The following is a 57,671-nucleotide window of genomic DNA, read 5'->3' as shown; positions in this document are numbered from 1 at the left end:
GTGATCCCGGTCAGCGCCAGCTTGGCCTGGGTGTCTTCCTTGATCGGCGTCTGCCCGGCCAGGCGGATGCGCGCCAGGACGCGGCGCGGGTCTTTGGGGTCCAGGCGCAGGCTGGTGACGTCGCCCACCTTGATCCCGCTGTACTGCACCGCACTGCCCTGAGACAGGCCGCTGACCGCCTCGTTGAAGATCACTTCGTAATCCTGGAAGGCGCTGTCGACGCTGGACTTGGCCAGCCACAGTCCAAACAGCATCGCGCCGACCACCACTATTACGCTGAACAGTCCGATCATCACATGATGGGCTCGGGTTTCCATGTCATACCTCGTTGAGCGATTGAGCGGCATCCAATGCCGCGCGGCCCCGGGGGCCATGGAAATATTCGTGAATCCAGGCGTCGTCGGTTTCCGAGACGACATCGATGGCGTCGGCCACCAGCACTTTCTTCTGCGCCAACACCGCCACGCGGTCGGTGATGGTGTACAGCGTGTCCAAGTCATGGGTGACCAGGAACACACTCAAGCCCAACGCGTCGCGCAGGGTCAGGATCAGTTGGTCGAACTGCGCGGCGCCAATCGGATCGAGGCCAGCGGTGGGTTCATCGAGGAACAGGATGTCCGGGTCCAATGCCAGCGCACGGGCCAGGGCCGCGCGCTTGATCATGCCGCCGGACAATGAGGCCGGGTATTTGTCGGCCGCCGACAGTGGCAACCCGGCCAGCGCCAGCTTGACCGCCGCCAAGTGCTCGGCGTCGGCGCGGCTGAGGCCGGCGTGTTCAATCAAGGGCAGGGCGACGTTCTCGGTGACAGTCAGCGAGGAAAACAGCGCACCCTTCTGGAACAGCACGCCAAAGCGCCGTTCCACCAGCGAGCGTTCATGCTCAGGCAGGCTCGGCAGGTTCTTGCCGAACACCCGCACTTCACCTTCACTAGGGCGCCGCAGGCCGACGATGCTGCGCAACAGCACGGACTTGCCGCTGCCGGAGCCGCCGACCACCGCCAGGATTTCACCCTTGTACAAATCCAAGTCGAGGTTCTCGTGCACGCTCTGGCTGCCAAAGCGGTTGCACAAGCCGCGCACTTCAATCACCGCCTCAGCGGGCGCCCGGTGTAGACGACTCACCAGCCCATCTCCATGAAGAACATCGCGGCGACCGCATCCAGCACGATCACCACAAAGATCGATTGCACCACGCTGGAAGTAGTGTGCGCGCCGACCGATTCGGCACTGCCGCTGACCTTGAAGCCTTCCAGGCAGCCAATGGCCGCGATCAGGAAGGCGAAGATCGGCGCCTTCACCATGCCTACCAGAAAGTGCTGCACGCCAATGTCCGATTGCAACAGCGAGAGGAACATCGCCGGTGAAATATCCAGGGCCACCGCACACACCACGCCACCGCCGACGATCCCCGAGAGCATCGCCAGGAAGGTCAGCATCGGCAGCGCCACCAGTAGCGCCAAGACCCGCGGCAATACCAACAGCTCCATGGGGTCCAGGCCCAAGGTACGGATGGCGTCGATTTCTTCGTTGGCCTTCATTGAGCCGATTTGTGCGGTGAACGCACTGGCGGTACGGCCAGCAATCAGGATTGCAGTGAGCAATACGCCGAACTCCCGCAGGAAGGAGAACGCTACCAAGTCCACGGTAAAAATCGTCGCGCCGAAGCTCTTGAGCACCGTGGCGCCGAGAAATGCCACCACCGCGCCAACCAGGAAGGTCAGCAAGGCGACGATAGGCGCTGCGTCGAGGCCGGTCTGTTCGATATGCGCGACCATCGGCGTCAGGCGCCAGCGCTTGGGCCGCAAGATGCCACGGGCGAAAGTTTCAAGGATCAGGCCGATAAAGCCCAGCAGCTTCATCGCGTCTTGCCAGACGGTGTCCACGGCACGGCCAATGCGCGCCAGCACTTGGATGCCGACAGCCTCTTCCGGCTCTTTGGTCGGCACGCAGAAATCATTCAGGGAGCGGTAGACCGTCTTGAGCAATGCACGGTCTGCGGCTGGCAGACTGCAATCGGTCTGCTCGGCGGAGTGTTCGATACGCTCCGGCCCCAGCAGCTCCACCAGCAGCGAGGCGCCGGCGGTATCCAATGCGCCGAGGCCGTTGAGGTCGATGCGGGCGCCAGCGTCGTATTGGCCGTCGAGCGTGTCCGACAGCTTCTTCAGGTTGGCGTAGTGAGCAAGCGTCCAGTCGCCGGTAATCCGGAGCAAAGGTGGAGTGATGGACGTATCAAGGTGGGCCGCGCCGGCCGTCGTGCGAGTGGTCATAAGCTCCGAGCTTGTTTGGCTATCCACAATGGCTACGTAATAGCACACACTCGCCTACTTTGGGTTGTCCGCTTGTGCTGTGTCTATCACCTTGAAGCGCAATACACCGATGACTTGCCCGTCTTCGGTCAGCACCTGAACCTGCCAGCGCCCTGCTGAGTCACCCGGGAAATTCTGCTTGTGGGTCCAGGCGCGGTAGCCCTCCTTGCGACCGCCATGGATATCCAGGGCAATACGGTCGACTTCCTGGCCGTTGAATTTCCACACATGGTAGATCCGCTCATCCAGCCCGCGCGGTGCGTTGATCGCGGTGTAGGCGTACAGCCCACCACTGCGCAACTGGGCGGCAGTGACTTCCTTGAGGTGATCGCCGGGTGTGCGGTCTTGCAGCTGGGTGCTGATCGCCACTTCGGTCATCCACAGGGTGGCGGGCGGCACCCAGCTGCGCAGGAACCAGCCGGCGCAGCCGATGGCGGCCGTGACGCCCAGCAGCATCGCCCAGCCTTTGAGACTGCGCAGCGGCAGGCTGACGGCCAGGCTGGGAATCGACAGGGCCATCGCCACGCCCAGCGCCAGTTTGTAGCTCTCGGCAGTGGTCAGGTGCAGGATGATCGGCAACGCGGTCAACAGTGCGGCGAATAAGGTCAGGGTATGCAGCGCGAGGAACAGCGAACGCTTGGGCGCCAGCCACTTGTAGTACAGCGGGTCGATGATCGACACCAGCGCGGCCGCGCCGAGCAGGCCGGTAAACACCGATTGGCCGCTGTTCCAGGCTGTGGTGATGAAGAAAAACGGCAGTACGAAAAACAGACTTTCCTGGTGGATCATCTGGGTGGCGTAGCGCAACAGTGGTTCAGGGATTTCGCGCTTGAAGAGCTTGGTGAACAGCTGCGTGAAGCTGTTTTCCAGCATCAGCCACAGCCAGCTCACCAGCATGATGACTGCGATCCAGCTAGCCATGCCCTGCTGGCGGTCCACCAGGATAAAGCTGCCCACGCCCGAGATGAAACCGCCGAGTGCGATCACCCCTGGGTAGCGCTTCATCAGTTCGAGGATGCGCTGGATTAAGTGGGTCAGGTTTGGCATTCGGCGGTTCGCAGTCTTTATATGAAAAATCCCAGACAGAATAACGTCTTAGCCCTGAGTCCGGTGCCTCATTCCACGATCCGTTGGCGATAACGCCGAACGCCAATCAACGTTATGGCGATCAGACCCAGTATGCCCGCGCCGCTCCAGGTCAGGGCGTCATAGCTCAATAGCGGCTTTTCGATGCGCCAATAACCCGGCTGCTTGAAGACCTCGCGCATGGCCTGGTTGGTTTGCGCCAGGCTCACGGCCTTGATGCGTTTGACTGGGTCGCTGAAATGACCATCGGCGTAGTCGCCGGAGGCACTCCAATAATAGTCCGCCAGCGCGCTGTTGCCCTGTACAGCCCAGGCCTGGCGGGCAATGGCCGCATGTTGCAGGCGGGCAAATGCTGTTGGGTCCAGCCCGTCCTGGAGCAGTTGTGCCTTGAGGTCTTGCAGCACCTGTTCGGCCTCAGGGAGATTTTCCCGTTCGAGGTCGGCGTTCAGGCTCATGAAGCCGACCCCGCCGAGCACTTCACGTTCAGTCCAGGGGCCGTAGGACAAGCCGTGCTTGAGGCGCAGTTGCCGGTACAGCGCCCAGTCCAGGTAATCCTTGAGCAGGTCGTAGGTTTCGTCATGCTGGTCATCCAGTACCGGCTCGGGGAACAGCCAGTGCAGCTTGGCGCCATCGCCGACCCAGCCGTGGATCAGGTCGCGGTGGCTGGCGGCAGTGTGCCGGATTTCCGGGAGCGGCCGATGTTCGCTGGGCTCCACCGGGTCGAGTTGGCCGTAGGTGCGTTCCAGATAGGCGGGCAGCAGTTTGTCGAGGTCACCGACGATGATCAGGGTCATGTTGTTCGGCGCGTACCAGTTCTTGCGCACCGCTTCCAGCTGATCGCGGGTCAGGTGATTGGCCTCGGCGCGTTCGGCGCATTTGAGGCCCAGCTCGACGGCCAGTTGGTTGCTGGCGTTGTGGCCGAGGTCCTGGCGGTCCAGCAGGCGTTGCAAATGGGAGTAATGGCCCCCGTCTTCACGTTCGACCACCCGCTTGGCCGCATCGATATTGGCGTCGGTCAGTTGCGTGCGGGTGAGGATGGCCAGTAACAGGTCCAGTACCTTGCGTTGGTTTTGCGCAGGGGCCTCGATCACGAAAGTGGTGTCGGCGTTGCTGGTGTAGGCGTTCCACTCGCCGCCCAGGGCTTGCATGCGGTCTTCGAGGTCGCCTTCTCCGCCACCGTCGATACCGCTGAACAGCAAGTGTTCGAGCAGGTGCGGCAGTTCCTTGTCTTCGCAGCCGAAGTCATCCAGGCCCACGCCCACCACCAGGCGAATCGCTACGTGCCCGCGTTCGGTGCCCGGCTTGAGCAGCAGTTGCAGGCCGTTGGGCAAGGTATAGCCTTCGACTTGCAGGCGGTCAAAGGCAAAAGTATGTGCCGAGCCCAGGAGCAGGCAGGCGAGTAACAGGCGACGCATAACGAGCTTCCTGGCGAATGAGGTCCATTGTTAACTGACTTCACTCGCCGTCGTACGTTCAGGGTGAATGGGTGATGTCGGCAATATCTTCGGCGGAGAGTGCGCCAGTGTCGGATGTTTCCAACACTACATAAGCGCTGCTACAAAACAACGAATTCAAGCGTTTCATGTCGGCAATCAGCTCCAGATGCAGTGAGCTGGTCTCCAGGCTCTGCACGATCTTGCGTTGCAGGCGGCTGACGTGGGCGTGGGCCAGGCGACGCTCTTGGGCGCGAAAGCGGCGTTTTTCACGCAGTAACTGACGGGCGCTTTCCGGGTCACCGCTGAGGAACACCGAGAGACCCAGGCGCAGGTTGGCAATCAACTGGCTGTGCAGGCCACTGAGTTCTTCCAGGCCCACTTCGGAAAATTGCCGGCGCTGCGAGGTTTTCTGCTGCTGGACCTTACGCAGCATGCGCTCGATCAGGTCACCGGCCAGTTTCAGGTTGATCGACAGCTCGATGATTTCTGCCCAGCGGCGGTTGTCTTGTTCGCTCAGGTCTTCCCGGGGCATTTGCGCCAAATAAAGTTTGATCGCGCTGTAGAGCGCTTCGACGTCATCGCTGAGGCTGCGCATCTCTTGGGTGATTGCGGTTTGATTGCCGCGCAGGACCTCTTGCATCGAAGTGAGCATATTGTCGATCAGGTCGCCCAGGCGCAGGGTTTCTCGCGCGGCGTTGGCCAGGGCCAGGCTCGGCGTGGTGAGCGCGGCCAGGTCAAGGTGGCGTGGTTTGGCCTTGCCATTGGTTTCTTCGCGCTCGGGCAGCAGCCAGGCACACAGCCGCGCCATAGGGCCAATGGTGGGCAGCAGAATCAAGCAGCGCGTGACGTTGTAGAGCAGGTGGAAGGTGATGACCATGCCTTGGGCGCTGTAATCCAGGCCGTCCATCCAGAGGACGAGTGGGTCAAGCACGGGAATGATCAGCAACAGACCAATCAATTTGTACAACAGGCTGCCCAGGGCCACTTGGCGCCCGGCAGTGTTTTGCATGCTGGTGCTGAGAAAGGCCAGCACGCCGCTGCCGATGTTGGCGCCGATCACCAGGCCGATAGCCACATGCAGCCCGATCACGCCGGCGCCCGCCAGGGTTGCCGTGAGCAATACAGCGGCAAGGCTGGAATAGGAAATCATGGCGAACAGCGCGCCGACCAGGGCGTCCAGCAAGATATCGCCGGTCAGCGAGGCGAAGATGACTTTGACACCCTGGGCATGGGTAATCGGCCCGGCGGCTTCGACGATCAATTGCAGCGCGAGGATGATCAGTCCCAAGCCGATTCCGACCCGGCCCAACTGCCCGGCGCGCGTCTGTTTGCGCGACAGGAAGAAAATCACCCCGAGGAAGATCAGCAGCGGCGACAGCCAGGACAAGTCGAAAGTCAGCACCCGGGCCATCAACGCAGTACCGACGTCGGCGCCAAGCATGGTGGCCAAGGCCGGCGTGAGGCTCATCAGCCCTTGGCCGACAAAGGACGTCACCAGCATCGCGGTAGCGTTACTGCTTTGCACCATGGCTGTCACCAGGATACCGGCGACAAAGGCCAGCCAGCGCTTGGACATGTTCTGCCCGATGACTTGGCGCAAATTGGACCCGTAGACCCGCAGGATGCCGGTACGGACGATATGCGTGCCCCAGATAAGCAGGGTCACGGCGGAAAGCAGATTGAGCAAGGTCAGCATGCTCGGCCCCCCGTGTGGGTGCGCTCCAGCAGGAGCGAAGGAAAGTTGCCGCGTGCCGTTCTACGTCTTGTACTTAAGCTGTAGTTGGCGGATGGGCTCTGCGCCAGCATCGCATAGCTAAAGTGGGGATTGAAACAAAACTGTCATGAAGATCGTTCCCACGCGGAGCGTGGGAACGAACAAACGGGCCATTCAGCAGCGGGTCAGGATTATTGACCCGGAATGTCCTTGCGCAGTTTCACTGGATCCTGCTGTTTCTTCTTTTTAGCGATGGCGGTGCGCATCTTGATGTTCACCGCTTCTACCGCCAGCGAGAATGCCATGGCGAAGTAGACGTAGCCTTTTGGCACATGTACGTCGAAGGATTCGGCGATCAGTACAGTACCCACCACCAGCAGGAACGACAGCGCCAGCATTTTCAGCGACGGGTGCTTGTCGATGAACTCGCTGATGGTGCCGGCGGCCAGCATCATCACCAGTACGGCCACGACGATTGCAGCCACCATTACCGGCACATGGGAAACCATGCCGACGGCGGTGATCACCGAGTCCAGAGAAAAAACGATGTCGATGATCGCGATCTGGATGATGGTGTAGATGAACTTGCCACCGGCGCCCTTGGGCTCGTCGTGGGTTTCATCTTCGCCTTCCAGGGCGTGGTACATCTCCTGGGAGCTTTTCCACAGCAGGAACAGGCCGCCGAAGAACAGGATCAGGTCACGGCCGGAAATGCCCTGGCCAAGCACCACGAACAGGTCCGCGGTCAGTTGCATGACCCAGGTGATCGACAGAAGCAACAGGATGCGCGTGACCATGGCCAGCGCCAGGCCGAAGATCCGGGTGCGCGCCTGCATATGCTTGGGCATGCGGCTGACCAGGATCGAAATCATGATGATGTTATCGATGCCCAGGACGATCTCGAGGGCCGTCAGGGTGAAGAAGGCAATCCAGATTTCCGGATTGGTCAGCCATTCCATGTGTATTCCTTTGAGCAAATGTTATACCGCGCCAGCTGCAGCGCCGCGCGGTGAGTGAGCCGGTACGATTATAGAGTGCTGAACAGCGGAAAAATCCCCATCAGCAATGCAGCGAACATTATGCACAGGCACACCAGCACTGCCCACTTGAGGGTGAAGCGCTGATGATCACCGAACTCGATACCGGCCAGGGCCACCAGCAGGTAAGTGGAGGGTACCAGCGGGCTGAGCAAGTGTACCGGTTGCCCAACGATCGATGCGCGGGCCATTTCCACGGCGGTGATGCCGTAGTGGCTGGCGGCTTCGGCCAGTACCGGCAGCACGCCGTAGTAGAACGCATCGTTGGACATGAAGAAGGTGAACGGCATGCTTACCAGCGCGGTGATCACCGCCAGGTACGGGCCCATGGCCTCGGGGATGACCGCCAGCAGGCTCTTGGACATGGCGTCGACCATGCCGGTGCCCGACAGGATGCCAGTGAAAATGCCCGCGGCGAAGATCAGCCCCACCACCGCCAACACGCTGCCGGCGTGGGCCGCGACGCGGTCTTTCTGCTGTTGCAGGCACGGGTAGTTGACGATCATCGCGATACTGAACGCCACCATGAACAGCACTGGCAGCGGCAACAGGCCGGCGATCAGGGTGCACATCAGCGCCAGGGTCAGGGCGCCGTTGAACCAGATCAACTTCGGGCGGCGAGCGTCAGGGAACTGCGACACGCTGATTTCGCTGTGGTCGATCTCGTCGCCTTGCAGGTGCAGTTCACCCAGGCGCGCACGCTCGCGCTTGCCGTACATATAGGCAATCACCAGGATCGCCACGACGCCGGCGGCCATGGCCGGGATCATCGGCACGAAGATGTCCGAGGGGTCCACATGCAACGCACTGGCGGCGCGGGCCGTCGGGCCACCCCAAGGGGTCATGTTCATCACGCCACCGGCGAGAATGATCAGGCCCGCCATGATTCGTGGGCTCATGCCGATGCGTTGGTAAAGCGGCAGCATGGCGGCGACGCAGATCATGTAGGTAGTGGCGCCGTCACCGTCCAGGGATACCACCAGGGCCAGCACGGCAGTGCCGACCGAGACCTTCAGCGGGTCGCCCTTGACCATCTTGAGGATCTTGCGCACGGCTGGGTCGAACAGGCCGGAGTCGATCATCAAGGCAAAGTAGAGGATGGCGAACATCAGCATCACGCCGGTCGGCGCGAGCTTGGTGATGCCTTCGAGCATCATCGGGCCGATCTTCGGCGCGAAACCGCCGAACAACGCGAACAGGATGGGCACGATGATCAGGGCGATCAGCGCGGACAGGCGCTTGGTCATGATCAGGAACATGAACGTGATGACCATGGCAAAGCCAAGGAAAGTCAGCATAGGGATACTCCAGGCGTAGCGCGGCTAGGGAATGGCAAACCGGGTGAGGGTCAGCGCAGAACGAAAGGCACGAGGCGTACGGGTGGAGTTGCAGCGAACAGGCGGGTACGAGCGGACATCGGGAATCACCATTGTTGTTGTTAACAGCCGGTCTGTTGCCGGCAGTGAGGGCGATCCTAGACGGGGAAGCTTTCAGCCAGCTTTCGCCGGGAAAAGACGGGACACACGGTCATGAGACTTATGCAGATAAAAATGTGGGAGGGGGCTTGCCCCCGATAGCGGTGTATCAGTCAGCGAAAATATTGACTGAACCCCTGCTATCGGGGGCAAGCCCCCTCCCACATTTGGATCACTTGATTAGCTGAGCTCTTACGGCAGTTCCAGGCCACCGGCCGCTTTATGCAGCGCACGCAGATGCTCGCCCAGTTGCTTGAGGTTGGCTTCACTGGCGGCAATCTCGGCAGCGCGGGACGGATCGAGCAGCGCCCTCACCTCCTTATCCAGCTCGCCGGTCAACGATTGCAGTTGCTTCTGGCGCTCCGCGCTTTCCGATTCCAGGCGCTTGGCTTCCGAAGGCTGCGGCAGGCCATAGCCGCCGCTGTCCAGCAACTCGGCCGGACGACTGAGGAAGCCACTGTTGGCGAGGATCTGTTGCAGCGTGTTGTTGGCTTTCTCCATGCCGCCGTTTTTCAGCTCGCGGGCATTGAGGTAGCGCTGCTTGACTTCATCCTGGGCGAGCATCAGCTGCCTGCGATAGCTGGCCTGCTCCAGCAGCAACAGCGCGGCGCTGGTGCGCAGGTCGGCCTGGCTGAACCACTGGCGACGCGCTTGCGCATCCAGGGCCAACCAGTCTTCGACCTGGGTCTGCTTGATCGGCAGGCGCTTGCGCAGCACATCGAACATGGCCTGGTAACGCTCGCGGAACGAGTCGAAGTGATACCCCAGGCGCAGCGCCTCGCGTTTGTCATTCAACACGCTGGTGTCGGCCAGGCCGCGCGCGCTGAGGACTTCGAGCAAACCGTTGGGGGTGATGTTGTCCAGGCCGGTCAATTGCGGGTTGGCACTGCCACTGCGCAACAGTTTCAGGCTCTCCACCGCACAGTTGTTGGAGATGAAGAAGTAGTTGCCGTCATAGCTCCAGTGCATTTCAGCGGCATGTTCGACGGTGTCGTTGATTTCCTTGCGGTTGAGCTTCAGCGGCACCGACGCTAGGCCACGCAGTTCGGTCTTGGTGTATTCGTCGATGACCTGGGCCAGCGGCAGTACGAACAGTCGTGATGGGTACTTGCCCACCAGGCCGTCCCAGCTCGACAACTGTACGTCACCGACGAAGGCGCGGTAGGACAACACCAGGTGTCGGTCCAGGTCCAGCCGACAATCCGGGCCACGCGGGCGACCTGGGGCGCAAATCACCAGGCGCAGCATGCTATGGCCCCAGCGGCTGACCAGATTCTGGTTGGCCTCGGCGAGCAGGTAATCGATTTCATACACCCGTTCCGGGTCAATCTGGCCCAGGGGCGTCTTGGCGAAATCGTTGCCGGCGTTCAGGAACGGATAGGTCGTGGCACAGGTGTCCTGCACGGGCGGTGCCCAGCCGAAATGCTCCTTGTAATAGTGGAAAAGCGCGGGGCGTCGGCAGGCGTAGCTGGGGTCGAGGAGGAAATACTCCATGTTGACCGCCACGAACTCCAACGGGCTGGTGGTTTCGTAGATATCCGGGCTGCGCACCACCTGATTATTGTGCTGTTCGCGTTCGCCGCGGCGGCCGACGTATTGCGGCCAGCCGGCGAGGTCCAGCAGGCGCGGATCGTCACTTAGGGTAAAGCGACGGTCGTTCTGGCCACGGCATTGGTCGGGCAAACCGATCAAGCCGGTGATGTTGTTCTGGCGGCTGCAGCGTTGGATCAGGGCGCGTTCATCTTTGGGCCACAGGCGCGCACGGTCATAGATGTGAGTCAGTTCATGCAGCACGGTGGCTAGCATTTCCCGGCGCACGCTGCCGTGGGGGCGATTGGTTTTCTGGGTGGCGGCGCTGCCGTCGGTCAGGCTGGCGAGCAGGTTTTGGTTCAAGTCCAGTTCGGACACAAGAGAGGCTTGGCCGTAAGCGTTTGCTGGCATCTTGTCGGTCCAGCCGACATCGATGCGGCGATCCAGCTGCTCGATGAAGCGTGGCGGCAAGGCGCGCATCGCATCATCGAGCAATGCCTGGCTGGCCTGCTGTTCAGCCGGGCTCAAGCCATCGGTCTTGAGCCGCAGTTGCAGGCTGGCCTGGGCTGTACTTGCACACAGCAGCACAGCCCCGGCCAGGAGCCAGGCTTTGACGCGCCTCACAGAGCGAGAATAGCTTCGGCGAGGGTCTGGTCACTGGCATCACGGGCTTGCGGTACGCGGGTGCGCAGGGTGTCGAAGGCAGCTTCGAGTTGCGCGCCGCGAATCTCGCCATTTGTGGCGACGAAACTGGCGGCATCATCGTGGGCTTCACGCACGATTTTGGAATCGCGGATGGAAGTGGTGGTGTCCGAGGTGAAATCAATGGTACGCGCCGAAGCACGCACGACGATGTTACTGGTGGCCTTCAAGGTTTGCGCCTGGGCGACATCGGCCAAAAACAGCAGGCCGAGGGCGGCGACGATCAACGGGCTACGCATTGCGGTGACTCCAAATACAAAGATGATTATTGGACGAGAATTGCTTGCGCCAGTTCAAGGTCGCTTGCATGAAGTTTTGGTTGGGTGCGGCGCAGATAATCCAGTGCGGACTCCAGGCGTACGCCCCGCCATTGGCCATCAGTGGCAATGAAAGCGGCAGCATCATCCTGGGCGGCCACGACCAACTTGTTGTCGAACGGTGCAGAGGTCACCTTGCTGGTGGCGTACACGCTGACAACAGTGCTCTGGGTGGACACATCAAGGGCCGAAGCCAGGGGTGACCAGCAGGCGGAAAACAATATAGAGACAACAAACAGACGGTATGAAAAAGCCATGGGACTCGACAACTGAAAGCGAGCGCCAAGGCTAGCGCAATGCCCGGGCGAGAGCCAGCGCGCAGGCATCCGGGAGCGGCTGGCGCTCCCTTCTGGTTGCCGTGTATCAGATCGCCAGAATGGCCTGTGCCAACTGTGCATCGGTTGCGGTGTTCAGTTGCGGCGCTTGTTGGCGGATGTGGGCCAGGGCACTTTCCAGCTTCACGCCTCGGATGGCGCCTTCACTGGCGACAAAGCTGGCCGCGTCGTCACGTGCGGCCTGTACCACTTTGTTATCGCGCAGGGAGGAGGTGGCATCTGAGGTTGCGTCGGAAGTGGCTTTCAGCGCGCCGACGATCGAGTCGGTGGTCATGATAAAGCTGCTCGCATGGGCATTGGCAGCCAGGGTCAACACAGCAGCAGTGCATAACAGGCGAAGACGGGACATGGGGAAACTCCTGTAGACGAATAATAAGGTGGCGCGAAGCGGCCACTGCGAAACGGACTGGGACTGTTGAGCATCAGACGCACGCTCTACAAGGTTCGCCACGTGGTGAGTGGATATTAGTCTCGCGATTGTCTATTCGGAAGCATGCAATTAACTGTACCTGTCATTTGTTGCATTCATAAATCTGTACCGGTAAGCAGAAATCTCGCGGCTTCAAGCCCCTATCGCAGAAACAACGTAGCCCGCCTCCGGTTACCCGGGGCGGGCTTTGTTTTGATAAATCTGGGTGCTGGCGGTGGACCCGGCGGGTCAGGGCCAGCGGGCGCCTATTAGCGCCAGAACGGCTTGCTCAGCTCTTCGTAGCGTTGAGCTTCGCTGATACCGGCGTCAGCCAGCAGGCGCGAATCCAGGCGAGCCAATTGGTGGCGGCTGGAGATGCGGCGCTGCCACAACATCAGGTTGGCGAGAACGCGCAAAGGCAGGGAAGCGTTGGTGTTTACAGCTTTATCTTCGAAGAACAGTTCGGAACTGAGTGTACGTTCCATGATGACATCCTTCCGCTTGTGGCGGGATTAGGTAGTGGTTTAACTGATGCCAATGATCCTCCTCCGGCGCAAGACTCTCTAGATACAGTTCACCTGTATTGTGAGAGGCCAGTTAACTGTTTAATCAGGCTGTACGGTACGAAAATGGGGCAACTGTACCTATCTGCACCTTAACGGTGCGAAATAGGTGTTTTCGAAGGAAGTAGTGGGATATTTCAGTAGGATTTGACCAGTACAGAAGTACAGTTTTTTACTAAAATGCCCATTGGATCTTCGAGCTGATGAAACTGTATTTGCATCAGCCCGGATCTGTATCGATCAGCCCTTGAGCATATGTCCGGTTTCTTCAAGGTTGATGTGCCAACTGAGGGCTTCACGCAGGATGTGCGGCGTGTGCCCGCCGATGGCACACGCGGCCTCAAAGTAGGTATTGAGCGCGTCGCGGTAGGCCGGATGCACGCAGTTGTCGATGATCACTCGTGCGCGCTCCCGTGGTGCCAGGCCGCGCAGATCGGCAAGGCCCACTTCGGTGACGAGAATGTCCACGTCATGCTCGGTGTGGTCCACATGACTGACCATCGGTACCACGCTGGAAATCGCGCCGCCCTTGGCAATCGATTTTGTGACGAAGATCGCCAGGTGCGCATTGCGCGCGAAGTCACCGGAGCCGCCAATGCCGTTCATCATCCGCGTGCCGCACACGTGGGTGGAATTGACGTTGCCGTAGATGTCGAACTCCAGCGCGGTGTTGATGCCGATGATGCCCAGCCGCCGCACCACTTCAGGGTGATTGGAGATTTCCTGCGGGCGCAGCACCAGTTTGTCCTTGTAATGCTCCAGGTTGCCGAACACGTCGGCGTTGCGTCGCTCCGACAAGGTGATCGAGCTGCCGGAGGCGAAGCTCAGCTTGCCGGCGTCGATCAGGTCGAACGTGGAGTCCTGCAGCACTTCCGAGTACATGGTCAGGTCTTCAAACGGCGAGTCGATCAAGCCACACATTACTGCGTTGGCAATGTTGCCGATCCCCGCCTGCAGCGGACCGAGCTTGTTGGTCATGCGCCCGGCGTCCACCTCTTGCTTGAGGAAGTTGATCAGATGGTTGGCAATGCCTTGGGTGTCGCTGTCAGGTGGCGTCACCGTAGAGGCGGAGTCGGCCTGATTGGTGATCACAATGGCGACGATCTTCTCCGGCGGGATCGGAATTGCGGTGCTGCCAATGCGGTCGTCGACCTTCACCAGCGGGATCGGCGTACGGGTTGGCCGGTAGGTCGGGATATAGATGTCATGCAACCCTTCCAGGTTCGGGTTGTGCGCCAGGTTGATCTCGACAATTACCTGCTTGGCAAAAATCGCGAAACTGGCCGAGTTGCCTACGGAGGTGGTGGGCACGATGTGCCCTTGCTCAGTGATCGCGACGGCTTCAATCACCGCAATGTCCGGCAGTTTGAGCTGGTTGTTGCGCAACTGCTCGACGGTTTCCGACAGGTGCTGGTCGATAAACATGACTTCGCCGGCGTTGATCGCCTTGCGCAGGGTGCTGTCGACCTGGAATGGCATGCGTCGCGACAGCACGCCGGCTTCGGTCAGTTGCTTGTCCAAGTCATTGCCCAGGCTGGCGCCGGTCATCAGGGTGATTTTCAGGGGCGAAGTCTTGGCGCGTTCGGCCAGGGCGTGGGGGACGGCCTTGGCTTCACCGGCGCGGGTGAAGCCGCTCATGCCGACGGTCATGCCGTCCTCGATCAGTGCGGCGGCTTCTGCCGCGCTCATGACCTTGTTCAACAACGAAGGCAAGCGGATACGATCACGGTACATGAATTGTTATCTCAGGCTACGGAAGCAAGGTGGGCAGTGTAGTGATTTCAAAAAGTTTCGGCCCGCTACCATGGTCGAATGCCAGGTAGCGATTTAGAGCCTTTGGTCGGGTTTCATCCCGTAATAAAAAACCCCAGCCTACGGGAGGCCAGGGTTTGGGGTATTGCGCTGGCGCAGTGTTATTCGACGGCTTTGACCATGTCTTCGATGACCTTCTTGGCATCACCGAAGACCATCATGGTCTTGTCCAGGTAGAACAATTCGTTATCCAGGCCCGCGTAGCCGCTGGCCATCGAGCGCTTGTTGACGATGATGGTCTTGGCCTTGAACGCCTCGAGGATTGGCATGCCGGCAATCGGCGAGTTCGGATCGTTCTTCGCAGCCGGGTTGACCACATCGTTGGCGCCCAACACCAGCACCACGTCGGCCTGGCCGAACTCGGAGTTGATGTCTTCCATCTCGAATACCTGGTCGTAAGGCACTTCTGCCTCGGCCAGCAGTACGTTCATATGCCCTGGCATACGGCCCGCTACGGGGTGAATCGCGTACTTCACAGTGACCCCGCGGTGAGTAAGCTTTTCAGTCAGCTCTTTAAGCGCGTGTTGGGCCCGGGCGACTGCCAAGCCATAGCCCGGCACGATGATCACCGTGTCGGCATTGGTCAGCAAGAACGTGGCGTCGTCGGCCGAACCGGACTTCACCGGGCGCGCTTCCTTGGAGCCAGCTGCCGCGCCGGCATCTACTGTGTTGCCGAAACCGCCCAGCAGCACATTAAAGAAGGAGCGGTTCATCGCCTTGCACATGATGTACGACAGGATCGCGCCGCTGGAGCCCACCAGGGAGCCCGCGATGATCAACATCGAGTTGTTCAGCGAGAAGCCAATGCCCGCCGCTGCCCAGCCGGAGTAACTGTTAAGCATCGACACTACTACTGGCATGTCAGCGCCGCCGATCGGGATGATGATCAGCACACCCAGTACGAAGGCCAGGGCCAGCATCAGTGCGAACGCGGTGAGGTTGCCGGTGAACATGAACGCCAGGCCCAGGCCCAGGGTTGCGAGGCCGAGCACCAGGTTCAGTTTGTGTTGGCCACCGAACTGTACCGGTGCGCCCTGGAACAGGCGGAACTTGTACTTGCCCGACAGCTTGCCGAATGCGATCACCGAGCCGGAGAAGGTGATTGCACCGATGGCAGCACCGAGGAACAGTTCCAGGCGGTTACCGGCCGGGATCGAATCGCCCAAGTGCTTGACGATACCCAGGGACTGCGGCTCGACCACGGCGGCAATGGCGATGAACACTGCTGCCAAGCCGATCATGCTGTGCATGAAGGCGACCAACTCGGGCATCTTGGTCATTTCGACACGCTTGGCCATGATCGAGCCGGCGGTACCGCCAACCAGTAGGCCAACGATGACGTAGCCGATACCGGCAGTCGCCAGTTCAGCCCCCAGCTTATAGATGAGGCCGACGGTGGTGAGTACCGCCAGCGCCATGCCGAGCATGCCGAACAGGTTGCCGCGTCGCGAGGTGGTGGGGTGCGAAAGGCCCTTGAGGGCCTGGATGAAACAGATCGACGCGATCAGGTAGAGCGTCGTCACCAGATTCATGCTCATTACTTCTGCACCTCTTCTTTCACAGCTTTGGGCGCTTTCTTCTTGAACATCTCAAGCATCCTACGCGTAACCAGGAAACCACCGAATACGTTAACTGCCGCCAAGGCTACCGCCAGGGTGCCCATAGTCTTGCCCAGCGGGGTGACGGTCAGCGCGGCAGCCAGCATGGCGCCGACGATGACAATCGCGGAAATGGCGTTGGTCACGGCCATCAGCGGCGTGTGCAATGCGGGTGTTACGTTCCAGACCACGTGATAACCGACATAAATCGCCAGCACAAAGATGATCAGGTTGTAGATACCGGGGGAGATAAGCTCTTCCATCGTCTGAATCCCTGCTTAGGCGTTTTTGCGGATGACTTGGCCGTCGCGGCACATCAGGCACGCGGCGACGATGTCGTCTTCGAGGTTGATTTCAAACTGCCCTTCCTTGGTGAAGACCAGCTTAAGGAAGTCCAGCAGGTTGCGTGCATACAAGGCCGACGCGTCGGCGGCGACAGCGCCCGCCAGGTTGGTCGGGCCGCAGATGATTACGCCGTTTTCCACCACCACCTGGTCGGCGACGGTCAGCGGGCAGTTGCCGCCTTGTGCGGCGGCGAGGTCGATGACTACCGAACCGGGCTTCATTTGCGCCACGGTATCGGCGCTCAGCAGGGTTGGAGCCTTGCGGCCTGGGATCAACGCTGTGGTGATAACGATGTCGGCCTGCTTGGCGCGTTCGTGTACGGCCAGGGCCTGGCGCTGCATCCAGCTGGTCGGCATCGGGCGTGCGTAACCACCGACACCGACGGCGCATTCACGCTCTTCATCGGTTTCGTAAGGTACGTCGACAAATTTCGCACCGAGGGATTCGATCTGCTCTTTAACCGCCGGGCGTACGTCGGACGCCTCGATCACCGCACCCAGGCGTTTCGCCGTGGCGATGGCCTGCAGCCCCGCAACACCGGCGCCGAGGATCAACACGCGCGCAGCTTTTACGGTGCCAGCGGCGGTCATCAGCATCGGCATGAAGCGCGGGTAGTGATGAGCGGCCAGTAACACGGCCTTGTAACCGGCGATGTTGGCCTGGGAGGACAGTACGTCCAGGCTTTGGGCCCGTGAAGTACGTGGCGCAGCTTCCAGGGCGAAGGCGGTGACGCCACGCTCTGCGAGCTTGGCGATGGTTTCGTTGCTGAACGGATTGAGCATGCCCACCAACACGGTGCCACTTTTGATCAGCGCCAGTTCGCTGTCGCTGGGGGCAACCACCTTGAGGATCAGCTCGGCGCCAAATGCATCGTTGGCGCTGCCAATGGTTGCGCCTGCTGTTTCATAGGCACTGTCGACGATGCTGGCGTTGATGCCGGCACCGCTTTGTACAGTGACCTTATGGCCCTGGCCGATCAGTTTCTTGATGGTTTCCGGGGTGGCAGCCACCCGCGTTTCACCGGTCTGGGTTTCGAGAGGAACACCAATGTGCACGTCAAATCTCCTGCATGATCTTTTTGCTTTTGATCTTTTTGTAAAAAGGCCAGTGCACCGCGAGTGGCGCAACTGGGGCGGCCGATCAGCACGATCCCGCTGAAATGACAGCGGGGCGCGGCATTTTGCAGGCGAACTTTACGGCCTTCAAGGGATTATGACGGGTGACGAAAAATTAACTACAAGTCACCCTGTGACTGATTGTCGCAACACCATGGAATAACCTCATTAAATACAAGTAATTAAAGGGCTGCAGCTGTTTTTCGCTGCTTTTTCTATCTTTGGCGTGAATAGTCGGTTATTGGCTGGTAAGTGTCGCTCCAAGCCATGAAAATCATGGCTTGGAGCCGTATTTCTGTTCGATGAGTACAGTCTGTTCAAATGCGACATATATTTATATCTGTAGGCTTAAAAATAACCTGACTACAGGGTCAATAATTCGAGATGTTTCCCTCAGGTGCTGGGGCTGTAGCGCTGTGATTGGTCGACCAGCCAATCCCTGAAAGCGTGTAATGAGGCTGATTCGACCTTTTTGTCGGGAATCATCAGGTAATAAGCCTTTTCGCTGCTCAACGCTTCACTGCTGGCAATGACCAGCTGCTGCTCCTTCAGCTCCCGCTGGATGAGGAATGGCGGAATCAGCGCAACGCCCATGTCATGCGTGGCCGCTTGGGACAACATCGAGAATAGCTCGTATCTAGGGCCTGTCATGTCGCGGGGAACGTTCAGCTGTCGGGCGTTGAACCATTGCCGCCAGGCATAGGGGCGTGTGGTCTGCTGCAGTAGCGGCAATTCGGCGATCTCCTGGGGGGTGAAATGCGTGCGGCCACCGAGTAAGCATGGGCTACACACGGGTACAGGGTTTTCGCCCATGAGTCTGTGGGACTCTGTACCGGACCAATCGGCATCGCCGAAATAGATCGCAGCGTCGAACTCCGTGTCGGCGAATAGGAAGGGGCGTGTGCGGTTGGTCAGGTTGACCGTTACTTCCGGGTGCTGACGTTGAAAGTCCTTGAGGCGCGGGATCAGCCATTGCGTGCCGAAAGTCGGTACCACTGCCAGTTCGATGACGTTGGCACCCTGCTGGCCCATGACGGACAAGGTGTCTCGCTCCACAGCGTCTAGCTGTGTTGCCACTCTGCGGCTATAAGACAGGCCAGCCTCCGTCAACTTCACACCGCGTCGTGAGCGGCGAAACAGTTCGACACTTAAAAACTCCTCTAGGCTGGCGATCTGTCGGCAGATGGCGCCCTGGGTGATCGAAAGCTCTTGCGCCGCCTTGGTAAAGCTCTCGTGACGGGCTGCTGCTTCAAAGCTTATCAGTGCGGTGGTGCTGGGAATTTTTCTGCGCATGTACGTTGCCCTCACAGATAAAGCGCATTTCTGGCCTGGTTGAATGTTACGAAGTGAGAAATTAGCACAAGCCTATGCGCAAACCTCGTTTGCCCTCTGGGCCGACCCGGCCTAGTCTGCATCCACGACTTCTGATGTTTTGCGCGAGGACTTATTCATGGCTGGCAAGGCAAGCTTCAACTGGATCGATCCGCTGCTGCTGGATCAACAGCTCACCGAAGAAGAGCGCATGGTGCGCGACAGCGCTGAGCAATTTGCTCAGGACAAGCTGGCTCCGCGTGTACTCGAAGCCTTCCGTCATGAAAAGACTGACCCGGCGATCTTCCGTGAGATGGGGGAAACCGGTTTACTGGGCGCGATGATTCCCGAGCAGTACGGCGGCAGTGGCTTGAACTACGTCAGCTATGGGTTGATTGCGCGTGAAGTGGAGCGTGTCGACTCTGGCTATCGCTCGATGATGAGCGTGCAGTCGTCACTGGTCATGGTGCCGATCAATGAATTTGGCACTGAGGCGCAGAAACAGAAGTACCTGCCTAAGCTTGCTTCTGGCGAATGGATCGGCTGTTTTGGCCTGACCGAACCTAACCATGGCTCCGACCCGGGCGCGATGATTACCCGGGCGCGCAAAGTGGATGGCGGCTATAGCCTGACCGGCGCGAAGATGTGGATTACCAACAGTCCGATCGCGGACGTGTTTGTGGTGTGGGGCAAAGACGATGCGGGCGATATCCGTGGCTTCGTCCTGGAGAAGGGGTGGAAAGGCCTGAGCGCACCGGCCATTCACGGCAAGGTCGGCCTACGGGCCTCCATCACCGGTGAAATCGTCATGGATAACGTATTCGTGCCAGAAGAGAACATCTTCCCGGACGTGCGTGGGTTGAAAGGTCCTTTTACTTGTCTTAATTCGGCACGGTACGGGATTTCCTGGGGGGCGCTGGGGGCTGCTGAGTTCTGCTGGCACACGGCGCGTCAGTACACCCTTGATCGTCAGCAGTTTGGTCGGCCATTAGCCGCCACGCAGTTGATCCAGAAGAAGCTGGCCGATATGCAGACCGAAATCACCCTGGCTCTTCAAGGTTGCCTGCGTCTGGGCCGGATGAAAGACGAAGGTACGGCGGCGGTTGAGATTACTTCGATCATGAAGCGCAACTCCTGTGGCAAGTCCCTGGACATCGCACGCATGGCCCGGGACATGCTGGGTGGCAACGGCATCTCCGATGAGTTCGGAGTGGCGCGCCACTTGGTTAACCTGGAGGTGGTCAACACCTATGAAGGGACCCATGACGTGCATGCCTTGATTCTGGGGCGCGCACAAACCGGTCTTCAGGCGTTCTACTAATAGGAGCATGGGCATGGGCGCGCTTTCGCATCTGCGGGTACTGGATTTGTCGCGAGTACTGGCGGGACCCTGGTCCGGGCAGATCCTTGCAGACCTTGGGGCCGAGGTGATCAAGGTCGAAAGACCCGGTAGTGGTGATGACACGCGCGCCTGGGGGCCGCCCTTCCTGAAAGATGCCGATGGCGAGAACACCAGTGAGGCAGCGTATTACCTTTCGGCTAACCGCAATAAAGAGTCGGTGACTATCGACTTTACGCGACAGGAGGGGCAAAAGTTGGTGCGCGATCTGGCTGCCAAGTCGGACATCTTGATCGAGAACTTCAAGGTCGGGGGGCTTGCAGCCTATGGCCTGGATTATGAATCGCTCAAGGAGGCCAACCCGGAGCTGATCTATTGCTCAATCACGGGGTTTGGCCAGACGGGGCCTTATGCAGCGCGTGCCGGCTACGACTTCATGATCCAGGGGCTGGGTGGGCTCATGAGTCTGACGGGCAGGCCTGAGGGGGATGAGGGGGCCGGGCCGGTCAAGGTTGGCGTCGCGCTGACGGACATCCTGACAGGGCTCTATTCAACTGTGGCGATCCTGGCAGCGCTGGCGCATCGCGATCATGATGGTGGTGGCCAACATATCGATATGGCACTGCTGGATGTACAGGTGGCTTGCCTGGCAAACCAGGCGATGAATTACCTGACAACCGGAGCGTCGCCGAAGCGCCTGGGGAATGCCCATCCTAATATAGTGCCCTATCAGGACTTTCCCACAGCCGATGGGGATTTCATTCTTACCGTGGGTAATGACAGCCAATTCCGTAAATTCGCCGAAGTCGCTGGGCAGCCACAGTGGGCGGATGACTCGCGTTTCTCCACCAACAAGGCTCGAGTAGCCAATCGTGCGGTGCTTATTCCATTGATCCGCCAGGCTACGGTCTTCAAGACGACTGCTGAATGGGTGGCAGGGTTGGAGCGAGTGGGCGTGCCGTGCGGACCGATCAATGATCTGGCGCAGGTATTTGCCGATCCTCAGGTCAAGGCGCGGGGCTTGGCTATGGAGCTGCCTCATGCGCTGGCGGGGATGGTGCCTCAGGTTGCCAACCCGATACGTTTATCCAAGACACCTGTGGAGTACCGTAGTGCGCCTCCTCTATTGGGGGAGCATACGCTTCAGGTGTTGCAGGGGGTTCTGGGGTTGGGTGCAGCTAATGTGGCTGCGTTGAAGGCGGCAGGTGTCATCTGAGTTATTCCCTCTATATAGAAGTGCGAAGAGTGTTCTTCTAGAGAGTGCTCGTTTTTTAATCAATCCTAACTTATTGATAGAAAAGCAGAATTAAGTGTTGACGGCAGATTCTGGAAGCCTATAATTCGCCCCACTTCCGGCGCAGTCGAAACGGAAAACTCCTTGGTAAACAATGAGTTATGAAGTTTTCGGCAGCAAGTAGCTTCAGTTCATCGAAGCCCAAAGGAAGTTGAAAAAGAGGTGTTGACAGCAGCGTGTAACGCTGTAGAATTCGCCTCCCGCTGATGAGAGATCAGAAGCGCAAGTGGTTGAAGTTGTTGAAGAAATCTTCGAAAGCTTCTGAAAATAATCACTTGACAGTAAATGAGGCTGCTGTAGAATGCGCGCCTCGGTTGAGACGAAAGCTCTTAACCAACCGCTCTTTAACAACTGAATCAAGCAATTCGTGTGGGTGCTTGTGGAGTCAGACTGATAGTCAACAAGATTATCAGCATCACAAGTTACTCCGCGAGAAATCAAAGATGTAACCAACGATTGCTGAGCCAAGTTTAGGGTTTCTTAAAAACCCAAAGATGTTTGAACTGAAGAGTTTGATCATGGCTCAGATTGAACGCTGGCGGCAGGCCTAACACATGCAAGTCGAGCGGTAGAGAGAAGCTTGCTTCTCTTGAGAGCGGCGGACGGGTGAGTAATGCCTAGGAATCTGCCTGGTAGTGGGGGATAACGTTCGGAAACGGACGCTAATACCGCATACGTCCTACGGGAGAAAGCAGGGGACCTTCGGGCCTTGCGCTATCAGATGAGCCTAGGTCGGATTAGCTAGTTGGTGGGGTAATGGCTCACCAAGGCGACGATCCGTAACTGGTCTGAGAGGATGATCAGTCACACTGGAACTGAGACACGGTCCAGACTCCTACGGGAGGCAGCAGTGGGGAATATTGGACAATGGGCGAAAGCCTGATCCAGCCATGCCGCGTGTGTGAAGAAGGTCTTCGGATTGTAAAGCACTTTAAGTTGGGAGGAAGGGTTGTAGATTAATACTCTGCAATTTTGACGTTACCGACAGAATAAGCACCGGCTAACTCTGTGCCAGCAGCCGCGGTAATACAGAGGGTGCAAGCGTTAATCGGAATTACTGGGCGTAAAGCGCGCGTAGGTGGTTTGTTAAGTTGGATGTGAAATCCCCGGGCTCAACCTGGGAACTGCATTCAAAACTGACTGACTAGAGTATGGTAGAGGGTGGTGGAATTTCCTGTGTAGCGGTGAAATGCGTAGATATAGGAAGGAACACCAGTGGCGAAGGCGACCACCTGGACTAATACTGACACTGAGGTGCGAAAGCGTGGGGAGCAAACAGGATTAGATACCCTGGTAGTCCACGCCGTAAACGATGTCAACTAGCCGTTGGGAGCCTTGAGCTCTTAGTGGCGCAGCTAACGCATTAAGTTGACCGCCTGGGGAGTACGGCCGCAAGGTTAAAACTCAAATGAATTGACGGGGGCCCGCACAAGCGGTGGAGCATGTGGTTTAATTCGAAGCAACGCGAAGAACCTTACCAGGCCTTGACATCCAATGAACTTTCTAGAGATAGATTGGTGCCTTCGGGAACATTGAGACAGGTGCTGCATGGCTGTCGTCAGCTCGTGTCGTGAGATGTTGGGTTAAGTCCCGTAACGAGCGCAACCCTTGTCCTTAGTTACCAGCACGTAATGGTGGGCACTCTAAGGAGACTGCCGGTGACAAACCGGAGGAAGGTGGGGATGACGTCAAGTCATCATGGCCCTTACGGCCTGGGCTACACACGTGCTACAATGGTCGGTACAGAGGGTTGCCAAGCCGCGAGGTGGAGCTAATCCCAGAAAACCGATCGTAGTCCGGATCGCAGTCTGCAACTCGACTGCGTGAAGTCGGAATCGCTAGTAATCGCGAATCAGAATGTCGCGGTGAATACGTTCCCGGGCCTTGTACACACCGCCCGTCACACCATGGGAGTGGGTTGCACCAGAAGTAGCTAGTCTAACCTTCGGGAGGACGGTTACCACGGTGTGATTCATGACTGGGGTGAAGTCGTAACAAGGTAGCCGTAGGGGAACCTGCGGCTGGATCACCTCCTTAATCGACGACATCAGCTGCTCCATAAGTTCCCACACGAATTGCTTGATTCATTGAAGAAGACGATAAGAAGCAGCCCGAAATTGGGTCTGTAGCTCAGTTGGTTAGAGCGCACCCCTGATAAGGGTGAGGTCGGCAGTTCGAATCTGCCCAGACCCACCAATTTTGTGTGGGAAACGCCTGTAGAAATACGGGGCCATAGCTCAGCTGGGAGAGCGCCTGCCTTGCACGCAGGAGGTCAACGGTTCGATCCCGTTTGGCTCCACCACTACTGCTTCTGTTTGTATAAAGCTTAGAAATGAGCATTCCATCGCTGTGATGGTGAATGTTGATTTCTAGTCTTTGACTAGTTCGTTCTTTAAAAATTTGGGTATGTGATAGAAAGATAGACTGAACGTTACTTTCACTGGTAACGGATCAGGCTAAGGTAAAATTTGTGAGTTCTCTTAACTGAGAAATTCGAATTTTCGGCGAATGTCGTCTTCACAGTATAACCAGATTGCTTGGGGTTATATGGTCAAGTGAAGAAGCGCATACGGTGGATGCCTTGGCAGTCAGAGGCGATGAAAGACGTGGTAGCCTGCGAAAAGCTTCGGGGAGTCGGCAAACAGACTTTGATCCGGAGATGTCTGAATGGGGGAACCCAGCCATCATAAGATGGTTATCTTGTACTGAATACATAGGTGCAAGAGGCGAACCAGGGGAACTGAAACATCTAAGTACCCTGAGGAAAAGAAATCAACCGAGATTCCCTTAGTAGTGGCGAGCGAACGGGGACTAGCCCTTAAGTGGCTTTGAGATTAGCGGAACGCTCTGGAAAGTGCGGCCATAGTGGGTGATAGCCCTGTACGCGAAAATCTCTTAGTCATGAAATCGAGTAGGACGGAGCACGAGAAACTTTGTCTGAATATGGGGGGACCATCCTCCAAGGCTAAATACTACTGACTGACCGATAGTGAACTAGTACCGTGAGGGAAAGGCGAAAAGAACCCCGGAGAGGGGAGTGAAATAGATCCTGAAACCGTATGCGTACAAGCAGTGGGAGCCCACTTTGTTGGGTGACTGCGTACCTTTTGTATAATGGGTCAGCGACTTATTTTCAGTGGCGAGCTTAACCGAATAGGGGAGGCGTAGCGAAAGCGAGTCTTAATAGGGCGTCTAGTCGCTGGGAATAGACCCGAAACCGGGCGATCTATCCATGGGCAGGTTGAAGGTTGGGTAACACTAACTGGAGGACCGAACCGACTACCGTTGAAAAGTTAGCGGATGACCTGTGGATCGGAGTGAAAGGCTAATCAAGCTCGGAGATAGCTGGTTCTCCTCGAAAGCTATTTAGGTAGCGCCTCATGTATCACTGTAGGGGGTAGAGCACTGTTTCGGCTAGGGGGTCATCCCGACTTACCAAACCGATGCAAACTCCGAATACCTACAAGTGCCGAGCATGGGAGACACACGGCGGGTGCTAACGTCCGTCGTGAAAAGGGAAACAACCCAGACCGTCAGCTAAGGTCCCAAAGTTATGGTTAAGTGGGAAACGATGTGGGAAGGCTTAGACAGCTAGGAGGTTGGCTTAGAAGCAGCCACCCTTTAAAGAAAGCGTAATAGCTCACTAGTCGAGTCGGCCTGCGCGGAAGATGTAACGGGGCTCAAACCATACACCGAAGCTACGGGTATCACGTAAGTGATGCGGTAGAGGAGCGTTCTGTAAGCCTGTGAAGGTGAGTTGAGAAGCTTGCTGGAGGTATCAGAAGTGCGAATGCTGACATGAGTAACGACAATGGGTGTGAAAAACACCCACGCCGAAAGACCAAGGTTTCCTGCGCAACGTTAATCGACGCAGGGTTAGTCGGTCCCTAAGGCGAGGCTGAAAAGCGTAGTCGATGGAAAACAGGTTAATATTCCTGTACTTCTGGTTATTGCGATGGAGGGACGGAGAAGGCTAGGCCAGCTTGGCGTTGGTTGTCCAAGTTTAAGGTGGTAGGCTGAGATCTTAGGTAAATCCGGGATCTTAAGGCCGAGAGCTGATGACGAGTCATCTTTTAGATGACGAAGTGGTTGATGCCATGCTTCCAAGAAAAGCTTCTAAGCTTCAGGTAACCAGGAACCGTACCCCAAACCGACACAGGTGGTTGGGTAGAGAATACCAAGGCGCTTGAGAGAACTCGGGTGAAGGAACTAGGCAAAATGGCACCGTAACTTCGGGAGAAGGTGCGCCGGTGAGGGTGAAGGACTTGCTCCGTAAGCTCATGCCGGTCGAAGATACCAGGCCGCTGCGACTGTTTATTAAAAACACAGCACTCTGCAAACACGAAAGTGGACGTATAGGGTGTGACGCCTGCCCGGTGCCGGAAGGTTAATTGATGGGGTTAGCTAACGCGAAGCTCTTGATCGAAGCCCCGGTAAACGGCGGCCGTAACTATAACGGTCCTAAGGTAGCGAAATTCCTTGTCGGGTAAGTTCCGACCTGCACGAATGGCGTAACGATGGCGGCGCTGTCTCCACCCGAGACTCAGTGAAATTGAAATCGCTGTGAAGATGCAGTGTATCCGCGGCTAGACGGAAAGACCCCGTGAACCTTTACTATAGCTTTGCACTGGACTTTGAATTTGCTTGTGTAGGATAGGTGGGAGGCTTTGAAGCGTGGACGCCAGTCTGCGTGGAGCCAACCTTGAAATACCACCCTGGCAACTTTGAGGTTCTAACTCAGGTCCGTTATCCGGATCGAGGACAGTGTATGGTGGGTAGTTTGACTGGGGCGGTCTCCTCCTAAAGAGTAACGGAGGAGTACGAAGGTGCGCTCAGACCGGTCGGAAATCGGTCGTAGAGTATAAAGGCAAAAGCGCGCTTGACTGCGAGACAGACACGTCGAGCAGGTACGAAAGTAGGTCTTAGTGATCCGGTGGTTCTGTATGGAAGGGCCATCGCTCAACGGATAAAAGGTACTCCGGGGATAACAGGCTGATACCGCCCAAGAGTTCATATCGACGGCGGTGTTTGGCACCTCGATGTCGGCTCATCACATCCTGGGGCTGAAGCCGGTCCCAAGGGTATGGCTGTTCGCCATTTAAAGTGGTACGCGAGCTGGGTTTAGAACGTCGTGAGACAGTTCGGTCCCTATCTGCCGTGGACGTTTGAGATTTGAGAGGGGCTGCTCCTAGTACGAGAGGACCGGAGTGGACGAACCTCTGGTGTTCCGGTTGTCACGCCAGTGGCATTGCCGGGTAGCTATGTTCGGAATAGATAACCGCTGAAAGCATCTAAGCGGGAAACTAGCCTCAAGATGAGATCTCACTGGGACCTTGAGTCCCCTGAAGGGCCGTCGAAGACTACGACGTTGATAGGTTGGGTGTGTAAGCGCTGTGAGGCGTTGAGCTAACCAATACTAATTGCCCGTGAGGCTTGACCATATAACACCCAAGCAATTTGACTACTCTAACGAGCATCAGATTGCGGTGTGTGAAGACGAAATGAACCGAAAGTTCGAAGCTCACAAAACACCGACAACTGTCACATACCCAATTTGCTGAAGCGAGGCCAGCTGGTCACGACTCAGTACCCGAATTTCTTGACGACCATAGAGCATTGGAACCACCTGATCCCATCCCGAACTCAGTAGTGAAACGATGCATCGCCGATGGTAGTGTGGGGTTTCCCCATGTGAGAGTAGGTCATCGTCAAGATTAAATTCCAAAACCCCTGTTTGCTAACGCAGACAGGGGTTTTGTTTATATAGAAACTCATGAATTTCACCGGCCCGTTGCCAACGCAACGGCCTGGTACACAGAATTTCTTGACGACCATAGAGCATTGGAACCACCTGATCCCATCCCGAACTCAGCAGTGAAACGATGCATCGCCGATGGTAGTGTGGGGTTTCCCCATGTGAGAGTAGGTCATCGTCAAGATTGAATTCCGAAACCCCTGTCTGCTAGCGCAGACAGGGGTTTTGTCGTTTAGGGCGACCCAAAACAACAATTCCGCTAACCAGCCGTCTGTCGGTTTCCTACGCTAAAAGAAGATGCTTCTCACAAATTCCTAAGATTTGCCGAAGTTTGGCCGAAACCCTGACGAGCCATGCGTGCACCGAAATAGAGCGACCGTAGAGTCCGCCTATCCCGTTACATGGAATGTTCCACTCGGCACGCTCACCCCTTTGGCAAAAGAAGTCGATGAAATGAATCTCAAGTTCAGTCATAAAATTCTGTTGGCCGCGTCAGGCGTCGTGGTTTTAGCCTTCGCGTTATTCACGCTGTACAACGACTATCTACAACGCAACACGATCAAGCAAAACCTGGCCTCGTCCATTCAACAATCCGGCGAACTCACTGCCAGCAGTGTGCAGAACTGGCTCAGTGGTCGCATCCTGGTCCTCGAGAACCTGGCGCAGAACGTAGCTCATCAGGGCAATGCGGCCGACCTTCCCGGGCTGGTCGATCAGCCAGCGCTCACCTCCAACTTCCAGTTCACCTACGTGGGTCAGACCAACGGCGTGTTCACTCAGCGTCCTGATGCGAAGATGCCTGACGACTACGACCCTCGTCAGCGCCCTTGGTACAAGCAAGCGGTAGTAGCGGACAAAACCATGCTTACTCCGCCTTATATGGCGGCTGTGGGCGGCCAGATCGTGACAATTGCCATGCCTGTGAAGAAGAACGGCGAATTGTTGGGTGTTGTCGGCGGCGACCTGAGTCTGCAAACCCTGGTGAAGATCATCAATTCGGTAGACTTCGGCGGCATCGGCCATGCATTCCTGGTCAGCGGTGATGGTCAAGTCATCGTCAGCCCTGACCAGGACCAGGTGATGAAAAACCTCAAGGACATCTACTCTGGCAACAACGTACGCATCGAAAAGGTCAACCAGGACGTCGTCCTCAATCACCAGGATCGCATTCTGTCGTTCACGCCTATCAGCGGTTTGCCTGGCGCCGACTGGTACATCGGCCTGTCGATTGATAAAGAAAAAGCCTATGCCCCTTTGGGTAAATTCCGTACCTCAGCGTTGATTGCGATGTTGATTGCTGTCGTGGCCATTGCTGTGCTCCTGAGCTTGCTTATCCAAGTATTGCTGCGTCCGTTGACTACCATGGGCGTTGCCATGAAGGACATTGCCCAAGGCGAAGGTGATTTGACCCGCCGCCTAGACGTAACCAGCAAAGACGAATTCGGCGAAGTCGGTAGTGCGTTCAACCAGTTCGTCGAGCGGATCCACGCCTCGATTTCCGAGGTGTCTTCGGCAACACGGCAGGTGCACGATCTATCCCAGCGTGTAATGGCATCGTCTAATGCCTCGATCATCGGTTCCGACGAACAGAGTGCTCGCACCAACAGCGTCGCAGCTGCGATCAACGAACTGGGTGCCGCTACCCAAGAAATCGCGCGCAACGCCGCAGATGCTTCGCAGCATGCCAGCGGTGCCAGCGAGCAAGCTGACGATGGGCGTAAGGTGGTTGAGCAAACCATCCAGGCGATGTCGGAGCTGTCGCAGAAGATCAGCCTGTCCTGCACTCAGATCGAAACCTTGAATGCCAGTACCGACAACATCGGTCATATTCTTGATGTCATCAAAGGTATCTCCCAGCAAACCAACTTGCTCGCCCTTAACGCGGCGATCGAGGCTGCCCGTGCCGGCGAAGCCGGACGTGGATTTGCAGTGGTGGCTGATGAAGTGCGTAACCTGGCGCACCGTACCCAAGAGTCGGCAGAAGAGATCCACAAGATGATCACTTCCCTGCAAGTGGGGTCCCGAGAAGCAGTGACCACCATGAATGCCAGTCAGGTCTCCAGTGAAGAAAGCGTTGAAGTGGCCAACCAGGCGGGTGAGCGCCTGGTCAGCGTGACGCAGCGCATCGTTGAAATAGATGGCATGAACCAGTCGGTTGCGGCAGCAACCGAAGAACAGACCGCAGTCGTTGAAACCCTCAACGTTGACATCAACCAGATCAACCTGCTGAACCAGCAGGGCGTGGCCAACCTCAACGAGACGCTCAAGGACTGCGATGCGCTGTCCCAGCAGGCCAGTCGATTGAAGCAATTGGTCGATAGCTTCAAAATCTGAACCTGACTGCATCGGAGCGAGAGGCCTCGCTCCGACTGCTTAGCCAAGCATCCGGCGCACATTCTCCAACGCGCTGTCGGCGAACGTCTGTGCAAACTGTTCAAACTCAGCTTGAGTCGTTTCCTGCGGCTCGCCCACCAGCGTCCAGGTTGCCTTGGAACACTGGGCGCCAAGTGCTTCCACACTCATTGCTGCCCATAAGCGCGCCACGCCCAAAGTGTTGTAGAGGGTGGTCCACGTCATGTACATGGCGCTTTCGTCTCGGCTGTTCAGTTGCTCCACGACGCAATGGCCATCGTGGAAAAATTTAGTGCGCAATGCGCCTACGCCAACACCCGTCATCTCGGTGTGTGACAGGCTTGGGATGAAGGTATCAAAACTATCAAAGCTACCGACCACGTCCCACAGGCGTTTAGCCTCACACGGGACTACGACGGAAGCCACAATCGGTGTACCGATCGGATTGCGAATTAACGTATCGGGTTGCAGCGGTTTCATGGGGGAGTCCTGAAGCAGTTCAGAGGAAGCCGATGGCCGTGAGGTAGTCACAGCCCTTGCGTAACAGCTCCGGGTTCTTTGGCGGATAGTCCATACCCATCTTTTCCAGGCCCCAGCGGGCATTGTCGTAACGGATCATCGAAGTGTCGCCGATGTCTTCGCCAAGTCCGTCCAGGTAAAAGCCCAGCACGCGAAACAGCGCATTATCACGACTCACCGTTTGCAGCGTCCGTTGCCAGTGTTCAATGCCTACCCGATCGAAGGCGTGCCCGGCCTCGCTGAACGCGTCGAGATACTGATCCCAGCTCAAGGGCTGCGGGTTGTGCAGGTTGAATATGTTCCGCCCAGGGGTAAAGCGGGCGCTGTGAAAGGCAATGAACCCAGCCAGGAAGTCCACCGGCATCAAATCGAAGTTCACGTTCAGGCGGGGTGCCACGCCCAATTGCAGGGAGCCCTTGAGCATCAACATCAATCGATTTTTCTGCGGCTGGCAAACACCGTTCTGACTGTTGAAGCTGATATTCCCGGGCCGATGGATATTCACCCAGGCCCCTTGCTCCCTCGCCCGCCCTAACAGCCGTTCTGCCACCCACTTGGTAAGGTTATAGCCATTTTTCACATAGAGCGGTAACGCGTGCCCGGCAGGGGCTTCAAGGACGTACCCATCGGCGTCCACGCTGCTGCAGGCTGATAGGGTAGAGATGAAGTTGAGCACCTTTTTACAATGGGTCTCGCAAAGACGCAGGCACTCAAGGGCCGGTTCGACGTTGTCTTTGGCGAGTGACACATAGTCCATCACATGATTGACCTGTGCCGCGTTGTGCACCACCACGCCATAATCGCGAGCGAGGCGGTCGTACACATTGCATGCCAAGCCCAGGCGAGGTTGGCGAATGTCGGCGGCGTATACTTGCACTCGGCTCAGGTCCAGATGTTCCAGATGGTATTCACGCAAGGCCTGGGTAAACCTTGCTGTTGCCGATTGACCTGGCAGTTCCCGCACAAGGCACGCTACCTCTTGTGCTCCTGCAGCCAGCAGCGCGTGGACGATATGCGCCCCGACAAAGCTATTCGCCCCGGTGACGATCACTTTACGCGGATCGCCCAAGCGGGCCTCGGGCAGTATCTTAATTTCCAACACTTGTGATGCATCTTTCTCCATTTGGCTGCCGGGTGTATCCGGCAACACACCACCTTCCATCAGGGCGGCCAATGTGCGGATTGTCGGTGCCTCGAAAAAGTGGTTGAGGGAGAGGCTGCGGCCAAACCGCTCGCGCACGCGCAGCAATAACGTCGACAAGAGGATGGAATGGCCGCCCAGATTGAAAAAGCTGTCATCAATCGATAATTTGCCAGCGGGTAACGCCAGCAATTGCGCCCACAGGTCTACCAACAGCTTTTGCAGATCGGTCTGAGCACAGCTGCGCGTCACTTCTTGAGGGATGGACAACGGCATGGCCAGCAATGCATTGCGATCGATCTTGCCGTTACTCGAGCCCGGCATGCGCGCTAACTCGTTCCAGATGACGGGCTGCATATGTTCAGGCAGCCACTGGCGGGCATACTGTTTCAAGTCAGCCAGCGTGGCGCTGGGTTCGGGTTGAGTGACAAAAGCGATGACCCTGAGGCCCGGGTCAATCACTACGGCCACTTGGCGAAACAACCGACTGTTGCGCAGGCATTGTTCGATTTCCAGGGGCTCGACCCGGAATCCGCGAATTTTGACTTGGTCATCCCGACGCCCACCCAACTCGATGCCGTCCTGAGTCCATTTCGCCAGGTCACCGCTACGGTAAGCGTGCAGCAACTGCCCGTCAGGCAGTGTCAGTGCAACAAAAGGGCTGTCGGCCCGTTGCGGTACATTCAAATAACCCAGGCTCACCCCCGGGCCTGCAATATACAAATCGCCCAGCACCTGTTCATCCACCGGCTGCAGGTTTTCGTCGAGAATCAACACCTGGCTGTTGGCGATGGGATGGCCGACGTTGCGAGGGCCGTCGCCGTGCCGGAACACTCTATGGGTTGCCAGCACCGTGGTCTCCGTCGGTCCATAGAAGTTATGCAACTGACATTGGCCTGCCAGTCGTTCGATTACATAGGGCTCGCAGAAATCGCCTCCAGTGAGTAGATGAGTAAGACCCAATGGCTGATCCAGCGGCAGGATGCTGAGCAGCGCCGGCGGTAGAAAACCATGGGTGACGCGTTGCCCGCGAATCAATTCGACCAGTTGTCGAGGGTCGTGACGTTGATCGGTGCTGGGGATAATCAACTCGGCGCCGGCTATCAAGGCAGGGAAAATATCGATCAATGAAGAGTCGAAGCTCAACGGCGAAAACTGCAACACGCGGCTCTCTTCACTCATCTCTACACAAGCGCCGAGCCAGGCGGTGAAATGCGCCAGATTGTATTGGCTAAGCAGCACCCCCTTGGGAAATCCGGTAGTACCCGAGGTGAAAAGCGCCATGCACGGTGTGTCGGCACTGGGACGTTCACGCATCAGTGGTAGCGCACGGGCGATGGTGCACGGTTCGATCTTGCTGACATCCAATGAGGCGAGGCGATCTCGCAGCGGATGCAGTCCATTCTCCAGCAATACACAAGCGCCGGCGCCTTCCAGCATCTGCTGTTGGCGCTGCACCGGATGGTCGGGCGCCAGAGGCAAATACACCGCACCACTCCCCAGCACCGCAAGGATGCTTGCGTACAGCTCGACGGACTTTGCCAGGCAAACGCCGACCACGGGTTGAGTTTCGATGCCCTCCAGCAGTGGAAGCAGACGCTGCTGGATCGCCAAGGCGTGTGCCTGGAGCTGATGATAAGTCAGCAGGTTGCCCGCGATATTCAACGCTGTTCGAGTGGCGAACTTGTCCAGGCTGGCTTGCAGCCGTTCAATCATGGGGGTCTGGGCCGCCTGCAACAGCGCTGGATCCGCCGTGCGATTGAATCGATGCTTGAACGCCAAGGTTTCCAGCGCTGTCAGACTGTGTTCGGGCCAGTCGTTAGGGGTGACCACAACGGTGAAGCAGGCTGGGTCCCTGGAATATCTACTAACCAACAAGGCGAGCCATTCCACCAGTGCGTTCGTTGCCTGGTGACGCAATCGCTGCCCATTGCCGCTGGGTTCCTCTGCGACGTCGTACACAGCCAACAGGCGTCGTTCACGGTCATAGCAGCGAAATTGCAGGGCTGGCAGTCCATTCTCGGACACCGGGCCAATGCCCATGCGCAAACTCATCCAGTAAGCGTCGGTGGATAATTGCGCCGGCGGCCGGCTACCGTCTTCAATCACCAGGTCGACAGGCCCCGTTCCCGAGGCATGACCGTACTGTTCCAGTACTTGCTTGACGGGGTCCAGGACGTTGCTGGCGGCGCCCCACGCTATCGTCAAACGTTTCATGCCGACCTCCCCGCCGCAGGCAGGTAGCTGCTCAGCGCCCGAGCCACGCTGGGTGTCTGCAGCACGCCGCTGTGACGCAGCAAGCTCATTATGTTGCCTATCAGCGGATGTTGGTGGGTGATGGGGAAATCCAGCGCAGAGACTTCATGGCGCAGTGCCAGACGCGTGTCTGCGCTTATCTCCAAGTGTTCGATCAGGTGCAGATCAAAGTCCTTCTGCAGGTCGTTGGTCAGGTAATGCTCCAGGAAAACGGGCAAAGCTTGAGCAATGCTGTCGCGCTCATGCGGGTTTGCCGATTGCCAGTAGAGACGCACCAACTGGGTCCAGAACTGTGCGTGGCGACCCTCATCAAACAGGTGGTCGGCCATCAGGCCGCGGATGGATGACTTGACGCTGTCATCCTTGGAGAATGCTGCCACGTCATGTGTCACGGTGTTTTCGGCAATGGCCACGCCGATCAACTCAACGGCGTCGTGCAAATGTGCTGGCACCTGCGCCTGTGCCGCCGGCAATGCGCGGCTCAATTCGATTTGCCCAGGCAGATCAAGCGGCTGGATACCGGTCATTTCCACGGCTTGTTGCAGGAAATCCAACGCGACCAACGCGTGATAGTCCTCGTCCACCACGACGGTCATCGCGTCGTACCGGCAGGCGAGCGGGAAGGGCGGTGAAAAACGGTTCTTGGCGATGTTGCGAGCGGTCTTGTCGACGATCTCGGTTTCGAAGATCACCACGTCATTGATGAATTTATAGAAACTTTGTACCAGCACGAAGTCGCGCCACTGTGGGCACCGCTCGAGGAAGGTCGCGCTCAGCACGAGGGGTTGGCGGCACAGAGGGAAGATGAGTTTGTCGTCGTCCTCCAGCAAGCGCCGGGGGCGTGTTCGAATGGTCGCGCGCCGCTCCCAGTCATCGGCAAAGGATCGATAATTGACAACGTTCATTGGCGTACCCCTTGCATCGAAGTCAGCACTGCGTCCCAAAAGGTAATGCGACTTTCCACGGCGTCGAGGGCCGCATTATCTGCTTGCTTCTGGCGAATCGGGTCTGCTCCGACCAGGCGCTTGAGCAATTGCTCCGCTGCCGGCCCATGGTCGTGGCTGTCCATTTCGATGTGACGATTGAGGTAGTGACATAAGGTGGATGCCTCATGATCAATGAGCGCATGACTGTGCAACAGCCGCTGGAACATCGACGGAATGACACTCTCACGGCCATGCAGGAAAGCCGCCGCGACGCAGTGAGTCGGGGCGCTCAAGGCGACCTGCACCGTGCTGTCGACAAAGCGGGCCACCCCTGGTGGCGCATCGATCATGTGCAAGGCGGCACTGACCTCCACACCCTCGCGTTGCAGGTCGATCAGGCGGTTAATGGCGACAGTGCTGGCGCCGACCTCCGTCATGGCGTCCAGGTACAGCTCGAAGTGGCTGCAATAGCCCCGCGTCGGGTGTTCGTCTGACTCCTCGCCCAGCACTATTTCATTGATCAAGCGGGCAGCCTGTGAGTCCGCAGGTGGGAGCCAGGGTATCTGTGTACAGGTCAGGTCCTGTTGCAGGCGTTTAGTCAGGGTCATGAAGTCCCAGACGGCAAATACATGGTTTTCCATGAAATGCTGTAACTTGTTAAGTGAAGTTGTTTCTGTAAATAATGGATGATTGAAAAGTTGTAGTTTTTTTTGTTCAAGCAATTCTTGATACATGGTTGACGCCTATGAATTGTTGCAGGTGCTCAAAAGCCGTGTTGGGATTTTGTAGTTGTAAGATAGAAGGGGAACGTTAAATCGAGACCACACAACGCACACGGCGCAGCACTGACATAGACGTGCACTGCGGACTTGGAGGTGTGGTTTTTCGGGAAAGGATAATAAACTGATTAAACGTTTGGGCTGGCTTATAAATGTATTAGATGTTTTTTCTGTGTAGTTTTTCTTAAGTAAATTGTCTATTCCCAGTGTCGGATGTTTCTTCGATTTAATTAAGTTTAAGTGGGTTTTCCGTCTGCCAATGTGGCAACTTCCCAGGGAAGTTGCCCCGCAGGGGTAAAGCGCGATAGAGGGCCGAGGGTTCTATTGCTCGGCTTTTTTTTCGGTGGTTTCAAGCCCCTTGAGGTAGGTGGCTATGACCTCCATCCCACGCATCAAGTGATTACGCAGCGTCAGGATGCTCTCGTCGACCTTCTTCTGTGCCACCAAGTTCAGCAATTCACGGTGGTCCTCCTGGGACGACTCGCCTAGTCCCATCGCCTCAAGGTTGAAGCGCAGGAAGCGCTCCTCTTCATTCAGACCGTGCTCGACCAAGGTGAGCAGTCGCTGGTTGGGTGCCTTGCCATACAGAACCATGTGGAACAGCCGATTGAGGCGACCAATCTCGGTATAGTCCTTTTCGCATTCCAGCGCATTGATGCACGCCTCGGCCTCGGACAGATCTTTCTCGGTGAGCAATGGAATCGACAAGCGCAGTGCTTCGGATTCCAGCAGCATGCGCAAGGCATAGGTCTCAGCCGAATTGTCCTCGATCAAGGGCGCAACCACGGCACCCTTGTGAGTCACCACATGCAGCAAGGATTGCGCCTCCAGCTGGCGCAAGGCTTCGCGCACGGGCATGCGGCTGACGCCGAACAAGCTGGCCAGCTCCTGCTGGCGCATCGCAGTGCCACAGGGCAATCGCCCATCGAGAATGGCGTTGCGCAGTGTTTCTTCAATTACGGAGCGAGCAAGATGGGCGGGAATAGGCCCGCTGATTTTGATGCTGCTTAAAGGGTTCGGCTTCTGCGTCACGGTTACGCTATCCTCCTTTTTTGAACAATAGTTTGGCTAATTGGATCCAATGCACACTAGAGATGGGTCAGGCGCTTGTCAAACAGCCTAAGTTTCCGTTTGTAAGGGCTTACGCAGCCTACTTTGTGAGTCCCACAAGGGGCGGTTATAAACTCAGTCCACTGATGAATGATTGCACTGTGCCATTGTTTTTTGTAGGGCGAGGCTTCACCATCCCTTGAAATTCCGTCTCTTTCATGGACTGAACGCCTTGGCGGTAAGTTTTATTCCCTATCGAATCCTTTGCTGGTGTTTATCGGCAATTTTATTGGCTGGCCTGATGCTTGGCGGGCTGCGTGCCGATTGGGATTTCTCGCAGATCAGCCGCAAGGCTACCGCCGTATACGGGCCGCTGGGCCAAGGCCAGCAGCGTATCGACGCCTGGCAACGGCTATTGGCGACTGAAAAACAGGTCAGCGAGTCGGAGCAGCTCAAGGTGGTTAACTTGTTCTTCAACAAGCAAATGACCTACGTCGAGGACATCGACCTCTGGCACGTCATCGACTATTGGGAGACACCCGTCGAAGCCCTTTGGAAGGGGGCCGGTGACTGCGAAGACTACGCGATCGCAAAGTATTTCAGTTTGCGTCATCTGGGTGTATCCAGCGACAAATTGCGCATCACCTATGTCAAGGCCTTGCGACAGAATCGTGCGCACATGGTCCTGACCTATTATTCAACCCCCGACGCCATCCCGCTGGTGCTCGACAGCCTGATGGACGAAATCCTGCCGGCTACCCGCCGCACCGATCTGGTCCCGGTGTACTCATTCAACGCCGAGGGCCTGTACTTGCCCGGCGCCAAGGGCAACAAGAAAGTCGGTGATACCAAACGCTTGTCGCGCTGGCAGGATGTGTTGAGAAAAATGCGTGCGGAAGGCTTTCCAGCCGAGCCTGCCAACTAGGAGTAACTGATCGGATGTCCCTGTTCAAACAACTATTGATCGCTATCTGTCTGTTCCTGGTGGTCGCCTTCAGCGGCAGCTTTATGGTCAGCCTGGAAAGCTCGCGCACCCAATACATCAACCAGCTGCGCTCCCATGCCCAGGATGCGGCGACGGCGCTGGCGCTGTCGCTGACCCCGAATATCGACGACCCGGCCATGGTGGAGCTGCTGGTCAGTTCGATCTTCGACAGCGGCTACTACGCCAGCATCCGCGTCGTGGACCTGGCCACCGACAAAACCATCGTCGAGCGCAGCGGTATTCCTGACAACAACGGAGTGCCCAACTGGTTCGTGAAGTTGATCGGCCTGGAGCCGGCAGGTGGCGATGCCCTGGTCAGCCGAGGCTGGGAGCAGGCGGCGCGGGTCGAGGTAGTCAGCCATCCGATGTTTGCCCTGGCCAAACTCTGGCAGAGCGCGTTGGGTAGCCTTGGCTGGTTGTTGCTGTGCGGCGCGGTGAGCGTGGTGCTAGGTGGGCTGTTGCTGCGCCGGCAATTGAAGCCGTTGGACTATATGGTCAAACAGTCCCATGCCATTGCCCGTCGGGAGTTCCTCAGCCTGCCTGATTTGCCGCGCACGCCGGAACTGCGTCGGGTGGTGCAGGCCATGAACCAGATGGTTGAAAAGCTCAAGGCGCTGTTCCAGGAACAGGCCGAACGTAGCGAAAAACTGCGCACCGAATCCTATCAGGACAACCTGACTGGCCTCGCCAATCGACGTTATTTCGAGATGCAACTCAACGCCCGCGTGAGTAACCCTGAAGAGACCAATTCCGGCTACCTGCTGTTGCTGCGGGTCAAGGACCTGGCGGGCCTCAACCAGCGTCTGGGCGGCCAGCGCACCGACCAGCTGCTGCAAGCGGTGGGCGAACAACTGCTGCGCCAGTGCGAGCCCTATCCGGAAACCCATAACCTCGTCACTCGTATCCGCGGCGGCGAGTTCGCCGTGCTGGCGCCGGGTTTGATGCGTGAGGAAGCGCTGCAATTGGCGCAAAACCTCGAAAGCACCTTGCTCAGCCTGCAAGCGACCGGTGCCAGCGATGTTACGCCGGTCGCCTATATCGGCCTGGCGCCGTTCAACCATGGCGACGCGCCCCAAACCCTGCTGACCCTGGCCGACCAGGCCCTGGCACAGGCGGAAGCGCAGGGTGACAGCAGTTGGGTATGCCTGGACCACAGCGCCGCCGCCAGCGTCGGTGACGATCATCATGCCTGGCACAGGTTGTTGGACCAGGCCCTGACCCAACAGCGCTTTGAGCTGTACTTCCAACCCGTCGTTGCCAGCCAGGACACACAGTTGGTCTTGCACTACAAGGTCCTGTCGCGCCTGCAGGACGAAGACGGCCACACAATACCGGCCGGGCGCTTCCTGCCCTGGTTGGAACGCTTTGGCTGGTCGGCCCGTCTGGACCGCCTGATGCTCGAGCAAGTACTCAAGCAGATGGCCAACCACAGCCATAACCTGGCGCTGAACCTCTCAGCCGCAACCTTGCAGGACACCCAGGCGCTGAACCGGATTTATGACTTGCTACGCCAGCACAGCAACCTGGGCCCGCGCCTCACTCTGGAGATCGGTGAAGAGCAACTGCCTGAACAGCACGTACTGGAACAGATGACCCAGCGCCTGCGCGAGTTGGGTTTCTCCCTGAGCCTGCAACGTTTCGGTGGGCGCTTCAGCATGATTGGCAACCTGGCGCGCCTGGGCCTGGCGTACTTGAAGATCGATGGCAGCTATATTCGCGCCATCGACCAGGAAAGTGACAAACGCCTGTTTATCGAAGCTATTCAGCGCGCAGCCCACAGCATCGATCTGCCGTTGATTGCCGAGCGTGTGGAGACCGAGGGCGAGTTGAAGGTGATTCGCGAGATGGGGATTTTTGGTGTGCAGGGTCAGCTGTTTGGCGAGCCTGCGCCCTGGAAATCACACTGACATCAGGACATTCAAATGTGGAAGGGGGCTTGCCCCCTCCCACATTTAAATAAGGGTTCGGCTCCAGGGCTCAGATAAGCCCTTTCTCGTCATCATCGATCAACTGGCTCAACCCACCCAACGCTTCCCGCGCGTGGCTACGGTCCATCAACTTGGCCTGGGCTGCCGGCGGCAGGTCGGTCACGCTGATTACTCCTTTGCGGGTCAGCACCTGGATCAAGTCATCCAGTACCCGGATCATCTCCAAGTCGCTCTGCTTGAGCTGTGCCAGGCTGGTTTCCACCACTTCGTTGGCGTACCAGGCCTGGATCTCATGGTGATCGGCCGGCAGGGTTTCGGTGGACTCGACAAAGGCGGTAGCCTCTACGCGAATCAGCGCGCCCAGCGCATCACGTTGCACGTAAAACATAAGAACCCCTCGAATATGAGCCACATGCGTTCAACAGCATAGGCCAACGCTGCGTGTATGGGCGTGAGTATGCGACGCACCGTCCGCCAGGGCCAGCGGCCCATGAGGCAAAAAAATCGGCCGCCTGGGAAGGCGGCCGATCAATTGCGTCTTAGCTATGGTCGATCTTGATGGTTGGGTCGGCGCCAGTGATCAGCGAGTTGATGCTGACATGGGACCAATCATTGCCTTCCAGCTTGATTGTCACATCGGCATTGGCCACGCCACCGGCAGCGTTGAGCTTGCCTTCACTGCTGACTTGCAGGGTCGACACGCCATCTACCGTAGTGATCTTCAGGTAATTGTCGATGGTGCTATCGGTCTCACCTTTCAACAAGTCACGCAGATCAATCCGGTCGCCTTCCGAAGCCTTGAAGTCCTTGATCACATCGTTGCCGATGTCACCGGCTTTCCACACAAAGGTGTCGGCACCCGAACCACCGATCAAAATGTCGTTGCCCTGGCCGCCAATCAACGTGTCGTTGCCGGTACCGCCCAGCAGGATGTCATTGCCTTTGCCGCCGTCCAGGAGGTCGTTGCCGCCCTGGCCGAACAGGATGTCATCGCCAGCGCCGCCCAGCAGGGTGTCGTTGGCATCCTTGGCGCCGGACACATCGAAGTCCACGTAGTGCTCGGTCACGTACTGGTGAACGTTGGAGGCGGTCACCGAAGAGACGGTTACGCCGGTCTTCTGCGCCACGAACGCCTGCAGTGCGTTGTAACCCTCACCGTTGATCCCGCTGAAGCTCACCAGGTCGCCGAAGAGGATGTCGTTGCCATCGCCCCCGATGACGGTGTCTGCGCCAGGCAACGTCGCCTCGGTGTGGCCGAGGATCGCGTTGGCCAGGTCCTTCGGATCGATATTGGCTTGCGGTTTGCCATCGCTGTCGTACGGCGCCAACTGATTCAGGCTGACCCCGCTGTTGAGGCCGATGGCTTCTACGCCACCTGTGGACAGGCCTTTGAGCAGTGCGAACGCGCTGTTGGAGTTGAGGGTGGTGGAGTAGTCGGTATCGTACCCGAGGCCGCCTTGTACCGATATTTCATAGGTGCCATCCCCTTGGGCATGGATTGTTCCCGGGTTGGACTGCCCCCAGCCCCACCAGTTGTTGGTCCACAGGGTTACCTTGCCAACAGAGTCGATATCAATTAAGTGATTCGAGTCGATGTTGATCCGGGTGGCGGTACCTATGGTGTAGTTGTTCATGGTGACAACATCATCGAGCCTGACGTTGCCGTACAAGTACGGGTTGGTCTGCTCGGCCCCCTGGTAAAACGTCGGCTGACCATCGGTGATGAAGTACGTTGTATTGATCGCGCCAGTGTTGCCAGTCGCCTGGGCACTTTTGAAGAAGTTGGACGCGGCCTTGAACACGTCTTCGTAGTTGGTCCCGCCGGTAGATACCATGGAATCCAGGACTTTCTGCAGCGAATTCAGCGCGCCTGGGTCTTTCAGGTCGACTGTCACCGTGCGATTGACCTGGTCACTGAAGTCCGCCAGGAAGATATTCACGGTGCCAGAGGTGCTGGAGCCGATACTGTTTTTCAGCGAGTTGAACGTGGTGGTCAGCGAGGCTTTCGCCGCTGCTATTGAGGCCGAGCCCATACTGCCCGATGTATCGATCATGAACGCAATGTTGTAGTTCTTGCCTTGCACCACGTTCAGGCCGCCGACATCGGCCACGACGATGTCGTTGCCATCGGTGCCGTTGATGGTGTCGCTGCCCGAGGTGCCGGTAACCGGGTTATAGGTCGCCGGGTGCACCGTGACGGGCAATTGCGCGGTGGTGGTGGCCGAACCACCGATGCTTTCGGTGGAGGTCGAAGTGACCGTCAGGTTGAACTGGCCGCTGTAGTAGGTCGGCGGCTTGATGGTCAGGGTGCCCAGGTCCCAGCCGGTGACGTTGACTTCGCCCGTGGCCTTGCTCGCGGTGAAGGTGTGCCCCGACGCGTCGGTGAGTACCGAGCCTGCCGGGATGCCACTGATCTTCACACTCAGGGTTTCCGAACCGTCGGTGTCGGTCAGCGCCGTGGTGACCTTGGACAGCTTCACGGTGCCGTTTTCCTGGCCTTCGTTGAGCTTGTAGCCCACGTAGTAACCGTCGCCGTTGCTGCCATGCAGGTCGGACACGGTGACACCGGCGTTGGTCAGGTCGGTGATGCCGGTGTACAGCGGCACGGTGCTGGTGCTCAAGTTCTGCACAGCCCCGCCGTTGACCGACAGGTTGACGTCAAAACTGCCAGGCCCAGCCTGGTTGGCCTGGTAGATCTCAAGGCTGTAATAGCCGCTGACCGATGGCGTGAACGAGCCGCTGAACTTGCCGCTGTTGGTGCCCCACAGTCCGCTGGCAATGTCTTTACCGCCAACGTTGACCACTACGCTGTCATCGGCGATGCCGCTGAAGGTGTAGCTCTTGCCGGCTTCCATGTAGATCAGGCCGGAAATCTTGGAGCCAGAGCCAGCATTGACGTTATCGACGGATTCGACATTGGTCACCACAGAAGTGCTGTTCGGTGTACCGGCGTTATCGATGGCTTTTTTCAGTACGTCTGGCGCAGCGCCGTTGCCGTTGTTGCCGAGGCCGGCAATGCTGTTCCAGCCCTGTTTGACCAGGCCGGTCGAGGCGACGTTGTTATCGGCCACGTTCAGGGTCGGTGCGTCGGCCACCGGGGTGATATCGACTTTCACCGTAGCTGTCGTACCCAGGTCCTTGCCGTCGCTAGGCTGGAACTTGAACTGCGCGTAATCGGCCTGTTTGTTGCCAATGCCGGTGCCGCCATAACCATCGGCGCCTGATTCGTTGGCGTTAGGCATAAAGCGCAACTGGCCGCCGTCGATCTGGGCCTTGGTGAAGGTCTGGCCGCTGGACACGTTGGTCCAGGTGCTGCCGTCCGCCGCCAGGAACTGCAGTTTGCCGGCTACCGGCAGTTCGGTGATTTTCACGCTAAGGCTGGCTTGTGGCGAGTCCACATCGGTCACGCCGAAGTTGGCCCAGGTCAAGGCCAGCGCGGTGTCTTCCGTACCGGTCACGGCACCGCCGGTGGCCACTGGCGCATCGTTAACGGCCACCACGTTGACGGTGGTGGTCGCGACGTTGGAGTAGTTGCCACCATCGGTCACGCTCACGGTAATCGTGCGTGGCGTGGTGCTTGGGTCATGGCTGTTATTGGTGAACGTGATGTTCTTGATCTGCTGCATGTAGTCGGCCAGCGACGCCGTGCCGGTCAGGGTCAAGGTGATTTTGCCGGTGACAGGGTCGGTGCTCGGGGTCACGTTGATGCCCGTCACGCCGCTGAAGTTCAGCGAGTCGCCTGGCTGGCTGTTGGTCAGTACCACGGTGGCGCCGGTCAGCTGCGTGCTGTCCGGGTCGGTGATCTTGACGTCTGTGTCAGCAATCGACACGCCAGTGCCGCCTTCGGTGAAGGTGGTTTTGAAGTCAGCTCCGATGGCGCCGCTGGAGTTGTTGGCATCCAGGTCGATGACCGGCGGCGCATCGTTGTCGATGATATCGGTGCTGACGCTGCCATTGCCCACCACCAGGTTTTCGAAGTTGCCCCCGGTGGCCTTGTCGATGGTGATGACGATCTTTTCCGTTGGCTCGGTGATCTTGTCGTCGAGTGTGCGGATATCAAACGGCACGCTGCTGGAGCCGGCCGGGATCTTCACGGTGTACACGCCGTTGAAGTCCGAACCGTCGGTGGCGGTGCCGCTGTACTTGAGCGTCACGGTTACGTCGGTCAGCGGCGGGTTGCTCAGCGTCAGGGTGTAGTGTGCCGTGCCGCCTTCAGTCACCGACGCGTCGCCGGTGATGCCGATGGTGGTGTTGTTGACTACATCCGTCACCTTGGTGACCACGGTGCTGCCATCGAGGATCAAGTGTTCGTACTTGTCGCCACCGCTGACCACGCCGGTGATTTTGGTGGTGACGTCATTGGCGCCGACATACGCATCGTTAGGCGCGGTTGCGGTGATGAAGCTGGTGGACTTGCCATTGCCGATGGTGATGGTCGAGCCGTTATCCAGCCTTACCACCAGGTCGGAGCCAACGTTGTTCACAGCCACGCCGTTCTTGTCGACCAGGGACGCGGTATAGACGATCTGCCCGCCCTCGCTGACCGAGCCAGTGGCCTTGAGTACAACGGTCACGTCATCGATGGTGTCGTTGATCGTGGTGGTCGCGCCGCCCGGGGTGATGCTTACACCCTCGAAATTACCGCCAGTAGTGCCGGTGATCTTGACGGTCTGGGTGCTCTTGTCGATGAACACATCATCGGTAGGTGCAGGGACGGTGACAGTGCCCGCGGTTGCACCCTGCTTGATGGTGATGCTGGAACCGTTATCGAGCTGGACCACCATGTCGCTGCCGGCCTTGTTGCTCAAGGTCGCGGTGTAAGTGATCTGGCCACCTTCGTTGACGGCCGTCGGGGCGGTCAAGGTGACGGTGGTCAGATCGGTGGAGCCCGGGGTGTCGGTCACGGTGGTGCTCACCGCAGTCGTGCCTGGCACCAGATTTTCAAAATGTTCGCTGCCGGTCACGCCTTTGATTGCCGTGGTGACGGTCTGGTCGCCCTTGTAGACATCATTTGGCGCGACGGTGGTGATTGTGCCGCTGGACTGGTTAACGCCGATAGTGATGGTCTTGCCGTTATCCAGGGTGACGGTGAGCGGGTTGGTGATGTTAGTCACCGGCACGCCGTTTTTATCCACAAGGCTGGCGGTATAGACGATATTGCCGCCTTCGCCGACAGTGGTGGTGGCGGTCAGAACCACATCGACCTTATCGATGGTGTCGTTGATCGTGGTGGTTGCGCCGTTGCCTGCAACTTCCAACTTCTCGAAGTTGCCGCCAGTGGTTTCGGTGATCTTGACCGTCTGGGTGCTCTTGTCGATGAACACATCATCGGTCGGTGCAGGTACGGTCACGGTGCCGACGGTGTCGCCAGCCTTGATGGTGATCGAAGAGCCGTTGTCCAGCTTCAAGGTGACGTCGGTACCGGCCTTATTGCTCAAGGTCGCGGTGTAGGTGATCTGGCCGCCTTCGTTGACGGCGTTTGGCGCAGTCAGCGTAACCGTCGTGGTGTTATCGGTACCCGGTGTATCCGTAACGGTGGTGTTGACCGCCGTAGTACCCGGTACCAGATTTTCGAAATGCTCGCCGCCAGTCACGCCTTTGATGGCGGTGGTGACGGTTTGGTCGCCTTTGTACACATCATCCGGAGCAACAACCGAGACAGAACCGCTGCTTTGGTTCACGCCGATAGTGATGGTCTTGCCGTTATCCAGGGTGACGGTGAGCGGGTTGGTAATGTTAGTCACCGGCACGCCGTTTTTATCCACAAGGCTGGCGGTGTAGACGATATTGCCGCCTTCGCCGACAGTAGATGTGGCGGTGAGCACCACATCGACCTTGTCGATGGTGTCGTTGATCGTGGTGGTTGCGCCGTTGCCTGCAACTTCTAACTTCTCAAAGTTGCCGCCAGAAGCGTCAGTGATTTTGACGGTCTGGGTGCTCTTATCGATGAACACGTCATCGGTAGGCGCCGGGACGGTCACGGTGCCGACGGTGTCGCCTGCTTTGATGGTGATCGACGAGCCGTTATCCAGCTTCAACGTGACGTCAGTACCGGCCTTGTTGCTCAAGGTGGCGGTGTAGGTGATCTGGCCACCTTCGTTGACAGCGCTTGGTGCAGTCAGCGTGACAGTCGTGGTGTTGTCGGTGCCCGGGGTGTCAGTCACAGTCGTGGTGACTTTATCGGTCCCTGGAACCAGATTTTCGAAATGCTCGCCGCCAGTCACGCCTTTGATGGCGGTGGTGACGGTCTGATCACCCTTGTAGACGTCATCCGGCGCCAAGACCGAAACAGTGCCGCTCGACTGATTCACGCCGATAGTGATGGACTGGCCGTTATCGAGAGTGACCGTCAGCGGGTTGGTAATGTTAGTCACCGGCACGCCGTTTTTATCCACAAGGCTGGCGGTGTAAACGATATTGCCGCCTTCGCCGACAGTGGATGTGGCGGTGAGCACCACATCGACCTTGTCGATGGTGTCGTTGATCGTGGTCGTCGCGCCGTTGCCTGCAACTTCCAACTTCTCAAAGTTGCCGCCAGAAGCGTCAGTGATCTTGACGGTCTGGGTGCTCTTGTCGATGAACACGTCATCGGTAGGCGCCGGTACGGTCACGGTGCCGACAGTGTCGCCCGCCTTGATCGTGATGCTCGAGCCGTTGTCCAGCTTCAAGGTGACGTCGGTGCCGGCCTTGTTGCTCAAGGTGGCGGTGTAGGTGATCTGTCCACCTTCGTTTGCCTCAGACGGAGCCGTCAGGGTCACGGTGGTGGTGTTGTCGGTACCCGGTGTGTCAGTCACTGTCGTGGTGACTTTATCGGTACCTGGAACCAGATTTTCGAAATGCTCGCCGCCAGTGACACCTTTGATCGCAGTGGTGACGGTCTGGTCACCTTTGTACACATCATCCGGTGCCACAACCGAGACAGAACCGCTGCTTTGGTTCACGCCGATAGTGATGGTCTTGCCGTTATCCAGGGTAACGGTGAGCGGGTTGGTGATGTTAGTCACCGGCACGCCGTTTTTGTCCACAAGGCTGGCGGTGTAGACGATATTGCCGCCTTCGCCGACAGTCGTGGTGGCGGTCAGAACCACGTCCACCTTGTCGATGGTGTCGTTGATCGTGGTGGTTGCGCCGTTGCCTGCGACTTCCAATTTTTCGAAGTTGCCGCCAGTGGTCTCAGTGATCTGGACCGTCTGGGTGCTCTTATCGATGAACACGTCATCGGTGGGTGCAGGGACGGTCACGGTGCCGACGGTGTCGCCAGCCTTGATGGTGATGCTTGAGCCGTTATCGAGTTTGAGCGTTACGTCAGTGCCTGCTTTGTTGGAAAGCGTGGCGGTGTACGTAATTTGACCACCTTCGTTAACGGCGCTCGGCGCAGTCAACGTGACCGTCGTGGTGTTGTCAGTGCCCGGAGTATCCGTAACGGTGGTGTTCACCGCGGTAGTGCCAGGGACCAGGTTTTCGAAATGCTCGCCGCCGGTCACGCCTTTAATGGCGGTGGTGACGGTTTGGTCACCTTTGTACACATCATCCGGTGCCACAACCGAGACAGAACCGCTGCTTTGGTTCACGTCGATAGTGATGGTCTTGCCGTTATCCAGGGTAACGGTGAGCGGGTTGGTGATGTTAGTCACCGGCACGCCGTTTTTGTCCACAAGGCTGGCGGTGTAAACAATATTGCCGCCTTCACCGACAGTGGATGTGGCGGTGAGCACCACATCTACCTTGTCGATGGTGTCGTTGATCGTGGTCGTCGCGCCGTTGCCTGCAACTTCCAACTTCTCAAAGTTACCGCCAGTGGTTTCGGTGATCTTGACAATCTGGGTGCTCTTATCGATGAACACGTCATCGGTGGGCGCTGGGACGGTCACGGTGCCGACGGTGTCGCCAGCCTTGATGGTGATCGAAGAGCCGTTGTCCAGCTTCAAGGTGACGTCGGTACCGGCCTTATTGCTCAAGGTCGCGGTGTAGGTGATCTGGCCGCCTTCGTTGACGGCGTTTGGCGCAGTCAGCGTAACCGTCGTGGTGTTATCGGTACCCGGTGTATCCGTAACGGTGGTGTTGACCGCCGTAGTACCCGGTACCAGATTTTCGAAATGCTCGCCGCCAGTCACGCCTTTGATGGCGGTGGTGACGGTTTGGTCGCCTTTGTACACATCATCCGGAGCAACAACCGAGACAGAACCGCTGCTTTGGTTCACGCCGATAGTGATGGTCTTGCCGTTGTCCAGGGTGACGGTCAGCGGGTTGGTGATGTTAGTCACCGGCACGCCGTTTTTATCCACAAGGCTGGCGGTGTAAACGATATTGCCGCCTTCGCCGACGGTGGTGGTTGCACTCAGGACCACATCGACCTTGTCGATGGTGTCGTTGATGGTGGTGGTTGCGCCGTTGCCTGCAACTTCCAACTTCTCGAAGTTGCCGCCAGAAGCGTCAGTGATCTTGACGGTCTGGGTGCTCTTGTCGATGAACACGTCATCGGTCGGTGCAGGGACCGTCACAGTGCCGACGGTGTCACCGGCCTTGATGGTGATGCTCGAACCGTTGTCGAGTTTCAGCGTTACATCAGTGCCCGCTTTATTGGAGAGCGTAGCGGTATAGGTGATCTGGCCGCCTTCGTTAACGGTATTTGGCGCAGTCAGCGTCACGGTAGTGGTGTTATCGGTGCCTGGGGTGTCAGTCACAGTCGTCGTGACTTTATCGGTCCCCGGAACCAGATTTTCGAAATGCTCGCCGCCAGTGACGCCTTTGATGGTGGTGGTGACGGTTTGGTCGCCTTTGTAGACATCATCTGGCGCCAAGACGGAAACAGTGCCGCTCGACTGGTTCACGCCGATGGTAATGCTCTGGCCGTTATCCAGAGTGACGGTCAGCGGGTTGGTGATGTTAGTCACCGGCGCGCCGTTTTTATCCACAAGGCTGGCGGTGTAAACGATGTTGCCGCCTTCGCCCACGGTGGTGGTGGCGGTCAGCACCACATCGACCTTGTCGATGGTGTCGTTGATCGTGGTAGTCGCGCCGTTGCCTGCAACTTCCAACTTCTCGAAGTTACCGCCAGTGGTCTCAGTGATCTGGACGGTCTGGGTACTCTTGTCGACGAACACGTCATCGGTAGGCGCCGGAACAGTCACCGTTCCAACGGTATCGCCGGCCTTGATGGTGATCGACGAACCGTTATCCAACTTCAAGGTGACGTCAGTACCGGCCTTGTTGCTCAAGGTCGCGGTGTAGGTGATCTGGCCACCTTCGTTCACCGCGCTAGGCGCGGTCAGCGTGACAGTCGTGGTGTTATCAGTATCGGGAGTATCGGTAACGGTGGTGTTAACCGCCGCAGTACCTGGAACCAGATTTTCAAAGTGTTCGCCGCCGGTTACGCCTTTGATAGCGGTAGTGACGGTTTGATCGCCTTTGTACACATCATCTGGCGCCAAGACGGAAACACTGCCGCTCGACTGATTCACGCCGATGGTAATGCTCTGGCCGTTATCCAGAGTGACAGTCAATGGATTGGTGATGTTAGTCACCGGCACGCCGTTTTTATCCACAAGGCTGGCGGTGTAAACGATATTGCCGCCTTCGCCGACGGTGGTGGTTGCACTCAGGACCACATCGACCTTGTCGATGGTGTCGTTGATGGTGGTGGTTGCGCCGTTGCCTGCAACTTCTAACTTCTCAAAGTTGCCGCCAGAAGCGTCAGTGATCTTGACGGTCTGGGTGCTCTTGTCGATGAACACGTCATCGGTCGGTGCAGGGACGGTCACGGTGCCGACAGTGTCGCCCGCCTTGATCGTGATGCTCGAACCATTGTCGAGTTTTAGCGTGACGTCAGTGCCTGCTTTGTTGGAAAGCGTGGCGGTGTACGTAATTTGACCACCTTCGTTAACGGCACTCGGCGCAGTCAGCGTCACGGTAGTGGTGTTATCGGTGCCTGGGGTGTCAGTCACAGTCGTGGTGACTTTATCGGCCCCTGGAACCAGGTTCTCAAAGTGCTCGCCGCCGGTCACGCCTTTGATGGCGGTGGTGACGGTTTGATCGCCTTTGTAGACGTCATCAGGTGCAACAACCGAAACGCTAGCGCTCGATTCGTTAACACCGATGGTGATGGTCTTTCCGTTATCCAGGGTGACAGTCAGTGGGTTGGTGATGTTAGTCACCGGCGCGCCGTTCTTATCCACAAGGCTGGCGGTGTAGACGATGTTGCCGCCTTCGCCGACGGTGGTGGTAGCGGTCAGAACCACATCGACCTTATCGATGGTGTCGTTGATCGTGGTGGTCGCACCGTTGCCTGCCACTTCCAGTTTCTCGAAGTTGCCACCAGAAGCGTCAGTGATCTTGACGGTCTGGGTGCTCTTGTCGATGAACACGTCATCGGTCGGTGCAGGGACGGTCACGGTGCCGACAGTGTCGCCCGCCTTGATCGTGATGCTCGAGCCGTTGTCCAGCTTCAAGGTGACGTCGGTACCGGCCTTGTTGCTCAAGGTCGCGGTGTAGGTGATCTGGCCACCTTCGTTAACAGCACTTGGTGCAGTCAACGTCACCGTCGTCGTGTTATCGGTACCCGGAGTATCGGTGACGGTGGTGTTCACCGCCGCAGTACCTGGAACCAGATTTTCAAAGTGTTCGCCGCCGGTTACGTCTTTGATAGCGGTAGTGACGGTTTGGTCGCCTTTGTAGACATCATCTGGCGCCAAGACGGAAACAGTGCCGCTGGATTCGTTAACACCGATGGTGATGGTCTTTCCGTTGTCCAGGGTGACGGTGAGCGGGTTGGTGATGTTAGTCACCGGCGCGCCGTTTTTATCCACAAGGCTGGCGGTGTAAACAATATTGCCGCCTTCGCCGACAGTGGATGTGGCGGTGAGCACCACATCGACCTTGTCGATGGTGTCGTTGATGGTGGTGGTCGCGCCGTTGCCTGCAACTTCCAACTTCTCGAAGTTGCCGCCAGAAGCGTCAGTGATCTTGACGGTCTGGGTGCTCTTGTCGATGAACACGTCATCGGTCGGTGCAGGGACGGTCACGGTGCCGACAGTGTCGCCCGCCTTGATCGTGATGCTCGAGCCGTTGTCCAGCTTCAAGGTGACGTCGGTACCGGCCTTGTTGCTCAAGGTCGCGGTGTAGGTGATCTGGCCACCTTCGTTAACAGCACTTGGTGCAGTCAACGTCACCGTCGTCGTGTTATCGGTACCCGGAGTATCGGTGACGGTGGTGTTCACCGCCGCAGTACCTGGAACCAGATTTTCAAAGTGTTCGCCGCCGGTTACGTCTTTGATAGCGGTAGTGACGGTTTGATCGCCTTTGTACACATCATCTGGCGCCAAGACGGAAACACTGCCGCTCGACTGATTCACACCGATGGTAATGCTCTGGCCGTTATCCAGAGTGACTGTCAGCGGGTTGGTGATGTTAGTCACCGGCACGCCGTTTTTATCCACAAGGCTGGCGGTGTAAACGATATTGCCGCCTTCGCCGACGGTGGTGGTTGCACTCAGGACCACATCGACCTTGTCGATGGTGTCGTTGATGGTGGTGGTCGCGCCGTTACCTGCAACTTCCAGTTTCTCGAAGTTGCCACCAGAAGCGTCAGTGATCTTGACGGTCTGGGTGCTCTTGTCGATGAACACGTCATCGGTCGGTGCAGGGACGGTCACGGTGCCGACAGTGTCGCCCGCCTTGATCGTGATGCTCGAGCCGTTGTCCAGCTTCAAGGTGACGTCGGTACCGGCCTTGTTGCTCAAGGTCGCGGTGTAGGTGATCTGGCCGCCTTCGTTAACGGCGTTTGGCGCAGTCAGCGTGACAGTCGTGGTGTTGTCAGTGCCCGGGGTATCTGTAACGGTGGTGTTAACCGCCGCAGTACCTGGAACCAGATTTTCAAAGTGTTCGCCGCCGGTTACGTCTTTGATAGCGGTAGTGACGGTCTGATCGCCTTTGTACACATCATCCGGTGCCACAACCGAGATAGAACCGCTGGATTGGTTCACGCCAATAGTGATGGACTGGCCGTTATCGAGAGTGACGGTCAGCGGGTTGGTGATGTTAGTCACCGGCGCGCCGTTTTTGTCCACAAGGCTGGCGGTGTAGACGATATTGCCGCCTTCGCCGACAGTCGTGGTAGCGGTCAGAACCACATCGACCTTATCGATGGTGTCGTTGATCGTGGTGGTCGCACCGTTGCCTGCCACTTCCAGTTTTTCGAAGTTGCCGCCAGTGGTCTCAGTGATCTGGACGGTCTGGGTGCTCTTGTCGATGAACACGTCATCGGTCGGTGCAGGGACGGTCACGGTGCCGACAGTGTCGCCCGCCTTGATCGTGATGCTCGAGCCGTTGTCCAGCTTCAAGGTGACGTCGGTACCGGCCTTGTTGCTCAAGGTCGCGGTGTAGGTGATCTGGCCACCTTCGTTAACAGCACTTGGTGCAGTCAACGTCACCGTCGTCGTGTTATCGGTACCCGGAGTATCGGTGACGGTGGTGTTCACCGCCGCAGTACCTGGAACCAGATTTTCAAAGTGTTCGCCGCCGGTTACGTCTTTGATAGCGGTGGTGACGGTTTGGTCGCCTTTGTACACATCATCCGGAGCCACAACAGTAGCGGTGCCGCTCGACTGGTTCACACCAATGGTGATGGTCTGGCCATTATCCAAAGTGACGGTCAGCGGGTTGGTGATGTTAGCCACCGGCGCGCCGTTTTTATCCACAAGGCTGGCGGTGTAGACGATGTTGCCGCCTTCGCCGACGGTGGTGGTTGCACTCAGGACCACATCGACCTTGTCGATGGTGTCGTTGATGGTGGTGGTCGCGCCGTTACCTGCAACTTCCAGTTTCTCGAAGTTGCCACCAGAAGCGTCAGTGATCTTGACGGTCTGGGTGCTCTTGTCGATGAACACGTCATCGGTCGGTGCAGGGACGGTCACGGTGCCGACAGTGTCGCCCGCCTTGATCGTGATGCTCGAGCCGTTGTCCAGCTTCAAGGTGACGTCGGTGCCGGCCTTGTTGCTCAAGGTGGCGGTGTAGGTGATCTGGCCACCTTCGTTAACAGCGCTTGGTGCAGTCAGTGTGACGGTGGTGGTGTTATCGGTACCCGGAGTGTCAGTCACAGTTGTGGTGACTTTATCAGTCCCTGGGACCAAGTTCTCAAAGTGCTCGCCGCCAGCCACGCCTTTGATGGTGGTGGTGACGGTTTGGTCGCCTTTGTAGACGTCATCTGGCGCCAAGACCGAAACAGTGCCGCTCGACTGATTCACGCCGATGGTAATGCTCTGGCCGTTATCCAAGGTTACGGTCAGCGGGTTGGTGATGTTGGTCACCGGTGCGCCGTTTTTATCCACAAGGCTGGCGGTGTAAACGATATTGCCGCCTTCGCCGACAGTCGTGGTAGCGCTCAGAACCACATCGACCTTGTCGATGGTGTCGTTGATCGTGGTGGTTGCGCCGTTGCCTGCAACTTCCAACTTCTCGAAGTTACCGCCAGTGGTCTCAGTGATCTGGACGGTCTGGGTACTCTTGTCGACGAACACGTCATCGGTAGGCGCCGGAACAGTCACCGTTCCAACGGTATCGCCGGCCTTGATGGTGATCGACGAACCGTTATCCAACTTCAAGGTGACGTCGGTACCGGCCTTGTTGCTCAAGGTCGCGGTGTAGGTGATCTGGCCACCTTCGTTAACGGCATTTGGCGCAGTCAACGTGACAGTCGTGGTGTTGTCGGTGCCTGGAGTATCAGTCACAGTCGTAGTGACTTTGTCGGTCCCTGGAACCAAATTCTCGAAGTGCTCACCGCCAGTGACGCCTGTGATAGCGGTGGTGACGGTTTGGTCGCCTTTGTACACATCATCCGGAGCCACAACAGTAGCGGTGCCGCTCGACTGGTTCACACCAATGGTGATGGTCTGGCCATTATCCAAAGTGACGGTCAGCGGGTTGGTGATGTTAGCCACCGGCGCGCCGTTTTTATCCACAAGGCTGGCGGTGTAGACGATGTTGCCGCCTTCGCCCACGGTGGTGGTGGCGGTCAGCACCACATCGACCTTGTCGATGGTGTCGTTGATCGTGGTAGTCGCGCCGTTGCCTGCAACTTCCAACTTCTCGAAGTTACCGCCAGTGGTCTCAGTGATCTGGACGGTCTGGGTACTCTTGTCGACGAACACGTCATCGGTAGGCGCCGGAACAGTCACCGTTCCAACGGTATCGCCGGCCTTGATGGTGATCGACGAACCGTTATCCAACTTCAAGGTGACGTCAGTACCGGCCTTGTTGCTCAAGGTCGCGGTGTAGGTGATCTGGCCACCTTCGTTCACCGCGCTAGGCGCGGTCAGCGTGACAGTCGTGGTGTTATCAGTATCGGGAGTATCGGTAACGGTGGTGTTAACCGCCGCAGTACCTGGAACCAGATTTTCAAAGTGTTCGCCGCCGGTTACGCCTTTGATAGCGGTAGTGACGGTTTGATCGCCTTTGTACACATCATCTGGCGCCAAGACGGAAACACTGCCGCTCGACTGATTCACGCCGATGGTAATGCTCTGGCCGTTATCCAGAGTGACAGTCAATGGATTGGTGATGTTAGTCACCGGCACGCCGTTTTTATCCACAAGGCTGGCGGTGTAGACGATATTGCCGCCTTCGCCGACAGTCGTGGTAGCGCTCAGAACCACATCGACCTTGTCGATGGTGTCATTGATCGTCGTGGTTGCGCCGTTGCCTGCCACTTCCAATTTTTCGAAGTTGCCGCCAGTAGTCTCGGTAATCTGGACGGTCTGGGTGCTCTTATCGATGAACACGTCATCGGTCGGTGCAGGCACAGTCACGGTGCCCACGGTATCGCCCGCTTTAATGGTGATCGACGAGCCGTTGTCGAGTTTCAACGTTACGTCAGTGCCCGCTTTATTGGAAAGCGTAGCGGTATACGTAACCTGTCCACCCTCGTTCGCCTCGGTCGGTGCCGTCAGCGTCACGGTGGTGGTGTCGATCGAATCAGTAACCGTAGTGACCGCCGGTGTGGTACTCGGTACCAGGCTTTCAAAATTGCCGCCGGTCGCGCCGGTGATGGTCGTGCTGATGGTGCTGCCATTGACGTAGACGTCATTGGGTGGCGTGTCCACGACCACGCTGCCGACGGACTCGCCCGCCTTGATAGTGATCACCGAGCCATTGCTCAAGGTGACAGTTACAGGCGTCTGCGCCGGGTTGGTCAAGGTCGCGGTGTAGGTGATCTGCCCGCCTTCGGTCACGGTTTCGCCAGCGGTCAGCGTGACGGTGGTGGTATCGACCGAATCAGTAATGGTGGTGACCGCAGGCGTGGTGCTCGGCACCAGGTTTTCAAAATTGCCGCCGGTTGCACCGGTAATGGTGGTGCTGACGGTCGAACCATTGTTGTAGACGTCGTTCGCCGCAGTATCGACAACCACGGTGCCCGCCGACTCGCCGGCCTTGATGGTGATCACCGAGCCATTGCTCAAGGTGACGGTGACAGGAGTTTGCGCCGGGTTGGTCAGGGTGGCGGTGTAGGTGATCTGGCCGCCTTCAGTGACGTTGCCGTCGGCTGTCAGGGTAACGGTGGTGGTGTCGACCGAATCAGTAATGGTGGTGACTGCAGGCGTGGTGCTCGGCACCAGGTTTTCGAAATTGCCGCCGGTTGCACCGGTAATGGTGGTGCTGACGGTCGAACCATTGTTGTAGACGTCGTTAGCCGGGGTATCGACCACCACGGTGCCCGTTGACTCGCCCGCCTTGATGGTAATCACCGAGCCATTGCTCAAGGTCACGGTGACAGGCGTTTGTGCCGGATTGGTCAGGGTTGCGGTGTAGGTGATCTGTCCACCTTCGGTCACGGTTTCGCCAGCGGTCAGCGTGACGGTGGTGGTGTCGACCGAATCGGTAATGGTTGTGATCGCAGGCGTCGTGCTCGGCACCAGGTTTTCGAAGTTGCCGCCGGTTGCACCGGTAATGGTGGTGCTGACAGTCGAACCGTTGTTGTAGACGTCGTTCGCCGGGGTGTCGACCACCACAGTGCCCGTCGATTCACCCGCCTTGATGGTGATCACCGAGCCATTGCTCAAGGTGACGGTGACAGGCGTCTGCGCCGGGTTGGTCAAGGTGGCGGTGTAGGTGATCTGCCCACCTTCGGTCACCGTATCGCCTGCGGTCAGCGTCACGGTGGTGGTGTCGATGGTGTCGGTGATCTGCGTCACGGCCGGGTTAGGGTCGAGGGTCAACACCAGGTTGCCGCCGCCGCTGGTACCGGTAACGCTGACGCTGATCTGGCTTGGATCGATGTAGGGGCTGTCGTTGGGGGCCAGGGGCACATTAACGGTGCCGGTCAGTTGGCCGGACGGGATGGTGATCACCGCGCCATTGGACAAGGTCACGGTCAGGTCGCTGGTGGAGGGCCGCGTAACGGTGGCGGTATAGGTCAGCACACCGCCGGCTTCGGTGATGGTGGGGGTTGCGCTCAGGGACAGGGTCGCGGGCTGCAGCGCCAAGCCGGAATCAGCAGTACCTGGTGCGCCGGCCAACGCGTTGAGTGTCGAGGTGCCCTGGCCGAGAGGGCCGGTTGGGAAGCCGATGGTCGGGTCGACACGGCCGGCGGTAGCGTCCAGCACCACGAAGCTGTGACCACCCCCCGCGGCGCCATTACCGGCAGCGGTTGCACCTGCGGCCGTGGCTTCCAGATCGGTGGTCGGGTCGGCACCGGCGGCGATGGCTTGTTGCAGCTCGGCCACCGACGGCGCAGCCTGCTCCGTGGCAGCGGCCAGGTCGACGCTGGAGTCCGGTAGATCGGCGCTCCACTGAGTGTCCCGGCCCAGGTCCAGGATACGGCCGTCGGCCAGTTCCAGGCTCACTGCGCCCGACATGCCAGTGTCGACCTGGTCGCCTGCGAACAAGCGATCACCTTCAATAAGGACGCGACGAGTGCCTTCCGGAGAAATAACGAAAACTTGACCAACAATGCTTTTGACGATGGCAACAACACTGCTCATTAAAATTTTCTCCGGCGATTCGTTCGAAATTCCATTTTGCAGCGCGCAATTAGGGCTGCCAATTGGAGGACGTAGTCTATAAAGCGATTGACGTCAAATATTTGGCTAGATTTTTTAGTGATCTAGTTTGTGCCAAACTATTGACCTTATGGCCGCCATCCTAAACAATCGCTTCCGTAATGTCACATTGATATTTAAGCGGCGAACCGTCCTACATGTGTGAAGCAGTTCCGTTTTTTGAACTTTCCGACGTACGGTCATTACGGTAGCCATTATCCGACGCAGCGGTGCTAATCGCTGTGATTTGAGACAAGAAGTCTTGGGGAAATTTTTAAATGCGCCTGCACCTGTTCAAGGCAATTCCGTTCGTTCTCGCCGCCAGTTTCGTACAAGCCCAGACGCTGCCCCAAGCCATGCAACAGGCCTTGGATGTGCACCCGGAAATCCAGGCAGGTGTTAACAGCCGCATCGCTGCTGACTATCAACTGCGCGCCGCACAAGGTGGCTACCTGCCGCGAGTCGACCTGAACGCCGGCTATGGCCGCCAAGGGACCGACAACGCCACCTCCCGCGCCAACAACCCCAGCGGCAACCACTGGGACACGCTCAACCGCGGCGAATCCAGCCTGCGCCTGCAGCAAATGATTTTTGACGGTTTCGCCACCTCCAGCGAAGTCGGGCGTCAACAAGCCAACGTTAATGCCCGTGCCTACTCCTTGCTGGGTACGTCCGAGCGTACGGCGTTGACAGTTGCCCAGGTCTACCTGGAAGTGTTGACCCGCCGTGAGTTCGTGCGCCTGGCTGAAGACAACCTGCGCAATCACGAACGCATCTACGATCAGATCAAGTTGCGCACCCAGCGCGGCGTCGGCAACGGTGCCGACCAGGACCAAGCCGAAGCGCGCCTGGCCCAGGCCCGCAACAACCTGATCACCGAGCAGACCAACCTGGCAGACGCGCAAACCAACTACCTCAGCGCCGTCGGCCAGATGCCCGACCAGCTCGAGCGCCCGGCGCCGTTCATGGCCATGCTGCCGGCGGACCTGAATGAAGCCCGTCGCCAGATGCTCGACAACAGCCCTGTCCTGCGTTCGGCCGAGTCGGATATCTCCGCCGCCGAAAAACAGTACGAAGCCGCCAAATCCAGCTTCTACCCACGCTTTGACGCTGAGCTTGGCACCAACGCCGACAACAACGTCTCCGGTGATCCGAACCACAGCAACGGCTGGGAAGCCATGGTGCGCATGCGCTTCAACCTGTTCGCCGGCGGTAGCAACAAGGCC

Annotated in this window: 31 protein-coding genes, 2 tRNA genes, 4 rRNA genes and 1 pseudogene (2 of these 38 only partly in view); 12 read left to right on the top strand and 26 right to left on the bottom strand. The window is 57.8% G+C overall.

Annotation, left to right across the window (positions count from 1 at the left end; all coding sequences use genetic code 11):
- The 18 genes from NMB39_RS28205 to NMB39_RS28120 form a co-directional block, all read right to left on the bottom strand.
- Positions 1-317, bottom strand: partial view of an MlaD family protein gene (locus tag NMB39_RS28205; protein ID WP_057023176.1) — the 5' end (the start) only. 622 nt of this gene lie to the left of the window's left edge; the window shows 317 of its 939 coding nt (coding positions 1-317); it begins with the start codon at positions 315-317; its stop codon lies off the left edge, out of view.
- A gap of 1 nt (position 318) precedes the next feature.
- On the bottom strand, positions 319-1,122 hold the full coding sequence (locus tag NMB39_RS28200) for an ABC transporter ATP-binding protein (protein ID WP_057023175.1): 804 nt from the start codon (positions 1,120-1,122) through the stop codon (positions 319-321).
- Positions 1,119-2,267 carry an MlaE family ABC transporter permease gene (locus NMB39_RS28195; RefSeq protein ID WP_124355975.1) on the bottom strand — a complete coding sequence of 383 codons (1,149 nt, stop codon included), beginning with the start codon at positions 2,265-2,267 and terminating at the stop codon, positions 1,119-1,121. The genes NMB39_RS28200 and NMB39_RS28195 overlap by 4 nt, the downstream gene beginning before the upstream one ends.
- 54 nt (positions 2,268-2,321) lie before the next feature.
- A complete protein-coding gene (locus tag NMB39_RS28190; RefSeq protein ID WP_043048357.1) occupies positions 2,322-3,353 on the bottom strand; it encodes a DUF5924 family protein in 1,032 nt (343 codons plus the stop codon).
- 68 nt (positions 3,354-3,421) lie between these two features.
- The gene (locus tag NMB39_RS28185) at positions 3,422-4,807 is read right to left on the bottom strand and encodes a M16 family metallopeptidase (protein ID WP_494339767.1); all 1,386 of its coding nucleotides are present in this window, start codon (positions 4,805-4,807) and stop codon (positions 3,422-3,424) included.
- Between the two features lie 58 nt (positions 4,808-4,865).
- Positions 4,866-6,524 carry a Na/Pi cotransporter family protein gene (locus NMB39_RS28180; protein ID WP_057023172.1) on the bottom strand — a complete coding sequence of 553 codons (1,659 nt, stop codon included), beginning with the start codon at positions 6,522-6,524 and terminating at the stop codon, positions 4,866-4,868.
- Positions 6,525-6,733: 209 nt separating this feature from the next.
- Positions 6,734-7,501, bottom strand: a complete 768-nt coding sequence (locus NMB39_RS28175) for a TerC family protein (protein ID WP_057023171.1) — start codon at positions 7,499-7,501, stop codon at positions 6,734-6,736.
- Between the two features lie 68 nt (positions 7,502-7,569).
- Complete coding sequence (locus NMB39_RS28170; protein ID WP_003187405.1) at positions 7,570-8,877, bottom strand: CitMHS family transporter; 1,308 nt, start codon at positions 8,875-8,877, stop codon at positions 7,570-7,572.
- A 369-nt stretch (positions 8,878-9,246) separates the two neighbouring features.
- Complete coding sequence (locus tag NMB39_RS28165; protein ID WP_057023169.1) at positions 9,247-11,208, bottom strand: DUF7844 domain-containing protein; 1,962 nt, start codon at positions 11,206-11,208, stop codon at positions 9,247-9,249.
- Entirely contained in the window at positions 11,205-11,525 is a 321-nt protein-coding gene (locus tag NMB39_RS28160) for a DUF2388 domain-containing protein (RefSeq protein ID WP_043048363.1), read from the bottom strand. Before NMB39_RS28160 ends, NMB39_RS28165 begins: the two co-directional genes overlap by 4 nt.
- A 26-nt stretch (positions 11,526-11,551) precedes the next feature.
- Positions 11,552-11,860 carry a DUF2388 domain-containing protein gene (locus NMB39_RS28155; protein WP_057023168.1) on the bottom strand — a complete coding sequence of 103 codons (309 nt, stop codon included), beginning with the start codon at positions 11,858-11,860 and terminating at the stop codon, positions 11,552-11,554.
- 106 nt (positions 11,861-11,966) lie between these two features.
- On the bottom strand, positions 11,967-12,287 hold the full coding sequence (locus tag NMB39_RS28150; protein WP_056847557.1) for a DUF2388 domain-containing protein: 321 nt from the start codon (positions 12,285-12,287) through the stop codon (positions 11,967-11,969).
- 329 nt (positions 12,288-12,616) lie between these two features.
- Positions 12,617-12,832, bottom strand: a complete 216-nt coding sequence (locus tag NMB39_RS28145; RefSeq protein WP_043048367.1) for a DUF1127 domain-containing protein — start codon at positions 12,830-12,832, stop codon at positions 12,617-12,619.
- 318 nt (positions 12,833-13,150) lie between these two features.
- Positions 13,151-14,644, bottom strand: a complete 1,494-nt coding sequence (gene scpC, locus NMB39_RS28140; protein ID WP_046070298.1) for a succinyl-CoA:acetate CoA-transferase ScpC — start codon at positions 14,642-14,644, stop codon at positions 13,151-13,153.
- Positions 14,645-14,823: 179 nt separating this feature from the next.
- Positions 14,824-16,260, bottom strand: coding sequence for an NAD(P)(+) transhydrogenase (Re/Si-specific) subunit beta (locus tag NMB39_RS28135; protein WP_046070299.1), 1,437 nt, complete (start codon positions 16,258-16,260; stop codon positions 14,824-14,826).
- Complete coding sequence (locus NMB39_RS28130) at positions 16,260-16,583, bottom strand: NAD(P) transhydrogenase subunit alpha part 2 (RefSeq protein WP_005783507.1); 324 nt, start codon at positions 16,581-16,583, stop codon at positions 16,260-16,262. The genes NMB39_RS28135 and NMB39_RS28130 overlap by 1 nt, the downstream gene beginning before the upstream one ends.
- A gap of 15 nt (positions 16,584-16,598) precedes the next feature.
- Positions 16,599-17,720: a Re/Si-specific NAD(P)(+) transhydrogenase subunit alpha gene (locus tag NMB39_RS28125; protein WP_046070300.1), complete on the bottom strand. Its 1,122-nt coding sequence runs from the start codon at positions 17,718-17,720 to the stop codon at positions 16,599-16,601.
- A gap of 453 nt (positions 17,721-18,173) precedes the next feature.
- The gene (locus NMB39_RS28120; protein ID WP_198719469.1) at positions 18,174-19,073 is read right to left on the bottom strand and encodes a LysR family transcriptional regulator; all 900 of its coding nucleotides are present in this window, start codon (positions 19,071-19,073) and stop codon (positions 18,174-18,176) included.
- Positions 19,074-19,230: 157 nt separating this feature from the next.
- Between NMB39_RS28120 and NMB39_RS28115 the strand changes: the two genes are divergently transcribed.
- From NMB39_RS28115 to NMB39_RS28075, 9 genes are all read left to right on the top strand, one after another.
- On the top strand, positions 19,231-20,412 hold the full coding sequence (locus NMB39_RS28115; protein WP_003187423.1) for an acyl-CoA dehydrogenase: 1,182 nt from the start codon (positions 19,231-19,233) through the stop codon (positions 20,410-20,412).
- Positions 20,413-20,425: 13 nt separating this feature from the next.
- Positions 20,426-21,646 carry a CaiB/BaiF CoA transferase family protein gene (locus NMB39_RS28110; protein ID WP_057023165.1) on the top strand — a complete coding sequence of 407 codons (1,221 nt, stop codon included), beginning with the start codon at positions 20,426-20,428 and terminating at the stop codon, positions 21,644-21,646.
- A gap of 578 nt (positions 21,647-22,224) precedes the next feature.
- Positions 22,225-23,761: ribosomal RNA gene (locus NMB39_RS28105) — 16S ribosomal RNA — on the top strand.
- Positions 23,762-23,843: 82 nt separating this feature from the next.
- Positions 23,844-23,920, top strand: a tRNA-Ile gene (locus tag NMB39_RS28100).
- Between the two features lie 30 nt (positions 23,921-23,950).
- Positions 23,951-24,026, top strand: a tRNA-Ala gene (locus NMB39_RS28095).
- A gap of 247 nt (positions 24,027-24,273) precedes the next feature.
- Positions 24,274-27,165, top strand: a 23S ribosomal RNA gene (locus NMB39_RS28090).
- A 157-nt stretch (positions 27,166-27,322) separates the two neighbouring features.
- Positions 27,323-27,438 (top strand): 5S ribosomal RNA (rrf, locus tag NMB39_RS28085).
- 109 nt (positions 27,439-27,547) lie between these two features.
- Positions 27,548-27,663: ribosomal RNA gene (gene rrf / locus NMB39_RS28080) — 5S ribosomal RNA — on the top strand.
- Together the 16S, 23S and 5S rRNA genes with 2 tRNA genes alongside form the textbook arrangement of a ribosomal RNA operon.
- A gap of 269 nt (positions 27,664-27,932) precedes the next feature.
- Complete coding sequence (locus tag NMB39_RS28075) at positions 27,933-29,813, top strand: methyl-accepting chemotaxis protein (protein WP_043051464.1); 1,881 nt, start codon at positions 27,933-27,935, stop codon at positions 29,811-29,813.
- 39 nt (positions 29,814-29,852) lie between these two features.
- On the opposite strand, the gene NMB39_RS28070 is transcribed toward NMB39_RS28075, so the two are convergent.
- From NMB39_RS28070 to NMB39_RS28050, 5 genes are all read right to left on the bottom strand, one after another.
- On the bottom strand, positions 29,853-30,311 hold the full coding sequence (locus NMB39_RS28070; RefSeq protein WP_057025703.1) for an SRPBCC family protein: 459 nt from the start codon (positions 30,309-30,311) through the stop codon (positions 29,853-29,855).
- 19 nt (positions 30,312-30,330) lie between these two features.
- Positions 30,331-33,708 (bottom strand): amino acid adenylation domain-containing protein, encoded by a 3,378-nt coding sequence (locus NMB39_RS28065; protein WP_494339768.1) that lies wholly within the window; start codon positions 33,706-33,708, stop codon positions 30,331-30,333.
- A complete protein-coding gene (locus NMB39_RS28060) occupies positions 33,705-34,652 on the bottom strand; it encodes a diiron oxygenase (protein ID WP_494339769.1) in 948 nt (315 codons plus the stop codon). Before NMB39_RS28060 ends, NMB39_RS28065 begins: the two co-directional genes overlap by 4 nt.
- On the bottom strand, positions 34,649-35,407 hold the full coding sequence (locus tag NMB39_RS28055; RefSeq protein WP_198721368.1) for a DUF3050 domain-containing protein: 759 nt from the start codon (positions 35,405-35,407) through the stop codon (positions 34,649-34,651). The genes NMB39_RS28060 and NMB39_RS28055 overlap by 4 nt, the downstream gene beginning before the upstream one ends.
- A gap of 366 nt (positions 35,408-35,773) precedes the next feature.
- Positions 35,774-36,484, bottom strand: coding sequence for a GntR family transcriptional regulator (locus tag NMB39_RS28050; RefSeq protein ID WP_057025707.1), 711 nt, complete (start codon positions 36,482-36,484; stop codon positions 35,774-35,776).
- Between the two features lie 319 nt (positions 36,485-36,803).
- Between NMB39_RS28050 and lapG the strand changes: the two genes are divergently transcribed.
- Together lapG and lapD are read left to right on the top strand one after the other, a co-directional pair.
- A complete protein-coding gene (gene lapG / locus NMB39_RS28045; protein WP_225924429.1) occupies positions 36,804-37,427 on the top strand; it encodes a cysteine protease LapG in 624 nt (207 codons plus the stop codon).
- 14 nt (positions 37,428-37,441) lie between these two features.
- Positions 37,442-39,394 carry a cyclic di-GMP receptor LapD gene (lapD, locus tag NMB39_RS28040; RefSeq protein WP_494339770.1) on the top strand — a complete coding sequence of 651 codons (1,953 nt, stop codon included), beginning with the start codon at positions 37,442-37,444 and terminating at the stop codon, positions 39,392-39,394.
- 70 nt (positions 39,395-39,464) lie between these two features.
- Here lapD and NMB39_RS28035 read toward each other — a convergent pair whose 3' ends face one another.
- From NMB39_RS28035 to NMB39_RS28025, 3 genes and pseudogenes are all read right to left on the bottom strand, one after another.
- Entirely contained in the window at positions 39,465-39,803 is a 339-nt protein-coding gene (locus NMB39_RS28035) for a hypothetical protein (RefSeq protein WP_057025710.1), read from the bottom strand.
- A gap of 151 nt (positions 39,804-39,954) precedes the next feature.
- Complete coding sequence (locus NMB39_RS28030) at positions 39,955-55,827, bottom strand: LapA family giant adhesin (RefSeq protein ID WP_494343375.1); 15,873 nt, start codon at positions 55,825-55,827, stop codon at positions 39,955-39,957.
- A gap of 122 nt (positions 55,828-55,949) precedes the next feature.
- Positions 55,950-56,388 (bottom strand): annotated as a pseudogene (locus NMB39_RS28025) (retention module-containing protein); the annotation flags it as partial.
- A 335-nt stretch (positions 56,389-56,723) separates the two neighbouring features.
- Between NMB39_RS28025 and NMB39_RS28020 the strand changes: the two are divergent.
- Positions 56,724-57,671, top strand: the 5' portion of a protein-coding gene (locus tag NMB39_RS28020; protein WP_046070313.1) for a TolC family outer membrane protein. The gene runs 408 nt beyond the window's last position; only the first 948 of its 1,356 coding nucleotides appear in the window; the start codon lies at positions 56,724-56,726; its stop codon lies beyond the right edge, outside the window.

The organism is Pseudomonas sp. FBCC-B545 (genome assembly GCF_059134095.1).
Note: the sequence above shows the minus strand (reverse complement) of the source record. Positions and strands in the feature narration are given on the sequence as shown.

Excerpts from the sequence above, each read along its gene's own strand:
- NMB39_RS28195 (WP_124355975.1), bottom strand. The coding sequence starts at position 2,267 with ATGACCACTCGCACGACGGCCGGCGCGGCCCACCTTGATACGTCCATC.
- NMB39_RS28190 (WP_043048357.1), bottom strand. The coding sequence starts at position 3,353 with ATGCCAAACCTGACCCACTTAATCCAGCGCATCCTCGAACTGATGAAG.
- NMB39_RS28185 (WP_494339767.1), bottom strand. The coding sequence starts at position 4,807 with ATGCGTCGCCTGTTACTCGCCTGCCTGCTCCTGGGCTCGGCACATACT.
- NMB39_RS28180 (WP_057023172.1), bottom strand. The coding sequence starts at position 6,524 with ATGCTGACCTTGCTCAATCTGCTTTCCGCCGTGACCCTGCTTATCTGG.
- NMB39_RS28175 (WP_057023171.1), bottom strand. The coding sequence starts at position 7,501 with ATGGAATGGCTGACCAATCCGGAAATCTGGATTGCCTTCTTCACCCTG.
- NMB39_RS28170 (WP_003187405.1), bottom strand. The coding sequence starts at position 8,877 with ATGCTGACTTTCCTTGGCTTTGCCATGGTCATCACGTTCATGTTCCTG.
- NMB39_RS28160 (WP_043048363.1), bottom strand. The coding sequence starts at position 11,525 with ATGCGTAGCCCGTTGATCGTCGCCGCCCTCGGCCTGCTGTTTTTGGCC.
- NMB39_RS28155 (WP_057023168.1), bottom strand. The coding sequence starts at position 11,860 with ATGGCTTTTTCATACCGTCTGTTTGTTGTCTCTATATTGTTTTCCGCC.
- NMB39_RS28150 (WP_056847557.1), bottom strand. The coding sequence starts at position 12,287 with ATGTCCCGTCTTCGCCTGTTATGCACTGCTGCTGTGTTGACCCTGGCT.
- NMB39_RS28145 (WP_043048367.1), bottom strand. The coding sequence starts at position 12,832 with ATGGAACGTACACTCAGTTCCGAACTGTTCTTCGAAGATAAAGCTGTA.
- scpC (WP_046070298.1), bottom strand. The coding sequence starts at position 14,644 with ATGTACCGTGATCGTATCCGCTTGCCTTCGTTGTTGAACAAGGTCATG.
- NMB39_RS28135 (WP_046070299.1), bottom strand. The coding sequence starts at position 16,260 with ATGAGCATGAATCTGGTGACGACGCTCTACCTGATCGCGTCGATCTGT.
- NMB39_RS28130 (WP_005783507.1), bottom strand. The coding sequence starts at position 16,583 with ATGGAAGAGCTTATCTCCCCCGGTATCTACAACCTGATCATCTTTGTG.
- NMB39_RS28120 (WP_198719469.1), bottom strand. The coding sequence starts at position 19,073 with ATGCGCAGAAAAATTCCCAGCACCACCGCACTGATAAGCTTTGAAGCA.
- NMB39_RS28115 (WP_003187423.1), top strand. The coding sequence starts at position 19,231 with ATGGCTGGCAAGGCAAGCTTCAACTGGATCGATCCGCTGCTGCTGGAT.
- NMB39_RS28110 (WP_057023165.1), top strand. The coding sequence starts at position 20,426 with ATGGGCGCGCTTTCGCATCTGCGGGTACTGGATTTGTCGCGAGTACTG.
- NMB39_RS28075 (WP_043051464.1), top strand. The coding sequence starts at position 27,933 with ATGAATCTCAAGTTCAGTCATAAAATTCTGTTGGCCGCGTCAGGCGTC.
- NMB39_RS28070 (WP_057025703.1), bottom strand. The coding sequence starts at position 30,311 with ATGAAACCGCTGCAACCCGATACGTTAATTCGCAATCCGATCGGTACA.
- NMB39_RS28065 (WP_494339768.1), bottom strand. The coding sequence starts at position 33,708 with ATGAAACGTTTGACGATAGCGTGGGGCGCCGCCAGCAACGTCCTGGAC.
- NMB39_RS28060 (WP_494339769.1), bottom strand. The coding sequence starts at position 34,652 with ATGAACGTTGTCAATTATCGATCCTTTGCCGATGACTGGGAGCGGCGC.
- NMB39_RS28055 (WP_198721368.1), bottom strand. The coding sequence starts at position 35,407 with ATGTATCAAGAATTGCTTGAACAAAAAAAACTACAACTTTTCAATCAT.
- lapG (WP_225924429.1), top strand. The coding sequence starts at position 36,804 with ATGCTTGGCGGGCTGCGTGCCGATTGGGATTTCTCGCAGATCAGCCGC.
- lapD (WP_494339770.1), top strand. The coding sequence starts at position 37,442 with ATGTCCCTGTTCAAACAACTATTGATCGCTATCTGTCTGTTCCTGGTG.
- NMB39_RS28035 (WP_057025710.1), bottom strand. The coding sequence starts at position 39,803 with ATGTTTTACGTGCAACGTGATGCGCTGGGCGCGCTGATTCGCGTAGAG.